Raw genomic sequence first — 57,318 nt, forward strand, 5'->3', positions numbered from 1 at the left:
GTCCGCCAGCCGACGGGTGTCGACCAGCACGACCGCACCGATCGCGCCGCGCACCAGGTCGTCCCACATGAACCAGAACCGGTGCTGCCCGGGCGTGCCGAACAGGTAGAGGATCAGGTCCGAGTCCAGCGAGACGCGGCCGAAGTCCATGGCGACCGTGGTCGTCTGCTTGTTCGGCGTGGCGCTCAGGTCGTCGTGCCCGGCGCTGGCCTCGGTCATCACGGCCTCGGTCGTCAGCGGGTCGATCTCCGACACCGAGCCGACGAACGTGGTCTTGCCGACGCCGAAGCCGCCCGCGACCACGATCTTCGCCGAGATCGTGGTCGGCGTCGGGCCGGGCCGGGGCACCGGGGACGGGCGGGACATCGCCGGGGTGACCGGCGGCCCGCCGACGGGGTAACTAGAGCCGACGGAGTCCACTCAACACCCTTTCCATCAGGGCGAGGTCCGGCTCGTTGCCGGTACTGCTCGCGGTCTGGTGCACGGTCACCACGCCGAGCCCGGCCATGTCGCCGAGCAGCACCCGGGCGACGCCGAGCGGGATCTTCAGCAGCGCGGCGACCTCGGCGACCGAGCGGGGGCGGTCGCACAGGTCCGCGACGGAGCGGTGCTCCATCTGCAGCATCGGGAGCTGCTCACGGCCCTGCGGGCTGGTCGAGACCAGCGTCTCGATCGCGAGGTCGAAGCCGGACTTGGTCCGGCCGCGGGTCCAGGCGTAGGGCCGCACCGCCGACGCCCCGGTCGGGACGGCGGGCGGGAGCGGCTCGTCCCGGATCGGCTCGATGGGCCCGGTCTGGTACCCGCCGTAGCCCGAGCCCGCGAACCCCGCGTCCCCCTGGGTGCCGTGGGTGTAGGCCACCTCGTTCGGGACGGGGGTGGGAGGCGGCGTCGACGGATGGACCGGCAGCGGGGCGGACTGCGGGTCCTCCTGCCGCCCGGCCTCCTCGCCGCGCCGGCGACCCCACCGGCGGCGCTTGCGCGGGCGCCCCGAGTCGAGACTGAACCCGTTCATCACGTCGGCGAACGTCGGCTCGTGCTGACGCGGTGCGTCGTCGGGACCGCTGGTCATGAAAGCTCACCTGCCTCGTGCCGGTCGTTCGTCGGACGGATGGACATGGGGATCGGCCCGCTCGGGGTGCGACCCGGGCGGTCAGGGCCCGAAGGAGCCCTGCAGCTCGGCGCGCAGCTCCGGGGTGAGCAGCTGGCCGACCCGGTCGACGAGCAGCGTCATCTCGTAGCCGATCAGGCCGATGTCGCAGCTCGGGGAGGCGAGCACGGCCAGGCACGAGCCGTCGCTGATGGACATGAGCAGGACGATCCCGCGGTCCATCTCCACGACGGTCTGCACCACGCCGCCGGCGTCGAAGCAGCGCGCCGCGCCCTGGGTCAGGCTGACCAGGCCGGACGCCACCGCGGCCAGCTGGTCGGCACGGTCGCGGGGGAGCCGGTCGGACGCCGTGAGCAGCAGCCCGTCGGCGGAGACCACGATCGCGTGCGCGACCCCGGGGACCTTCTCCGCGAAATTGGTGACCAGCCATCCGAACCGGCTGGGCTGGGTCTGTGGTGCGGTCACGCCGCGGCCTCCTCGACGTCGGTCGGGCCGGTGCCGATGGCCGCCCGTGCGGCCTCCTGCCCGATCATCACTTCTCCTCGTCCTGCTCGGTCGTGCTCCGGGTCTGCCCGGTGCCGGTGCCCGCCGCCGACTGGCGGCGCAGCCGGCTCTCCCGGCCCTGCCGGACGCCCTGCTGGTAGCTCGCCAGACGGCCACGGATGGCCTCGGCGTTGCGGGCCGGCCCCGAGGGCGGAGCCAACACCGCGGATCCTGCCGCGCTGCCCGGCACGAGCCGCGCGCGGGGCCTGCGTTTCGGCAGCCCGGCCTCGGTGGTCTCGCTCGCGCCGCGCTCGGTCTCGGCGGCCGTGGCCGCCGCGGTAGCGTCGGCGACCCGCCAGCCCTCGTCCGCCGCGGTGGCGAACCCGGCGTCGCCGCCGGCCGGGCGGCCGACCCGGAGCGGATGGCCCGCCGGCGGGCCGCTCGGCGCGCCCTGCGTGCCCTCGTCCTCGCCGTCCGTCCAGCGGACCGGGACCGAGCGGTTCGAGCGGAACCAGGCCGACGCGATCTCCTCGAAGATCGGCGTGGTGTGGCCGAGGTCGAAACGGGACGGGCCGTCGGCCGGCTCGTCCGGCCCGCCGGTCGGGCCCGCGGACGGGGCGCCGAGCGGGCCTCCGGGGGCGGCTCCCGCAGGGGCCCCGGTCGGGCCGGAGGGCGCCGCGGCGGCGGTGCTCGGGTCGGGCACGGTCCCGGTCGGGCCGGTGGCCGTGTCGGTCCCGTTCCCGCTGGTGCCGATACCGGTGGTGCCGGTGGCGGTGGTGCCGATGCCGGTGGTGCCGGTGGCGGTGCCGTGCGGGCCGGTCCCGTTCGCGCCGGTCCCGTTCGTGCCGGGGGCGGCCGGACCCGTGGCGGTCGGGCCCGCGGCGGCCGGGCCCGCGGCCTGGGGGCCGGGACTCGGGCGCCGCTTGGGCAGACCGGCGGTCGGGCTGCTCGGCACGCCCGGGGCACCCGGCGTGCCGCTGCCGTAGGCGAGCGCGCCGCCGTTCCGGTACGGGTTCGTCGAGGTGGCGCCGGGCTCGTGGCCGGCCGGGTTCGTGCCGGTCGGGTTCGGGCCGGCCGGATTCGGGGTGGTCGTGTTCGAGCCGGTCGGGTGGGAGCCCGCCGGGTCCTGCGGCGCCGTGCTCCGGCCGGTCCGGTTCTGACCGATCTGGTCGGTCTGGTCGGTCTGGTCGGTGCCGGTCGCGCCACCCGCGGCCGGCGGGGTGCCGCCGGTCTGCTCCACACCCGGCGTGACCGACCCGCCCGCGGTCCCCGCGCCGGTGGGCGGGATGCCGTTGCTGGCGCCGGGGCGGCGGCTCGACGGGGTGCGCGACTCGAAGCCACCCGGGCGGCGCAGCTGCCCGGTCGAGCTCGAGTCCGCCGGCGTCGACGGGGCGAAGAGGGCCTCCGTGCCTTCCGACGACGCCGTCATCGGCCGGCCGGGCCGGCGCCGCGGCAGGCCCGCCGGGCCCGTCGGGTCGGCGCTGGGCCGCCCGTCGGCGCCGGTGTTGCCCGGGGTGCGCCGGGGCAGGCCCTGCGAGCCCTCGACACCGGCCGGGGCGCCGGACGGCTCACCGGCCCGGTTCGCGGGGCGGCCGGACGTGCCCGGGACGCGGCGCAGCAGCCCGGTGCTCTCCGGGATGTCCTGCCCGGTGCTCTCCGGGGTGTCCTGCCCGGTGCCCTCTGCCGTGCGCCCCGTGGAGCCCTGCGGGGCCGCCGCAGCGGGACGCTCCGGCCGCGCCTCGGGCTCCTCGCCACGCCGGGGCAGTGCCGGCGGCGGCCCACTGGGCCGCTGACCACCGTTCACACCGGGGGTGCGGCGCGGCAGACCCGCCACGGTCGGTGGGAGCGGCTCGGCCGGTGTGCGGCCACCCGCACCGGGCGCCGCGGTGTCGGGGCCACCGGTGGTGCCGGAAGTCCCGCTCACGCCTGCACCGCGGTCGACGGCCGCCGGCGTGGTGGTGTCGGTGCTCCCGGCGCCGTCGGTGCGCTCGGCCGGGCTGGTGCCTGTGCTGTCCGCCGTCGGGGCGGCGCCGGTGCGGCCCGGGCGGTCGGCGCCGGCGCGCTCGCCCGCCTCGCTGCCCTCGTCCTCGGTGCCGGCGTGCTCGGTGCCGGCGTGCTCGGTGCCGGCGTGCTCGGTGCCGATCACGGGGATCCCGGTCGTCCCGGACGCGGTGTCCGCGGACCCATCGGCGGACTTCGAGTCACAGGCGGGCTTCGGCTCACCGGCGGGCCGGAGCTCAGCGGCGGCCTCCGGGGCCTCGGCGGCACCGGCCTCCGGGTCGGAGCCCGGGCGCGATCCCTCCGCCTCGGTGGTGCGGGCCACGTCGGGCGCGCCGGCCGAGGGCACGGTCGTCGCCGCGTCGGCGGTCGGCGAGAAGGTCGGGGTCGGGTCGCCGAACCGGGTGACCGGGAAGCGCGTGGTGACGGGCTCGTCCGTCTCCGCGGGACCGGCCTCGGCCTCCGCGGTGGTCACCTCCGACCACCCGGTGCCGCCGTTGCGCGCCGCGGCCGGGTTGCCGGTGACGGGGGTGTCCGCCTCCGCCGCGGCCGAACCGGCCGGCGGGGTGCCATCGTCCGCCGTCGCGTCGCCGCCGCGCCCGGCACCGGCGCCCGCGGCGTTCCCCGCGGTGCCGTCCTGCCCCGTGGCCGTTCCCCGGGCGTCGTCTTCGCGGGTGCCGGTCTCGTCGCGGTCCTTCTCGGACTTCCGCAGGCCCGCCGCACCGGCGAGGCCCGCGGCCGCCCCGGCGAGCGCGGCCCCGGCCGCGGCCACGCCCCGGCCGAGCTTCTCGGCGGGCCGGTCGGAGCCGGACTTCTGCGGCTCCTCCTGCGTGGCCCCGTGCTCGGCGGCCCCGTGCTCCGGGGCACCGGTCCGGCCGGACCCCTCGGGGGCGCTGCCGCTCTGAGGAGCACCGTTCGCCCGGTCCGGCTGCGTGCCGGTCCCCGCGACCTCCTGCTCCCGGCCGGTCGGCCGGTCGCCGGACCGCTCCTCGCGGGTACCGGCCCCGTCGGTCGCCTCGTCCGGCGTGCTGCCCCGGGGCGTGCGCTTGGGCAGCGCCGGCAGGCCGGCGGGGTCCGACGCGCCCGGGCGCTCCCCGTGGAAGGAGTGCCCGTTCGTCGGGCGGGTCCGGGCGGTGGAGCCGTTCGGCGGCCGCCGCAGGCTCTCGACCGGCCACGGCCCCCGCTCCGGGCCCGCCGGCCGGGCCTCAGGCGCCTGGCGGCCGCCCTGCCCGTCGGATCGCTGCCCGTCGGGTCGCTGCCCGTCGACCGCCCGGTCGTCCACACCGTCGCCGGGGCCGCGGCCCGTGGGCGCGGGGTCCCCGCCGGCGGGGCCGGCCCCGCGGTCCCGCCGGGTGCCCTCGTCCGAGGGCTGCGTGGTCTCGCGCTCGTCGCGCCGCTCGGCCTGCGCCGCGCCGGTGCCGAAGGCGTCGAAGCCGTCGTCCGGGCCGGGGCCGCCGACCTCGTCCTGCGGGGGGACCGACCCGGGCCGGCGCTGCGGCAGGCCCTTCCCGTTGACCGGCGGCGCGGGCGGCCGCCCGCCGCCGAGGGCGGAGGCCGGGCTCATCGGCCCGTCGTCGCCCTGGACCAGCGAGGAGAGCGACGGCGGCTGACCGGCCGGGCGCGGCGCGGGCACGGTGCCGGTTCCGGTGGTGGCGGGGCCGCCGCCGAAGGCGGACGCACCCTGCCCGGCGGCCAGTGCCGGAGCGACCCCCGCGCGGACCGGCTGCCGCTCGGGCGGCTCGGCCGACGGGACCAGCACCGCGGGCACGGTGACCGAGGCGGTGAGGCCACCGGAGGCGCCGGCCATGCCGCCGCCGAGCCGGATGCCCAGCCCGTGCCGGTTGGCCAGGCGGCCGACCACGAACAGGCCCATCCGCCGGGAGGCCGAGACGTCGACCGCGGCAGGGGAGGCGAGGCGCTGGTTGGCCTCGGCGAGCTCGTGCTCCGCCATGCCGACGCCGCGGTCGGCGATCTCGATGATCAGGGAGCCGTCGCCGGCCCGGGTCGTGCTCATGACGACCTGGGAGTCCGGCGGGGAGAAGTTGGTGGCGTTGTCGAGCAGCTCGGCCAGCAGATGGACGAGGTCGCTCGCGGCGCGCCCGGCGACGGTCGCCACGGGCGGGGGCTGCACGACGACGCGCTGGTACTGCTCGATCTCGGACACCGCGGCGCGCAGGACGTCGACCACGGGGACCGGGGCGACGTTGCGCTTCGCGAGGTCGGTGCCCGCGAGGACCAGCAGGTTCTCGCTGTTGCGCCGCATACGGGTGGCGAGGTGGTCCAGCTGGAAGAGGTTCGACAGCTGGTCCGGGTCCTGCTCGTTGCTCTCCAGCTGCTCGATCAGCTGCAGCTGGCGCTCGACGAGGGCCTGCGAGCGGCGGGAGAGGTTGACGAACATGTTGGACACGTTCGCCTGCAGCGCCGCCTGGTCCGCGGCGAGGCGGATGGCCTGCCCGTGCACCGCGTCGAACGCCCGGGCCACCTGGCCGACCTCGTCCCGGCCCGTGAGCGGCACCGGCTCCACCATCGCGTTGAGCGGCTGCCCGGAGCGCATGGTCTCGACCGCCTGCGGCAGCCGGCGCTCGGCGACGTCGAGCGCGGAGCGGCGCAGCACGCGCAGCGAGCGGATCAGGCTGCGGGCGAGCAGCACGATGATCGCGATGCCGAGCAGCACGCCCAGCATCAGCAGCACGGAGTTGACGCCCGCCTTGTTGCTCGCGTCCGCCTGGGCCTGCGTGGAGGTGGCGGTCAGCTCGTCCGCGACGCCGGTCCCGGCGCGCTCGACGACCTGGGCGGCCTGCCGGTACGCCGCCTCCCACGCCGCCGGGTCCGCCTGGAGCGGCCGCTCGGTCGGGGTGGCCATGATCTGGGTGCGCAGCCGCTCGAGCTCGACGTTGGCGCCGTCCGTCGCGAAGTTGCCGTAGCGCCCGAGCTGCTCCGGGGTGAGGCCCACCTGGTAGTCGGCGAAGGCCGTGGCGAACGCCGCCGCGGCGCCGGTCACCGTGATCTTGGCCTGCTCGCTCAGCCGGCCCGCGGCGATCGCGCCCGCGAGGACGGTGTGCTGCAGGGCCAGCGCCTCGCGGGCCTCGCCGGTCGCGGCGAGCGCGTCCCCGAGGCCGCCCGCGTACGTGGTCTCGCCCTGGTGGATCAGGGCCCGCTCCAGGACGTCCGCCCGCTGGACGATGGTCGTGTACCGGGTGGTGATGTCGTCCGTCCCGGCCGGTGAGGCCGCCGCGTCCGTGCGCAGCACGGGGAGCTGGGTGAACCCGCCCTCGGCCTGCTGCAGCGCGGTGGTGCCGCTCGCGTCGAGCTGGGAGGCGTCGGCCAGCGCGGCCCGCACCTCGCCGAGCTTCGCGTCCGTCTCCGCCGCGGCCCGGTCCAGCGCGCCCCGGTCGCCCGTGCGCCCGCCGGCGACGAACAGCACGGCGGTGTTGCGCTCGGCCTGCAGGGCCTGGGCCGTTGCGGCGACGCCCTGGCGGATCTCGAGCAGGCGGTTGTCCCGGCCCAGCTGCTCGGCCACGCCGGCCTGGTCGGAGATGCGCAGCACACCCAGCACCAGGGCCAGCAGGGTGGGCACGAGGCCCACGGCCACCAGCTTGGCGGCCAGGCTCCAGTTGCGGGGGTTCAGCCGCTCCGACCACGCGGGGTGGCGTTCGGTGCTGGTCACGTCAACGTCTCCCTGATGTGGCTCGCGACGACCTGACCGACCTTGACACGGCGACCCGACGATCCGCGCCCCGCGTGCACCCGGGGGAGCCGAGGTGCGCGTCGGTTGCGGCCAGTGGCCGAGCGGCTCGCACGCGTGTTCGGCGAGGCCGGGGGCGGTGCGGGAACGCCGGCGGGGAGCGGGGCGGTGATCGTTCGGGCCTTCCGGTCGGGGCCGGACGCGCGCCCCGCCCGGCCGAGGCCGGGTCCGGGACGCCGCCGGTTCAGCTTCTCGTGCAGTGGTTTCCTACGTGGTGTCCGCGACACGCGGCCGCTGGGGAGGCCGCCCACCCGCGAGCGCGGATAGGATCGTCGTGGCACACCTCCGTACTGCGGACGGTGCCCGGCCAGCATAGCCGGAGGTGGCGGGACGCCCGCCCCGGACGAGCGACTCGTCCCCGCCCCCGATCGGGTGGCGCCGCCGCCGACCGCTCACCGTCCGCGGGACACCGCCCGGCTCACGACGAGTGGCGGGCCGTGCACCGATCGACACCCCCGAAGGGACCCGCGAGTGACCGACGGACCGCTCATCGTCCAGTCCGACAAGACGCTGCTGCTCGAGGTCGACCACCCCTCCGCGGACGAGGCGCGGATGGCCATCGCCCCCTTCGCCGAGCTGGAGCGCGCCCCCGAGCACGTGCACACCTACCGCGTCACCCCGCTCGCGCTGTGGAACGCCCGCGCCGCGGGGCACGACGCCGAGCAGGTCGTCGACGCCCTGGTCCGGTTCTCCCGGTACGCCGTCCCGCAGCCGCTGCTGGTCGACGTCGTCGACACCATGGGCCGGTACGGCCGGCTCCAGCTGTCGAACGACCCCGCGCACGGCCTCGTGATGACCGCGCTGGACCGGGCGGTCCTCGAGGAGGTGCTCCGGCAGAAGAAGATCGCCCCGATGCTGGGCGCCCGGATCGACGACGACACCGTCGTCGTCCACCCGTCCGAGCGCGGGCACCTCAAGCAGATGCTGCTCAAGGTGGGCTGGCCGGCCGAGGACCTGGCCGGCTACGTCGACGGCGAGGCGCACCCGATCGAGCTCGTCCAGGACGGCTGGACGCTGCGGGACTACCAGGCCCAGGCCGTCGACGGCTTCTGGGACGGCGGCTCCGGCGTGGTCGTCCTGCCCTGCGGCGCGGGGAAGACGCTGGTCGGTGCGGCGGCGATGGCCCGGGCCAGGGCCACCACGCTGATCCTCGTCACCAACACCGTCTCCGGCCGACAGTGGAAGCGCGAGCTGGTCGCGCGGACCAGCCTCACCGAGGACGAGATCGGCGAGTACTCGGGCGAGAAGAAGGAGATCCGCCCGGTCACGATCGCGACCTACCAGGTGATCACCCGCAAGTCGAAGGGCGAGTACCGGCACCTGGAGCTGTTCGACTCGCGGGACTGGGGCCTGGTCGTCTACGACGAGGTGCACCTGCTGCCCGCGCCCGTGTTCCGGATGACGGCGGACCTGCAGTCCCGCCGCCGGCTCGGACTCACGGCGACGCTGGTCCGCGAGGACGGCCGGGAGGGCGACGTCTTCTCGCTGATCGGGCCCAAGCGCTACGACGCCCCGTGGCGCGACATCGAGCAGCAGGGCTGGATCGCGCCCGCCGAGTGCACCGAGGTCCGGGTCACGCTCACCGAGAACGAGCGGCTGGGCTACGCCACCGCGGAGGCCGAGGAGCGGTACCGGATGGCGTCGACGGCGCGCACCAAGCTGCCCGTCGTCAAGGCCATCCTGGACCGGCACCCGGACGAGCCGACGCTGGTCATCGGCGCCTACCTCGACCAGCTCGACGAGCTCGGCGAGGTGCTGGAGTGCCCGGTGATCCAGGGCTCGACCAAGAACAAGGAGCGCGAGGCGCTGTTCGACGCCTTCCGTGCCGGCGAGCTGAGGCGCCTGGTGGTCAGCAAGGTCGCCAACTTCTCGATCGACCTGCCGGAGGCCACCGTGGCCGTGCAGGTCTCGGGCACCTTCGGGTCCCGGCAGGAGGAGGCCCAGCGGCTGGGCCGGCTGCTGCGACCCAAGGGCGACGGCCGGCAGGCCCATTTCTACTCGGTCGTGTCACGCGACACCCTGGACACCGACTACGCCGCACACCGTCAGCGGTTCCTGGCCGAACAGGGCTACGCGTACCGCATCGTGGACGCGGACGACCTGCTCGGCCCGGCCCTGCCCGAGGTGGGCTGAACGGCGCGTGACGGGCCGGTCCCCGGACGGGGGTACCGGCTCACCCCGATGCGCCCGTGCGCCGAAAGGCCAGGTCGGGGACACTCGGTTGTGGAACCGTGACAGGGAGCCGAGGAATGTCCGTCGCCGGCTGGATCGTCGTCGGGGTGCTGGCCTGGGTGGCCGTCGCCCTGGTCGTCGCGGTGCTCGTCGGGCGGATGGTGCGGCTGCGGGACCGGCAGGTCCCCGAGGAGCCCTTCCCGCGTCCGGCGCCCCCGCCCGAGCAGGACCCCTCGTGGCCGCACACCGGCGGACAGGCGCCCCGGACCCCGGAGCCCCGCCGACCCCGGGGCTGATCCGGGTCGGTCTCGGGGGGCGGTCCGGGTCCGACCCCGAGGTGCGGGCCGGGCGGCGCGGGCAGGCTCGTGGTCATGGAACAGCAGACCACCGCCACCCCGACCACCAGCACGAACGGCGGCCCGGGCGCCGTCCTCCCCGCCGAGTCACCGCAGAAGCCCTTCCGGCTGCACCGCAGCCGCCGGGACAGGATGCTCGCAGGCGTCTGCGGCGGGCTCGCCGAGAGCCTCGGCGTCGACGCCGCCCTGATCCGGATCGGGCTCGTCGCGCTGACCGTCCTCGGGTTCGGCTTCGGGATCGTCCTCTACCTCGCGGCCTGGATCCTCGCGCCCGAGGAGTGAGCCCGCGTCAGCGGCGGCGCCCGGACCAGTTGGCGAGCCGCTCGGTCGGTCCGGCCCCGGGCTCGGGCTGCACTGCCGGCGCGAAGGGGTAGTCCCCGCCCCGGCCCTCGTCGGGGATCAGGCGGCGGGCGACGGCCAGCATCTCCCCGGCCACGCCGGCGTCGGCCTCGCTCGGCTGCCCGGTGGCGACCGCGAGGTCCCAGCCGTGCACGAGGATCTCGTTGACGTACCCCCACAACGCGCCGCGGCCGGGCACGGTCCCCCACGGGACGGTCATCTCGCGGTCGAGGAGGGCGTCGTCGGACCAGACGGCCCACATCCGCTCCCGGGCCTCGGCGAGGGCCGCGGGGTAGTCGGGCGCGGACGGGACCTGGAACGGCATGGTGAACGGCGACCCGCCCGTGCCGATCACCCGGATCTTGTCCACGGTCGCGACGATGTGCCGGAGCAGGCCCTCGACGTCGAACTCGGTGCAGGGCGTGGGGTCGTGCAGCTGCGCGGGACGCACGCGGTCGACCAGGCCGGCGACCCACTCGAGGGCGCTGCGGTAGCGGGGGCGGGCGTCGGTGGTGAGCAGGGTGTCGCCGTTGCCGGTGCGGTGTTCGGTGGTGGTCATGGCGGGAAGCGTGCCGCCGAAACACGACACCTCCTGTCGTGTATCTCTGCCACTCTTCGGACGTGCGCGCGGACCGGTTGCTCTCGCTCGTCCTGCTGCTGCGCCACCGCGGCCGGATGACGGCACCCGCGATCGCCCGCGAGCTGGAGGTCTCGACCCGCACGGTGCTGCGGGACGTCGAGGCGCTCTCCGCCGCGGGCATCCCGGTCTACGCCGAGCGTGGCCGGCACGGCGGGTTCGCGCTGCTCCCGGGCTTCTCCACCGACCTGACCGGGCTCACCCCGGACGAGGCCGTGGCCCTCCTGACCTCGCCCTCCCACGCGACGTCGGACGCCCTCGGCCTGGGCGAGGCGTTCTCGTCGGCGATCCGGAAAGTGGTGGCGGCGCTGCCCGAGGGCTCCCGGGAGGCGGCGACCGACGCGACCGGGCGGGTGCTGGTGCGGCGCGGCGGCTTCCTCCGCGACGCCCCGGACCCGCCCGCCGCCGTCGCGCTCCGCACCGTGCAGCGCGCCGTGTTCACCGGGCACCGGCTACGCGTCCGGTACGCCTCCCGCGGGCAGGACGAGGGCCGGTGGCGCACCGTCGATCCCCTCGGTCTGGTCGAGGCGGCCGGCGCCTGGTACCTCCTCGCGCTGCACGACGGCGCCGACCGCACCTATCGCGTCTCCCGCATCGAGCGGGCCGAGGAGCTCGACGAGCCCGCGCAGCGCCCGTCCGGGGTGGACCTCGAGGAGCTGTGGCAACGCCGGCGGACCGAGTTCCGCCGCACCCTGCCCCACGTCGTCGCCAGGATCCGGGTCCGGGAGGAGCGTCGGGCGGAGCTCGCCCGCACCGCCCTCACCGTCGAGTCGGCGGGGACCGACGACGGATGGACCGTGCTGACCGCGGCCTTCGGCGACCTCCGGCACGCGATCCGCGTGGTGTGGTCGCTCGCCCCCGACGCCGAGGCCCTCGACCCACCCGAGCTGGCGACCGCCCTCCGTGAGCGCGCCGAGGCCGTCGTCGCCGCCCACCGTCCGTGATCCATCTCGCGGACACGGGAGCGCAGGGAGCATGACGCTCCTGTGCCTTCCGGAACGATCATGCACGCGGTGATCGTTCCGAGTGTCACGAGAGCGCCGCGGGCCGTACCGCGCGGTGCCGCTCGGAAGGATCATGAACGGCGCCGGGTCGGGTTCCGTCCAAGGGGCGTGCTGAACCAACCGTTCCGGGGGTCCGCGGCGGTGGCCGCCGGGTGGGTCACGCCCGGGCAGCTGCGCGGACCCTGCTTCCACCGCCTCTTCTCCGACGTCTACGTCCCTGCTGCATCCGGACTGGACCCGTCGCACCTGGCGGTGCGGGCGCGGGGCGCCTCCTGCTGGTCGAGGGACGGGGCGTGGTGGGCGGCTGGGCCGCGGCCGAGCTGCTGGGCGCGTCCTGCGGCCCCGCGGACGCGCTCGTCGACGTCGTGGTGCCGGGTGGCACGCAACGCGGACAGCCGGGGCTCCGGGTGCGCCGCGGACAGCTCCTCCCCGACGAGATCGCCGCCGTCGCCGGGGTGGGCGTGACCTCGGCCAGGCGCACCGCGTCCGACCTCGCCTGCCGCTGCGAGCTGTGGGACGGCATCGTGGCGGTCGACGCGCTGGCCAGGGTCGGCGAGTTCGGGCCCGTCGAGCTGCTCGCACTGCGTACCCGACACCTCGGCGCCCGGGGGAGTGCGCGGCTGCCGGAGGTCGTGCGCCGCGCGAACCGGCTGTCGGGTTCGCCGATGGAGACGCGTGTTCGGCTCGCGATCGACGAGGCCCGGCTGCCCGCGCCCGTCCTTCAGCATCCGGTCGGCCCGTACGAGCTCGATCTCGCGTACCCGGCGTTGCTCCCGGCCTTCGAGTACAACGGCGGGGACCACCTCGAGCCCGGGACAGCCCTGCGTGATCTCGCGCGGGAGGCGCACCTCGCGAGAGCGGGCTGGCGAGTGGTGCGCTTCTCGGCGGTCGAGGTCCACCGGCGACCGCACGAGGTCGCGGCCAGGGTCCGCCGCGAGCTGCTGGCCGCCTGCCGGGCGCGGGGGCTCGACCCGCACCGGCTCGAGGAGCACCTTCGGTGATCGATCCGAGGGTCACGAGAAGGCTGCCGCCACGACGGTCCCGTGACTCTCGCGATGATCACGCGCGGGTGCGGGCGTGCGAGCGTCACGGTGCTGCTGTGGCGGCAGCCGCCAGGTGACGCCCGGACGGATCACGTGCTGCCCGCCGCTCGGTGTGGTGCTGGCACGACTGCCTCCCGAGCCCCTGGTTCCTACCGTCGACCGCATGACGACGACGCCGCACGACGTCCCGGGAAGGACAGGGCGCCGCCCTGCCGGACCCGGCTCGCTGACCGCCGGCCTGGGGCATCCCGGCGCCCTCGTCCCGGCTCCCCTTCCGGCGCCCGTTCCGCCACCCCTTCCGGCGTCCGTCCCGCCACCGCGTCTCCCCGAGGGGCCGTTCGCGGAGCAGCCCTTCCTGCGCTTCCCCACCCCGTCCCGCCCGCCCGGGCAGGAGGGTCCGTTCGCGGAGCAGCCCTGCCCGCGGTTCCCCGCCGCGGCACACCCCGCGCCGGCGCCGGGACGACGGCGAGCGCCCGCCGCGGTGCTCGCCACCCGGATCGTCGGGCTGTGCCTGACCGTGCTGTGCGCACTCGCGCCCGCGTACTTCGCGCTGATGGCGATCGCGTTCGGCCTGGGCCTCGGGCACTGGGGCGGCGTGGCGTTCGGGGGGGTGATCGGGGCGGTCGCGATCGCCTGGCCGGCCGGCTTCTGGTGGGCGACGACGAGGGCCCGCCGGGTCTGGCCGGTGCTCCTCGCGCTGGTCCCGGCCGCCGTGTTGATCGGCGCCGGGGTCTGGCTCTGGATCATCGGCTGAGCCGCCTCCGAGCGCTCACGCGACCGGCACCGAGCCCGTCGCACCCCGAGAACGCCGCAGGGGCGGCGGGCCGAAGCCCACCGCCCCCGCGGGACGTACCAGGTGGCAGGACCGATCAGAAGTCCATGCCGCCCATGCCGCCGGTCGGGTCGCCGGCCGGAGCGGCGTTCTTCTCCGGCTTGTCGGCGATGACCGCCTCGGTGGTGAGGAACAGGGCCGCGATCGAGGCCGCGTTCTGCAGCGCCGAGCGGGTGACCTTGGCCGGGTCGATGATGCCGGCCTTGACCAGGTCCTTGTACTCACCGGTGGCCGCGTCGAGGCCCTCGCCGGCGGGGAGGTTGCGCACCTTCTCCGCGACGACGCCGCCCTCGAGGCCGGCGTTGACGGCGATCTGCTTGAGCGGCGCCTCCAGGGCGACCTTCACGATGTTCGCGCCGGTCGCCTCGTCGCCGTCCAGGCCGAGGCCCTCGAACAGGCCCGCACCGGCCTGGATCAGGGCGACGCCGCCACCGGCGACGATGCCCTCCTCGACGGCCGCCTTCGCGTTGCGGACGGCGTCCTCGATGCGGTGCTTGCGCTCCTTGAGCTCGACCTCGGTGGCCGCGCCCGCCTTGATGACCGCGACACCGCCGGCCAGCTTGGCCAGACGCTCCTGCAGCTTCTCGCGGTCGTAGTCCGAGTCGGTGCGCTCGATCTCGGCGCGGATCTGGTTGACGCGACCGGCGATCTGGTCGGCGTCGCCCGCACCGTCGACGATGGTGGTCTCGTCCTTGGTGACGACGACCTTGCGCGCCCGGCCGAGCAGCGACAGGTCGGCGTTCTCCAGCTTGAGACCGACCTTCTCCGAGATGACCTCGCCGCCGGTCAGGATGCCCATGTCGGTGAGCATGGCCTCGCGGCGGTCACCGAAGCCCGGGGCCTTGATGGCGACGGACTTGAAGGTGCCACGGATCTTGTTGACGACGAGCGTGGCCAGGGCCTCGCCCTCGACGTCCTCGGCGATGATCGCCAGCGGCTTGCCCGACTGCATGACCTTCTCCAGCAGCGGGAGCAGGTCCTTGACGGTCGAGATCTTGGAGGAGACGAGGAGGACGTAGGGGTCCTCGAGCTCGACCTCCATGCGCTCCGCGTCGGTCACGAAGTACGGGGAGATGTAGCCCTTGTCGAAGCGCATGCCCTCGGTGAGCTCGAGCTCGAGCCCGAAGGTCTGCGACTCCTCGACGGTGATGACGCCTTCCTTGCCGACCTTGTCCATCGCCTCGGCGATGAGCTCGCCGATCTGCTTGTCGGCGGCGGAGATCGACGCGGTGGCGGCGATCTGCTCCTTGGTCTCGACCTCCTTGGCCGACTTCAGGAGCGACTGCGAGACGGCCTCGACGGCCTTCTCGATGCCGCGCTTCAGACCCATCGGGTTCGCGCCGGCGGCGACGTTGCGCAGGCCCTCGCGGACCAACGCCTGCGCCAGCACGGTGGCGGTGGTGGTGCCGTCACCCGCGATGTCGTCGGTCTTCTTCGCGACCTCCTTGACGAGCTCGGCGCCGATCTTCTCCCAGGCGTCCTCGAGCTCGATCTCCTTGGCGATCGACACACCATCGTTGGTGATGGTGGGCGCGCCCCACTTCTTCTCCAGGACGACGTTGCGGCCGCGCGGGCCGAGCGTCACCTTGACGGCGTCGGCGAGGGTGTTCATGCCGCGCTCGAGCCCGCGGCGCGCCTCCTCGTCGAACGCGATCTGCTTCGCCATGGGGGTGGTCCTCCGGTTGGGATGACTCGTCGGTTCGAACACGGCGCCCGCGACGGACGGCCGGCAACCCTGCGCCGGCCTCACCGGCCCGACCTGGCACTCACCACAGGCGAGTGCCAGCGCCGTTTTTAGCACTCGGGGTGGGCGAGTGCAACCGAGCCCGGGCCGACCCGGCCCCTGCGCGGGCCCTGCGGCAGGATGGCCGGCGTGACCGCCGCGAAACCGCCCCGCACCGTCGAGGAGCACCGGGCCGTGGTCGCGGCCCTCCTGCCGCCGACCGGCGTGGTCGTGGTGCCGCTCGCCGAGGCGCGCGGGCGGGTGCTCGCCGAGCCGGTCACCGCGGCGATCTCCCTGCCGCCCTTCGACAACTCCGCGATGGACGGCTATGCCGTCCGGGCCGCCGACGTCGCCGGGGCGAGCGAGGCGGCCCCCGTCGCCCTGCCCGTCGCCACCGACATCCCCGCCGGCCGTACGGACGTGCCGGCGCTCGAGCCCGGTACCGCCGCCCGGATCATGACCGGCGCCCCCGTCCCCGCCGGCGCCGACACGGTCGTGCAGGTCGAGTTCACGGACGGCGGGACGGACACCGTCGCGATCTCGGCCGCGCCCGCGGCCGGGACCCACGTCCGGACGGTCGGCGAGGACGTCCACGAGGGCACGGTGGTGCTCGACGCCGGCACCGTCCTCGGCGCCGCGCAGATCGGCGTCGCCGCCGCCGTCGGCCGGGACTCGCTGCCCGTGCGCCGCCGGCCGCACGTCCTCGTCCTCTCCACCGGCTCCGAGCTCGTCGCGCCCGGCGAGCCGCTCGCGCCGGGGCAGATCTACGAGTCCAACGGCTCGATGCTCGCCGCCGCCGTGCGGGACGCCGGCGCCACCGCCGAGCAGCTCCGCTTCGTGCCGGACGACGTCGAGCAGTTCCGGAAGGTCCTCGCCGAGCGGATCGTCGCGGGCGTCGACCTGGTGCTGACCTCCGGCGGGGTCAGTGCGGGCGCCTACGAGGTGGTCAAGGACGCGTTGACCGGGCACGGGGTCGAGTTCGTCAGGGTCGGGATGCAGCCCGGCGGGCCGCAGGGCGCGGGCGTGGTGGAGTTCGGCGAGGTCAGCTGCCCCGTGGTGACGCTGCCGGGCAACCCGGTGAGCTCGCAGGTCTCCTTCGAGGTGTTCGTCCGGCCCGTGCTGCGACGGGCGATGGGTCATCCCTACCCCGACCGTCCCGCCGTCACGGCCCGCTCTCGGGACGCCCTCCGCTCGCCCGCCGGGCGCACGCAGTTCCGCCGCGGCACGCTCGACGCGCGGGACGGCACGGTCGGCGAGGTCGGCTCGCCCGCCTCGCACATGCTCGCCGCCCTGGCCAGGGCGGACTGCCTGTTCGTGGTCCCGGCGGAGGTCACGATGGTCGAACCGGGTGACGAGGTCGAGGTCTGGCTGCTCGACAACGGCCTGTGAGCGGCCTTTAGGGGGTACGGCGCTACCCTGTCACCCGGAAAGTGGTACGCATCACATGCGGAGGGTGCAACACTTCGCCGGTCCCGGACGTCTTACGAGGTGAGCGTTCGGCCGATCGGTGCAGATCATTCAGTTCCTCGGGGATTGATCTGGACGATCGGTCGGGTGCTGGGGATACTTTGAGCGGGGGGCGGGTAACCACCTTCCGACGCACAGGACCTACCGCCCGTCGCTGGGGAGCGGACGAGCGGTTCCAAGGCCGGGGTCGCCGTCTCGGGGGATGGCGGCCCCGGCCCTTTGCTGTCCCCGGATCCTCGCCGTTCGCCCGCCCGTCGCGCCCGCCCGGGGCGCAGGGGCCCCACCGCCACGTCCCGGGATCGCAGTAGCGTGGCGGCCGCGCCCTCCCTCCCGCACCGGCCGGGAGTCCGGGAGAAACGGCGCAGCCGACGAGGAGCCGCTGGCGACCATGGCCGCCACCACCCCCGCGACCCCGCCCCCGGGCGCCCCCGGGGGCCACCCGGAGCTGAGCCCGCCGACCGCCCCGCCTGCCACGGGCGGTGAGAACCCGCTGCTGCACGCCGCGAAGCTGGTGCGCGAGGCCGTCCCGCCGCTGCACCCCGGCGGCCGCCCGGTCATCGCCGCGGTCGCCGCCGCGGCCGGCGCGGTCCGGCTGTTGACCGGCCGGGGCACCGGCGCCGGGCTGCTGGCCACCGCCGCCACCGCCGCCTTCTTCCGCGAGCCGCGCCGCGTCCCGCCGCCGCGCCCGGGTGCGGTCCTCGCCCCCGCCGACGGCACCGTCGCGCTGATCTCCGAGGTCGTGCCGCCCGCGGAGCTGGACCTGCCGCGCGAGCCGGTCACCCGGATCAGCGTGTTCCTGTCGGTGCTCGACGTGCACGTCCAGCGCATCCCGATGCACGGCCGGATCCGGTCGGTCGAGTACCGCCCCGGCGCCTTCCTCTCCGCGGACCTGGACAAGGCCAGCGAGGACAACGAGCGCAACGCTTTGGTCCTCGAGACGCAGACCGGGCACCTCGTCGGCGTCGTGCAGATCGCCGGGCTGCTCGCCCGCCGGATCCGCTGCGACGTGCGGCCGGGCGACGAGGTGGCCGCCGGCGAGACCTACGGCCTGATCCGGTTCGGCTCGCGCGTCGACACCTACCTGCCGCCGGGCGTCGCGCCCGAGGTGTCGCTCGGCCAGCGCACCATCGGCGGCGAGACCGTGCTCGCGGACCTCGCCGTCGAGAAGGACGGCGCGGGGACGACCGGCACGGGGACGACCGGCACGACGATCGTCGGCGCGGAGAAGGACCGGCCGTGAACCCCTACCAGGCGGGCGTGCGCCTCCTACCCAACGCGGTCACCGTCCTCGCCCTGTGTGCCGGCCTCTCCGCGGTCAACTTCGCGTTGCACGGGCGGTTCGAGCTGTGCATCGCCGCGGCCGGGGCGGCCGCCCTGTGCGACGCCCTCGACGGCGGGCTGGCCCGCCTCCTCGACGCCAGCAGCCGGATCGGGCAGGAGCTGGACTCGCTGGCGGACCTGGTGTCCTTCGGTGTCGCGCCGGCGCTGGTGATCTACATCTGGGCGTTGCAGGGCACCCGGCTCGGCTGGGTCGTCGCGCTGATCTTCGCGGTGTGCATGGCGCTGCGGCTCGCCCGCTTCAACACCCTGATCGACGACGAGGACCAGCCGCCGTTCGCCAAGGAGTTCTTCGTCGGGGTCCCGGCCCCGGCGGCCGCGCTCACGGCGGGCATCCCGCTGTACCTCTTCCTGCACTTCGGCCCCGGCTGGTGGTCCTCCCCGGTCACCGTCGGGGTGTGGGCGCTGTGCACCGCGGCACTGATGGTCAGCCGGATCCCCACGCTCTCGCTGAAGACCGCGCGGGTGCAGCCGCGGTGGATCGCGCCGCTGCTGGTGCTGGTCGGGGTGGCCGCGGCGATCCTGCTGACCGCGCCGTTCCTCGGGATGGCGCTGATCGGCGTCGGCTACCTGCTGCTCATCCCGTACACCGTCTACCGCTACAAGTGGCTGGAGCGGCACCCGGAGGCGTGGGGCGTGCCGGTGCGCGAGCGTCGGGCCGTCGGGCGCACCGCCCGGTCCGCCCGCCGGCTGGGCCTACGGCCGCCGCTGCGCCGCCGGGTGGCCGGCCGGACCATGCAGGTCGCCCGGAACATGGGCGGGATGGTGCGGCGGCGCAGCGCGGAGGACCCCGTCGAGCCGTTCGGCACCGGGCCGTCGCGCCCGGTGCGGCCGATGCGCCCCCTGGGCGGCCAGTCCCGGCGCCTGCCGAGCACCGAACGCCGCCGCGGGCTGCGGCGCCGCTGAGCCCGCCCGGGTCGCCGCAGGGAGCCCGCCGGACCCGCCGGGGCGGTTCGGGCGGATCGATACGGTTACCCGGTGCCCGTGATCACGCTGGTCGCCCGCCTCGCCACCTCCGCCGTCGACGCCCGGCGCGGGGTCGTGCGGCTCCACCCCGAGGTGCTCGACGCGCTGCACCTGCGCAGCTGGGACGCCGTCACGCTGACCGGCGGCCGGGTCACCAGCGCCCTCGCCGTCGCCGGCGACCCGGCGGCCGCGCCCGGCCAGGCCCTGCTCGACGACGTCACGCTCTCCAACGCCGGCCTGACGGACGGGGCGTCCGTGGTCGTCGGGCCGGTCGCGGTGGCCCCCGCCCGGCGGGTGGTGCTCGCGGGTTCACGGCTGGTGCGCAGCGCGGTCCCGCCGGCCACGGCCCGGCTCGCGCTGCTCGGCAAGGTCCTCACCGCGGGGGACGCGGTGTCCCTGCGGCCGCAGGACATCGCCCCGCCGCCGGGGGCCGACGTGCCGCGTGCCCGCCGGGCCCTGGCCGCGGCCATCGGCGGGGCCTGGACCAGCGAGCTGGTCACGGTGTCCCAGGCCGACCCCCCCGGTCCGGTGTCCGTGCACCCGACCACCGTCGTCGGCTGGCTGGACGGGCCGACGACCGCGGACTCCCCGGCCGCCCCCTCCGCGGTTCCGCAGCCGACGAGCAGACCGTCGGCGTCGAGCACGCCCCCGCCGCCCGCCCCGCCGGCGAGCGCGGAGCCGACCGAGGCCCCGCTCCCGCTCGACGCCCTGGTCGGCAACACCGCGGCCGCCCGCCGGCTCGTCGAGTGGTTGGAGCTGACCTTCTCCCGGCCGGAGCTGCTGGTCCGGCTCGGCGGGACGCCCCGGCTCGGCGTGCTCGTGACCGGACCGGAGGGCGTCGGCAAGACGACGCTCGTGCACAGCGTCGCCGCCTCGGTCGGAGCCGGAACCGTGGAGCTGCCCGGACCCGCGATCGCGGCGCTGGAGCCCGCGTCCGCGGCTGCGCGGGTGCAGGAGCGCCTGACCCGGGCGCGCGGCGAGGCCGGCGCCGGACGGCCGGTGGTCCTGCTGGTCACGGACGTCGACGCGCTGCTGCCCGCCGCCTCGCCGCCGCCGCTCGCCACGCTGGTCCTCGACGGGCTGCGCGAGGCGATCGGCACCCCGAACCTCGCCCTCGTCGCGACGACGGCGGCACCCGAGGCCGTCGACCCGCGGCTGCGTGCCCCGGACCTGGCCGACCGCGAGCTCGGCCTCGGCCTGCCGGACGCCCCGGTGCGGGCGGACCTGCTGCGCCGGCTGCTCGCCGACGTCCCGCTGGCCGACGACGTCGACCTCGCGGACGTCGCCGCGCGGACCCCCGGCTTCGTCGTGGCCGACCTGGCGGCGGTCCGCCGGGAGGCCGCGATCACCGCGGCGCTGCGGCACGGCGCCGGGAAGCCCGCGGAGGTCCCCGCCGCGGACGTCGTCGACGAGCCCGCCCCCGGGCCGACGGACCCGGCCGAGCCGCCGGGCGCCGGGACGGACGACGCGCAGACCGACGGGGCCCGCATCGAGATGGCCGACCTGCTGGGCGCGGTGGGGTCGGTGCGGCCGATCTCCATGTCCTCCACCGGGACGCTGCAGACCGGCGGCCTCACGCTCGACCAGGTCGGCGACATGGCCGAGGTGAAGCAGGCGCTCACCGAGGCGGTGCTGTGGCCGCTGCGCTACCCGGACTCCTTCGCGCGGTTGGGTGTCGAGGCCCCGCGGGGGGTGCTGCTCTACGGGCCGCCCGGCGGCGGCAAGACCTTCCTGCTCCGGGCGCTGGCGGGATCCGGCCAGCTCAACGTGTTCTCCGTGAAGGGCGCCGAGCTGCTGGACAAGTACGTCGGCGAGTCCGAGCGCGCGGTGCGCGAGCTGTTCCGCAAGGCCTCCGACGCCGCGCCCGCGCTGGTGTTCCTCGACGAGGTCGACGCCCTCGCGCCGCGTCGCGGCGGCTCGACCGACTCCGGCGTGGCCGACCGGGTGGTGGCCGCCCTGCTCACCGAGCTCGACGGGGCCACCCCGCTGCGCGAGGTCGTGGTGGTCGGCGCGACCAACCGGCCCGAGCTGGTCGATCCCGCGCTGCTGCGCCCGGGACGGCTGGAGCGGCTGGTCTTCGTGCCGCCGCCCGACGCCGAGGCCCGCGCGGAGATCCTGCGCGCGGCGGGCCGCAACACCCCGCTGGCCACGGACGTCGACCTCGCCGCCCTCGCCGGGGAGCTCGAGGGCTACTCGGCGGCCGACTGCGCCGCGGTGCTGCGGGAGGCCGCGCTGACCGCGATGCGGGAGTCGCTCGACGCCACGGAGGTCACGGCCGCGCACCTGGACAAGGCCCGCCGCGCGGTACCGCCGAGCCTCGACCCGGTGCAGGTGGCCGAGCTCGAGGCCTACGCGGCACGCCGCGCCGCCGACTGAGGACCCGTGCTGCGGCCGGGCGCCGGAACGGCGAACGGCGCGCCCCGGAGTGGGGGCGCGCCGTGCGCTGGGGAGCGGACCGGTCCGTGGGGTGTTACTTGTTCCTGCTCTGGTAGTCCTGCGTGACGATGACGATGAGGCCCGGGCTGGCGTCCTGGATGCCCTCGAAGCGCGGCTCCGCGCGCAGCCCGTACTCCTGGGCCAGGCGGTCGGCCGAGGCCTGCTCGCCGGTGTTCGGCCGGAAGTAGACCGTGCTCGTCGGGATGACGCCGTAGGGGTAGCCGGTGGTGTCGGTGACCGTCCAGCCGCCGTTGCGGAAGTCCGACGCGGCCTGCGCGGCCAGGCCCTCGATGGTGCTGTTGTTGTAGACGCGCAGCGGCAGGGTGGGGGCGACGGCCGAACCGCCGCCGTAGCTCCCGATGCCCCCGGCTCCTCCGGCACCCGCAGCGCCCGCGGAGCCTGCCGCGTCCCCGGTTCCTCCGGTGCCCCCGACGCCGCCCACCCCGCTCGTACCTCCCGTGCCGCCCGAGCCCGCGCCCCCCGGCGCGCCGGTGCCGTTCGGCGCGAGCGCCGTCGGCGTGGCGGAGAAGGAGGGCAGCGGCACCTCGTCCGTCCCCGACCCGGGCGGGGTCGCGGGGGCGACCGAGGCGGTGGGCGGGGCGGCGGTGGAGCCGGACCCGTCGTCGTCCCCGCCGCCGGTGCCCAGCGAGACCAGCCCGATCACGGCGGCGATCACGGCGACACCGATCAGCGCGATGCCGCCGACCTTCAGCGGTGACGGTCCGGACGCGGGTGCGGTCACGTCAGTCCTCCGGTGCGGGGGCGGCGGCGGTCGGGTCGGTCACCAGGGCTCCATGCCGAGCCGGCGGGCGGCGCGGGTGCGCTGCCGGCTGGCCCGGAGCCGGCGGAGCCGCTTGACCAGGAGGGGATCGGCCGCGAGTGCCTCGGGCGTGTCGACCAGCGCGTTGAGCACCTGGTAGTACCGGGTGGCCGACATGTCGAACAGCTCGCGGATGGCCTGTTCCTTGGCCCCCTGGTACTTCCACCACTGACCCTCGAAGGCGAGGATCTCGCGCTCGCGGCGGTCCAGCTCGCGGACCGGCGGGCCGGCGGGACGGCTCGTCCCGCTGGGTTCCGTGGCGGACTCCATCACGCTCCTCGCACAGTCGCTGCGTACGTAATGACACACCTGTCATTCGCGGGCGCCATTGAACCACGGTGGACCGACGGAAACGGGGCGGACGCGCCACTCGGCGGCGTGAATCGCCGGACCGCCCGCCGCGGCGGCGGGGAGGCACCGGGAAGATCGGCGACGGACACTACTGTCGCGGTGTGGCCGTCCGTCCCATCGTCATCGTCGGCGATCCCGTCCTGCACACCCCCACCCGCCGCGTCGAGACCCACGACGACGAGCTCCGGGCGCTGGTCGCGGACATGTTCGACACCATGGCGGCGGCGCACGGGGTGGGGCTCGCGGCCAACCAGATCGGCGTCGGCCTGCGGGTGTTCGTCTACGACTGCCCGGACGAGGAGACCCGCACGATGCGCCGCGGCGTCGTCGTGAACCCGGTGCTGACCACCTCGGAGAAGCCGGAGGGCATGCCCGACCCCGACGAGGACGAGGAGGGCTGCCTCTCCGTCCCCGGCGAGCAGTACCCGACCGGCCGGGCCGAGTGGGCGAAGGTCACGGGCACGGACGAGTTCGGCGAGCCGGTCGAGGTCGAGGGCAAGGGCTTCTTCGCCCGCTGCCTGCAGCACGAGACCGACCACCTCGACGGCATCGTCTACGTGGACCGCCTCGTCGGCCGCAACCAGCGCGCCGCCAAGAAGATGCTGCGCCGCAACGGATGGGGCGAGCCCGGCCGCACCTGGGACCCCGCCACCCAGCAGGCCGAGGAGGTCTGAGGCGCCGCCGCCTCCCACGCGTCGTCGGCGCCGGCGGGCTCGAACAGCCGGGGCCGGCCGGGCGGCAGGTCCGCGCGGACCGGTCCGGAACGCGCCGCGGGTCCTTCAGCGCGTCGCACACCCGTCCGGAACGCGCCGCGGGTCCTTCACCGCGTCGCACACCCGTCGTGGCCGCGCCGCACACCCGGCAGGCTCCTCGCACATCCTGTCGACGGGGTGTGTCGGGCCGCGCGGGGTGTGGGAGCGTCGGCGAGCGCGACGTCCGTCCTGGTCGCACGGTGTCCCGCCGGCCTCGGCGGTTGAGAGGCGGCGCTTTCTGTGACCCACCGGGTCCGTCGAACGCGGGTGAAGCCCGACCCGCCTCGCACACCCGCCGGAGCGAGACACAGGGCGTCGACGGGGTGTGGCGCGCTCAGCCCGGGTGTAGGAGGGCGCTCCGACGGATGTGCGGCGCCTGGGCGACTGTGCGGCCGCCGCGGGTCGGGGTGCGACTGCGCTCCGACGGATGTGCGGCGCCTGGGCGACTGTGCGGCCGCCGCGGGTCGGGGTGCGACTGCACTCCGACGGGTGTGCCGTGCCTCGACCGGTGGGCCGCCGCGCCCGGGCGCGTGTCGGGCTCGAGGTGCCCGGGCTCGACGGGTGTGCCGGACTCGACGGGTACCCGGCTCGACGCGGGTACCGGACTCCCCGCGCCGGTCACGACCGAGGTGCGCGCTCGACGGGAGGGCCTCGGACCGTGTCGGGCTGAACGGGGTGGCGGGCTTTCCCCGCGGGCACCCCGTGAGCCGGGAACACGCGGGCCCACCACCCCGTTGAGCCTCCTGCAACGCTGTAATCAGGAGGCTCGTCATGGAGGAGCTCGACGCCTACTCCCGCACGGTCAGCGCGGTCGCCGCGGAGCTGACGCCCCGGGTCGCGGCCGTCCGGTTCGGTCGCGGCACCGGCTCGGCGGTCGTCGTCGCGCCGGGGGAGCTGCTGACGAACGCGCACGTCGTGGGCCGCTCGACCCGCGGCCGGGCCGACTTCGCCGACGGCGCCCAGGTCCCGGTCCGGGTGGCCGGCTCGGACCCGCTGTCCGATCTCGCACTCCTGCGCGCCGACGAACCGCTCCCGGAGCCCGCCCGGCTCGGCGAGGCGGACGCGCTCGTCGTCGGGCAGCTCGTGGTCGCGGTCGGGAACCCGCTCGGCCTGGCCGGGTCGGTCACGGCCGGGGTCGTCAGCGCGCTCGGCCGGGCGCTGCCCACGCGCGACGGCGCCGCGGGCCGGGTGGTGGAGGACGTCATCCAGACCGACGCCGCGCTCAACCCGGGCAACTCCGGGGGCGCGCTCGCCGACGCCCGCGGCCGCGTGGTCGGGATCAACACCGCGGTCGCCGGGACCGGCCTCGGCCTGGCCGTGCCGATCAACGCGACGACCCGCCGGATCGTCGAGACGCTGCGCCGGGAGGGCCGGGTCCGCCGTGCCTACCTCGGGGTGGTGGGAGCGCCGGCGCCGGTGCCGGCCGTGGTCGCGGACCGGTACGGCCGGCGCAACGGGCTGCGGCTCGCCGAGGTGGTCACCGGCAGCCCGGCCGACCGGGCCGGCCTGCGCCGCGGCGACCTGGTGCTCGACGTCGGCCGCACCCCGGTCGAGGACGCGCAGGGCATCCAGCGCCAGCTCTTCGGCGACGCGATCGGCCGCCCGCTGCCGGTGACCGTGCTGCGCAACGGCGCGATGGTCGACGTCGTCGCGGTACCGACCGAGCTCTAGGGAGAACCGAGCTGCAGGGAGGCGGCGACCGCCGACCTCGGCGGAAGCGGCGCCCGCCGAGCCGGAGGACATGTGAGCGGCGACCACCCGAGGGCGGCCGCCGCTCACGCGCCGGGAGTTACTTCGGGTCGAGCACGAAGACCGGGATCTGTCGGTCGGTCTTCTCCTGGTACTCCGCGTAGGACGGGTAGGCCTGCACCGCGCGCTCCCACCAGACGGCGCGCTCCTCGCCCTCGACCTCGCGGGCCACGTAGTCCTTGGTCTCGGTGCCGTCCTGGAGCGGGAACTCCGGGTGCGCCTTGATGTTGTAGTACCAGACCGGGTGCTCCGGGGCGCCGCCCTTGGAGGCCACGACCGCGTAGCTGCCCTCGTGCTCCACGCGCATCACGGGCGTGTAGCGCAGCTTCCCGGACTTCGCGCCGCGCAGCGTCAGCAGCACGACCGGGCTGCCGAGGACGTCGATGCCCTCGGTCGTCCCGGTCTCCAGGATCTTCTTCGTCTGGTCCTGAACCCAGCCCTCGGGGCTGAGCTCCACCTTCTCGTCGGCCATGCCCACCCAGAACCCGGTCCTCCGGCGAGGCATTCCGTGCACAGGGGTGAATCACGCCGGGCTACCGTCCTCCCATGCCCGAACCGTCCCTCGGCACGACCCCGCCCCGCGTCATGACGATCGCGGGGACCGACTCCGGCGGCGGCGCCGGGATCGCCGCGGACCTGCGGACCTTCGCGGCCTGCGGGGTGCACGGCTGCCTCGCCGTCTGCGCCGTCACGGTGCAGAACTCGGTCGGGGTCACGGGCGTGCACACGATCCCGCCGGAGACCGTCGCCGCGCAGATCACCGCGGTGGCGTCGGACATCGGGCTCGACGCGGCCAAGACCGGCATGCTGGCCGGCGCCGCGATCATCGAGGCGGTCGCCCGCGCGTGCGACGAGAACGGCATCGGCGCCGACGGGCGGACGCCGCTGATCATCGACCCGGTCGCCGCCTCGATGCACGGCGACCAGCTGCTGGCGGACTCCGCGCTCGACGCGTTCCGCGGCCTGCTCTTCCCGCGCGCCACGCTGGTGACCCCGAACCTCGACGAGGTGCGCCTGCTCGTCGGGATCGACGTGCACGACCGCGAGGCCCAGTACGCGGCGGCCAAGGAGCTGCACGCCCTGGGCCCGCGGGCGGTGCTGGTCAAGGGCGGGCACCTGGCCGAGGACACCGACGGCTGCGTCGACCTGTTGTTCGACGGCGAGAGCTTCACCGAGCTGCCCGGCCCGCGCTTCGACACCGGGCACACCCACGGCGGCGGCGACTCGCTGGCCGCCGCGATCGCCTCGGGCCTCGCCCGGGGGCTCGCGCTGCCCGAGGCCGTGGAGTTCGGCAAGCGCTACATCGTGGAGGCCGTGCGCCACGCCTATCCACTCGGCCAGGGGCACGGGCCCGTCTCGCCGCTGTGGGCGGTCCGTCCGTGGTGGGAGACTGTGCCATCGGTGTGAACGTCCGTTCAACCGCGCAAGGCACCCCGGATGCGAGCCGCAGCTGCGGTGTGCTCCGTGCCGATTCGACCGCTACAGCGGATCCGGTTCTCGATGCAGACGTCTTAGGGTGGGCTAACCTGCAGGTCAGGGACCTGCGGCATGTCGCATGCGGCCGCGCGCGGGTCTAGTGTCGCGCCCGATGAGCATCTTGGGCACGCGCGTTGTCCGTACCGAGGACCCGGTGTTCCTCACACGGGGCGCGACATACACCGACGACCTGACCGACGAGCGGCTCACCGGGGCGCTGCACCTGACCCTGGTCCGCTCCCCGCTGGCGCACGCCACGATCAACTCGATCGACGTCGAGGAGGCCCGCAACGCCCCCGGCGTCGTGGCGGTCTTCACCGGCGCCGACTGCGACATCGCCCCGGCGCTGCTGTTCCCGGCCGCCAACAAGGCGATGCTGCGGCCCTTCCTGGCCACCGACCGGGTGCGCTACGTCGGCGAGGCGGTCGCGGCCGTCCTCACCGAGGAGGCCTACCAGGGCGAGGACGCCGCGGACCTCGTCGACGTCGACTACGAGCCGCTCGACGCGGTGGTCGACATGAAGGAGGCGCTCAAGGACGAGGTCCTCCTGTTCCCCGAGGCCGGGACCAACAGCGTCACCGCGATGCACCTGGCCAAGGACGAGCCCGGCGAGGACTTCTTCGCCGACTGCGAGGTCGTCGTCAGCCGGGAGATCGTGAACCAGCGGGTGGCGGCGGCGCCGCTGGAGACCCGCGCGGCCTCCGCCTACTGGGGCGAGGACGGCCGCTGCACGATCTTCTGCTCCACGCAGAACGCGCAGAGCGCGCGCGACGAGGTCGCGGGCTGGCTGGGCATGGACGCCAAGGACCTGCGGCTGATCCTGCCGGACGTCGGCGGCGGCTTCGGCGCGAAGATCGGCGCCGACCCCGAGTTCGCGCTGGTCGCGTGGCTGTCGAAGAAGGTGGGCCGGCCGGTCCGCTGGAACGAGAGCCGCTCGGAGAACATGACCGGGATGGTGCAGGGCCGCGGCCAGCTGCAGACCATCACGATCGGCGGCGACCGGGACGGCACCGTCAAGGCCTACCGGCTCGACGTCGTCGCCGACGCCGGTGCCTACCCGCGCCTGGGCGTCGCCCTGCCGATGTTCACGCGGATGATGGCGCCCGGCACCTACGACATCCCGAAGGTCTGGTCGACCGCCAAGGTGGTCGCGACCAACACGACGTCCACGGCCGCCTACCGCGGCGCGGGCCGCCCGGAGGCCACCCAGGCCATCGAGCGCGCCATGGACCTCTTCGCGGACGAGATCGGGATGGACCCGGCCGAGCTGCGCAAGAAGAACGTGATCAAGCCGGAGCAGTTCCCCTTCACCACGAAGGGCGGCGCCGAGTACGACACCGGCGAGTACGCGAAGGCGATCGACCTGGTCTGCCGGGCGGCGGACTACGAGGGCCTGCGGGCCGAGCAGGCGCGCCGGCGCGAGCGCGGGGACGCGCTGCAGCTGGGCATCGGCGTCTCGTCCTACGTCGAGATCACCGGCGGCGGCGCGTTCGTGGAGAACGCGACCGTGCAGGTCCACCCGGACGGCAACGTCACCGTGCTCACCGGCACCTCGCCGCACGGCCAGGGCCACGCGACCGCGTGGGCGATGCTGGCCAGCGAGGAGCTCGGCATCCCGGTCGAGAAGATCACCGTGACGCACGGCGACACGGACCTGATCCCCACCGGCGCCGGCACGATGGGCTCGCGGAGCCTGCAGACCGGCGGCGTCGCGGTGCACAACGCCGCGGTCGAGCTGGTCGAGCTGGCCAAGCAGCGCGCCGCGGACGTGCTCGAGGCGAGCGTCGACGACCTGGAGCTGGACAAGGCCAACGGGGCGATCGTCGTCAAGGGCGCGCCGGGCGCGAAGAGCGTCTCGCTGGCCGACCTGGCCGGGCAGGAGGAGCTCAAGGTCTTCCACGAGTGGGACGCCAAGAAGCCGACCTTCCCGTTCGGCGCGCACGTCGCCGTCGTCGAGGTCGACGTGGAGTCCGGCAAGGCCACCGTGGAGCGCATCTGGGCGCTCGACGACGCGGGCCCGATCCTCAACCCGCTGATCTTCGACGGGCAGCGGCACGGCGGGATCGCGCAGGGCATCGCGCAGGCGATGCTCGAGGAGGTCGTGTTCGACGCCGAGGGCCAGCCGCTCACGGCGACCTTCGCGGACTACGGCATCCCCTCGGCCGCGGAGCTGCCCAGCTTCGACCTGGTCACCATGGAGACCCCCACCACCATCAACTCCATGGGCTACAAGGGCGTCGGCGAGGCCGGGACCATCGGGTCCTGCCCGGCCGTGCACAACGCGGTGATCGACGCCGTGTCGCACCTCGGCATCCGCCACATCGACATGCCCCTCACCCCGGTGCGGGTGTGGACCGCCATCCACGAGGCCCAGAAGGAGTCGGCCAAGTGAAGGTAGAGATCACCGTCAACGGCGAGCACACCAGCCACGACGTCGAACCGCGAACGCTGCTCGCGCACTACCTGCGCGACACCCTCGGCCTCAAGGCCACCAACATCGGCTGCGACACGACCTCGTGCGGCGCCTGCACGGTGCTCGTCGACGGCGAGTCGGTGAAGTCCTGCACCGTGCTGGCGGTCCAGACCGACCAGCAGTCGGTCACCACGATGGAGGGCCTCGACGGCGCCGCGCAGGGCGAGCTCGGGCACCCGGTCACCAAGGCCTTCCGCTCCGAGCACGGCCTGCAGTGCGGGTTCTGCACCCCGGGCATGGTGATGTCGGCGATCAGCCTCATCGAGGAGAACCCGGACCTCACCGAGTCCGACGTCCGGGAGGGGCTGGAGGGCAACCTCTGCCGCTGCACGGGCTACCACAACATCGTCCGGGCGGTGCTGGTCGCGGCGGGCAAGGACCCCGACGCCGCCCAGCGCGCCGAGGCCGAGTCCGGCGAGCGCACCATGGCGCCGGGCTTCTCCACCGGGGAGGGCGACAAGTGATCCCCGTCGGCTTCGACTACCGGCGCCCGGACTCGCTCGACGCGGCCCTGGCCCTGCTCGCCGAGCACGGCGACGACGCCACCGTCCTGGCCGGCGGGCACTCGCTGCTCCCGGTCATGAAGCTGCGCCTGGCCGCGCCCGAGGTCGTCATCGACATCGGCCGGCTCGCCGAGCTCAACTACATCCGGGTCGACGGCGACGAGGTCGCCATCGGTGCGGCGACCCGCTACCGCGACATCGTCGTCTCGGACGTGCTGGCGAAGGAGTGCGCGCTGCTCCAGGCCGTCACCCGGACGGTCGGCGACCCGCAGGTCCGCCACCGCGGCACCCTGGGCGGCGCGCTCGCCCACGGCGACCCGGCCGGGGACCTGCCCGCCGCGATCCTCGCGCTCGAGGGCACGATCGTGCTCCGCAGCCCGCGGGGCGAGCGGAAGGTCCCGATCACCGAGTTCTACACCGGCGTGTTCTCGTCGGTGAAGGAGCCGGACGAGCTGATCGTCGAGATCCGGGTGCCCCGCACCGGCAGCACCGGCTGGGCCTACGAGAAGTTCACCCGGCGCAGCAACGACTGGGCGATCGTGGCCGTGGCCGTGGTGACCGCCCCGGACGGCGCCCGCCGGGTCGGGCTGGTCAACATGGGCTCGACCCCGCTGCGGGCGAGGGCCACCGAGGCCGCGCTGGCCGAGGGCAAGAGCATCGAGGAGGCCGCCGCGCTGGCCGCCGAGGGCACCGAGCCCCCGGCCGACAACGCGGGCACCCCGGAGTACCGCCGCCACCTGGTGACGGTGCTGACCCGGCGGGCGCTGCAGACCGCCGCGGGCTGAGTCCCGCCCTCCCGACGTCCCGGTTCCCCTCCGCGGGGGCCGGGACGTCGGCGTTCCCGGGCGAGGACCGGGCCGGAGGTCCGTTGTGCGCCGGGCCGCCCGGGAGGACGCTGACCGGCGACCGGCGGCGCCGCCGGGGCGCCGCCCCGACCGGAAGGAGGTGGGCCGTGTACGCACGCTCCACCACCGTCCTGGCCCATCGGGAGTGCATCGACCGCGGCATCGCGATGATGCGTGACGAGGTCATGCCCGCGGTGCTCGACATGACCGGGTGCATCGGGATCTCGATGCTGGTCGACCGGGAGTCGGGCCGCTGCATCGCGACGACGGCGTGGGAGTCCCGGGACGCGATGACGGCCTCCGCCGCGGCGGTCCGGCCGCTGCGCGACCGGGCGGCGGACGCCCTCAACGGGACGGCGCAGGTCGACGAGTGGGAGATCGGGGTCCTGCACCGGGCCCACACCTCGGCACCGGGGGCGTGCACCCGGGTCACCTGGGTCCGCATGAACCCGGAGGTGATGGACCGCGGCCTGGAGGTCTACCGCACCACGCTGCTGCCCGCCCTGGGCGAGATGGACGGCTTCTGCAGCGCGAGCCTGCTCATGGACCGCGACGAGGGCCTCACGGTGTCCTCGGTGGCCTTCGACTCCGCGCAGGCGATGTCGGCGAGCCGCGACATGGCCATGCGGCTGCGGTCCGACGCGGCCGAGAACCTGGGCGCCGAGATCCTCGAGGTCCGCGAGTTCGAGCTGGCGCTGGCCCACCTGCGGGTGCCCGAGCTCGTCTGAGCCGCCCGCGGTCGACCTCCAGGGTGCCGGTCCGACCAGGCCGGCGTCCGGCGCGGCGTCGATCCCTCAGGCCCCGGGTGCCGGCACCTCGGTGACGGGCTCGTCGCGGTCGTCGTACTCCAGGCGCAGGGCCCGGCTGATCGTCGCGTGCATCTCGTACAGGCAGGTGACGTAGGTCAGCAGGAGGATCTGCTCGTCGTCGAGGCCCTCGCGCAGGGCCTCGACGACGGCGTCCGGCACCCGCCCGCCGTCCAGCACCAGCGCGTCGGTGTGGGCGAGCACCGCCCGCTCCAGGGGGGTCCAGCAGCCGGCCGCGGACCAGGCCGGGATCGCCGCGATCTTCTCCTCGGGCACCCCGAGCCCCCGCAGCGACTTGCAGTGCTGGGAGAACACGAACCGGCTGCCGCGCGCCCAGCCCGCCCGGCACTGCCCGAGCTCGCGCAGCACCGGGTCGAGCCGGGCGTTCCGGTACAGCGCGAAGCCGTCCGTGGCGTGCCGGAAGGTCTCGGGGGACAACGCGAACACCGTCCACCAGTCGCCGGGCGTGCCGGTGGCGGTGCCCGGCTCGGCGACCGGGTCGCGGTCCGGGCCGAACAGCAGGTCGTAGTACCGCAGGACCCGCTCGTCGGTGACCTCGCCGCGGGGGACCTGGCGCAGCCGCGGCATCAGGCGGTCGCCGTCGGCACGCGCCGGTCGGCGGCGGTCCGCGGCGCGTGCGTCACGTCCTCCGGCCCGAAGGCCCGGGTCCAGCAGGCGAACTCCAGCAGCTCGCCGTCCGGGCCCTGGAAGTAGAACGAGCGCACGAAGACACCGGGGTGGAACTCGCGGGCCACGGTGGTCGGGCTGTCGTCGTGGTCGAGGATCGGGCTGACGTCGACCCCCTTGGCCGCGAGCCGGCGCCGGTACTCCTCGAACTCCTCGACCGGCACGTGGAACGCGACGTGGTTCATCGAGCCGGTCGCGCTGGCCAGGTCGCCCTCGCCGGGCTTGACCGCCGGGGCCGAGACGCCGGGCACGCCGTCGGGGGCGTCGGGGAACCAGAAGAACGCCAGGCAGTCGCCACCGCCGCAGTCGGAGAAGAAGTGCTGGCCGCCGCCGGGCAGCTCGATGGTCTTGATCAACGGCATGCCCAGCACGCCGGAGTAGAAGTCGATCGTGCGCGCCATGTCCGAGCAGACGAGCGCGAGGTGGTTGATGCCGCCGAGGCGGAACTCGGTGTTGACGGCGCCCATGCCGTGCCCTCCTCCTGGGTCCTCCCCGTCGAGGTGCTCCCAGACAACCCCGTGGGTGACGGTGACGTCAACGGTCGAGGATCAACCAGCCGCCGTGGTGGACCGAGACCTCGTACGGCAGGCCGGTGGTGGCGCCGAGCTCGTGCAGGGCGTCCTCGTCGAAGGTCGTCACGTGTCCCCAGGTCTCGTTGGGCAGCGCCTCGAACGGCACCGCGACGACGACCCGGCGCCGGGCGAGCCGGATCGCCTCGGCCACCACGGCCTTGCCCTCCTCCGGCGGCAGGTGCTCGAGGAGGTGCACGGCCAGCACGGTGTCCGCGCTGCCGTCGGGCAGGGGCACGGCACGGGCGTCGGCGACCAGGGTGTCGACCGCGAGCCCGAGCCGCGGGGCCATCCGGTCGAGCAGGCCGACGGCACCGGGAACGAGGTCGGTCGCGAGGACCTCGTGCCCGGCCTCCGCCAGCCGGAGCGCGAGGAAGCCGAAGCAGGCCCCCAGCTCCAGTACGCTCCCGACGGCGAGCTCGGCGGCACGCTCGTGCACGGGCTTGAGCTCGGCGTTCGTGCCGCCCGGCTCCGGCTCGCCGCGCAGCGCGTCGAGGGTGTTGCGGTAGAAGGCGAACCAGGCGTCCTCGGGGTCGGGCGCGCCGGAGGTCACGATCGCGACGAAGGCCTCCTCGAACCGCTCCGGCGGCAGGACACCGGGCACGACGAGCGTGCGGTCCAGCCAGCCGGCGAGGTCGTTGTCCAGCCTTGCGAGCCCGATCATGGCGCTCCCTTCCGCGTCCCTCCCGACGCTAGGGAGGGGGGCGCCGCCGTGGGCCGGGAACCGTCCGGCCCGGCACCGCGAACCCTCCGACCGGGCAGGAGCGGGTCGGCCCGGTCGGAGGTGCACCTCGGCGGGACTACGGGAAGCGCTCGATGTTCGCCTCGACCCAGCGGCGCAGCGCGTCGAGCGGGCCGTTGGCGTCCCGCCCCAGCTCGGTCAGGGCGTACTCGACGTGCAGCGGGACGGCCGGGTACACGGTCCGCTCGACCAGCCCGTGCTCCTCGAGCCGGCGCAGCACCGCGGTGAGCACCTTGGGGCTGATCCCCTCCAGCCGCCGCCGCACCTCGCCGAACCGCAGCGGCCCGCCGACCAGAGCGCCGAGGGCGAGCGCGCTCCACTTGTCGGCGAGCAGGTCCAGCACGGAGCGGCACGGGCAGTTGGCCAGGTAGGCGTCGGGCGGCGCGTTCAGGGCGGGCACGACCTGCATGGTATCCGAAGGGAAGCAGTTTCCCTTGCGGGTAACCGGTAACCCTCGGATACCGTCGCGGGCATGAGCACACGCACGACCGCGATCGACGCCTTCACCTTCACGGAGATCGAGCACGAGGTGCCCGACCCCGGCCCCCACGACCTGCTCGTCGAGGTGCGGGCGGTCTCGGTGAACCCGGTCGACACCAAGGTCCGGGCCGGGCTCGACGCGCCCCGCGTCCTCGGCTTCGACGCCGCCGGCGTGGTCCGGGCGGTCGGCGCGGCCGTCACGGCCTACGCACCCGGCGACGAGGTGTACTACGCGGGGACGATCGACCGGCCCGGCTCCAACGCCGGGTACCAGCTGGTCGACGAGCACCTCGTGGGCCGCAAGCCGCGCACCCTCGACTGGGCGCAGGCGGCCGCGCTGCCGCTGACCACGATCACCGCCTGGGAGACCCTGTTCGACGCCCTGCGGCTCGGCCCCGCCAGCACGGGTCGCCTGCTCGTGGTCTCCGCGGCCGGTGGCGTGGGCTCGATGGTGATCCAGCTGGCCAAGACGCTGACCGGCGTCGAGGTGATCGGCACGGCGTCCCGCGAGGAGTCGGCGGAGTTCGCGCGCGCCCTGGGCGCCGACCACCTCGCCGACCACCACTCGCTCGTGGAGTCGGTGCGCTCGGTCGTCCCGGACGTCCAGTACGTCTTCTCCCCGGTCTCCGGGAAGAACGTCGAGGCCTACGCCGAGCTGCTCACCCCGCGCGGGGAGATCGTCGCGATCGACGAGCCGCCGGGCATGGACCTGCTCCCGCTGAAGTCCAAGAGCATCACCTGGCACTGGGAGCTGATGTTCACCCGCCCGCTGTTCCAGAAGACCGACGCGACCCAGCGCGACCTGCTGAACCGGGTGGCGGAGCTGGTCGACGAGGGCAGGATCCGCACCACGCTCACGAAGACCTTCGAGGGCCTGACCGGCGAAAACCTCCGCCAGGCCCACGCACAGCTGGAGTCCGGCCGTACCGTCGGCAAGGTCGCGCTCACCCTCTGACCGCGTTGTGGTTCCCTACCGCGGAAAATCCGGCCCCTTCCTCGCACTACGGAACCATCATGCGCGTTCGGGCGGGTTCTGAGCGCATTGTGGTTCCGTACTGGCGAGCCCTTCAGCGGCCGATCAGCTCGCCCGCCATCTCGTTGGTGGTCTGCTCCAGGCCGGTGAGGTCGCGCACGACCCGGACGCGGTCGCAGTACTCGGCGTAGGCCGGGAGGTCGCAACGGCCCAGCCCCCACGAGTAGCGGGGCTCGGGCGTCAGCCAGAGGGTCTCCCGGGCCCGCCGGGTGATCTCGACGAACGCCTCCATGTTCGGGTCGTTGCCGTTGCCCCGGCCGTCGCCGAGGACCAGCACGGTCGAGCGCCGGGTCACGGCCGAGCCGTGCTCCTCGAGGAACCGGCCGAAGGCCAGCCCGTAGTTCGAGGTGGCGTCGACGTCGACCACGTCGCCGCCGAAGACCAGCCCGAGCGCGTGCTCCACGGGGTGGTCGGCGAACAGCTCCGTGATCTCCGCGATCTCGTCCACGAACGCGAACGACCGGACCTGCCCGAACAGGTCCTGCAGGCCGTGGACCAGGTGCAACGTGAACCGGGCCGTGGCCCGCACCGACAGCGACACGTCCGTCAGGACGACGAGCCGGGGCTTGTCCTCCTGCCGGCGCACGGTCACCGGGGTGAACGGGACGCCGTCGAACCGCATGTTCCTGCGCATCGTGCGGCCCGAGTCGATGCGGCCCTGCGGGGAGACCCGGCGGCGGTGCGTGAGCGCTCCGTGCAGCGTCTTCGCGAGCCGGCGCAGCGAGTCCTCCAGCTGCATCCGCTCGGTCTCCGACGCCCGGTCGACCTGCGCCGTCCGACCCTCGCCCTCGCCGCCGTCGATGATCCGCTGCTCGATCTCCAGCAGTCGCTCCAGGTGCGCCTTGACGGCCTCCGGGAGGTTCTGCAGGACGCCGGCGAGGCGGCGGCGCAGCGCGGTGGCGTCGTCCTCCGTCCCCGCGGAGGCGGCGGCGTCCTCCTCCGCGGCGGTCAACCAGCCCAGCAGGGCCTCCTGCTCGGCGACGGACAGGTCGGCGTCGACCTTGGTGCCGGTGGCCGTCGAGATGTCACCCGGCAGCCCCGCACCGGAGAGCCGGTCGGTCTCGATCTGGACCCGGTTGCCCTCGAACAGCGGTTGTCCCTGGTCGTCCTTGGAGAAGACGATCTCCTCGGTCATCGCGGCGAGGTCGATCTTGTTGGCCTCCTGGTGCAGGTTGTACTGCTGCGCCAGGTCCTCCGGGTCGAAGTAGTCCCGGATGTCGACCGGCTTGCCGTGCTCGTGGCCCTGCTGCGGCGTCTCCGAGGGGTCCTCGGAGAGGGTGAAGTCGTCGAGCGTGCCGTGGTCGGAGAGATCGCCGTGGCCGTGCCCGTGGCCGTGCCCGGTCTCCGCCTCACCGACCTTGACCAGCGCGAAGAAGAGATCGAACACCTCGTCGAAGGTCGCCTCGTCCCGCCGGTCCTTCACCAGCGCGACGCGCAGCGCCTCCTTGAGGACCGCCTTGTCGGCCAGCACGCCCGGCTGCGCCGCGCACCGCATGGCGTCGACGGCCTCGGAGACCGAGATCCGCACGCCGCGGAGGCGCAGCAGCCGGACGAACCGGTGGATGCCGGCCTCCATCTAGAGCGCCCGCCTGCGTCCGAGGCCGAAGGAACGCGAACCCTGGCCAGAGGTGACCGACCGGGGCTTGGCGGGGGCGTCGCGCTCGGACCCCCTGGCGTAGTCCGGGGTGCCGTAGGCGCCCTCGCCGTGCCGGCCTGCGGTGTCCTTCCCGGCCCGCTTCTGCCGGCCGTCGACGTCGCCGTCCGGGTCGTCGTGGGAGTGACCATGACCATGACCATGGCCGTGCCCGTGCCCGTGCCCCGGCTCCTCGATCACGGCGTTCGGGTCGACGAGCCGGGGCAGCGCGTCGAGCGCCTTCGTGACGTCCTTGTCGTACTTGACCACGACGGAGACGGTGTCGGAGAGGATCCGGGAGTTCAGCTCGTCGACGCCGAGGACGGCCAGCGTGCGGGCCCAGTCGATCGTCTCGGAGATGCTCGGCGCCTTGCGCAGCTCGAGCTCGCGGAGCCCGCGCACGACGGTGACCAGCTCCTCGGCGAGGGAGTCCGCCAGCCCGGTCTTCTTCGACCGCACGATCTCCAGCTCGCGCTCGGCGGAGGGGTAGTCGAGGAACAGGTGCAGGCAGCGGCGCTTGAGCGCGGCGGCGAGGTCGCGGGTGTTGTTGGAGGTCAGCAGCACGTAGGGGCGCTGCTTCGCGGAGAAGGTGCCGACCTCGGGGACGGAGATCTGGAACTCGCCGAGGGTCTCCAGGAGGACGGCCTCCAACGCCTCGTCGGCCCGGTCGACCTCGTCGATCAGCAGCACGACGGGCTGCTCGGAGCGGATCGCCTCGAGCAGCGGGCGCGGGGCGAGGAAGCGCTCGGAGAAGAACACGCTCTCGTTCTCGCCGATCCGCTCCACGGCCGTGGCCAGGTCCGGGGCGTCCTCGACGACCTGCCCGATCTTCTCGCGCAGGATCTGCGTGTACATGAGCTGCTTGCCGTAGTCCCACTCGTACAGGGCCTTGGTCTCGTCCTGGCCCTCGTAGCACTGCAGGCGCAGCAGCCGCCGGCCGGTCGCCGCGGCGAGCATCTTGGCCAGCTCGGTCTTGCCGACGCCCGCCGGTCCCTCGAGCAGCAGCGGCTTGTCCAGCCGGGTGAGCAGGAAGACCGTCGTGGCGAGCCGGGTGTCGGCGATGTAGCCCTGGTCGCGCAGCGCGGTCACGACCTCGTCGACGGACTCGAACGGCGGGTCGGGATCGGTCTGCGGGCCGTCGGAGAGGCCGTCGGACAGGCTGGTCAAGGCCGGAACTCCTTCCGCGCGGCTCGCCGGCGAGCCGCGGTGGTGCGCACGTGAGGGAGGCGCCCAGGCGGGCGGGCCCGCCACGGATCCAGTGTGCGCCGGATCCGCGTGGCGGGCCCGTCGGACCTGATGCGGACGTGGGTGGCGACGGCGGCCCGCCGTCGCCGGTCACGAGGTCAGCTGAGCAGGTCGTCCAGGTCGCCGTTGACGCAGTGGTCGACGACCGGACGGACGGTCTCGAAGGTGCACTCCTTGGGGTTGCCGGGGGTGCACGCGTCGCCGAGGACGTGGTTGGTGATCCGGTCGACGTCGGCGGCGTCGCCCTTGATCTCCTTGGCGTTCTCGTAGTACTTGGTCGGGCCCTGGCCGAGCCGGTTCTTCGAGTAGGTGTCGGCCTTGACGTCGACGAACCGCTCCGGGATGCCCACGTCGCGCAGCAGTCGGATCGCGGCGGCCAGCGCGGCCTCCGCGGCCTGGACCTTGGTCATGCCGTGGGTGTCGATGCCCATGGCCTCCGCGATGTCCGCGAAGCGCTCGTAGGCGACCGGCATGTTGAACGCCCACACGCGCGGGAGCGCGATCGCGTTGTTCAGGCCGTGGTGGGTGTCGTAGAAGGCCGACACCGCGTGGCTGATCGAGTGGATGATCCCCAGCCCACCGGAGTTGAACGCCTGCGCGGCGATGTACTGCGCGTACATCATGCCCTCGCGGCCGGCCAGGTCCTGGCCGTTCCACACCGCGGCGCGCAGGCTCTGCGCGGTCAGCTTGATCGCGTGCAGCGCGTTGCCCAGCGACGGCTGGAAGTTCAGCCGGGACACGTACGGCTCGGAGGCGTGCGCGAGCACGTCGAACCCGCACTGCGCGGTGTAGTCGATCGGGCAGTCGTAGTAGAGGACCGGATCGTCGATCGCCAGCGAGGTCACCGACGCGTCGTCGAACGCCACGTACTTGTGCGGGTTGTCCGGGTCCGTCGTGGTGTCGGTGATGACGTACGCCCACGAGGTCTCCGAGCCGGTGCCGGCGGTGGTGGAGACCGCGATGTGCGGCGGGTTCTGCGGGTTCTCGGACTTGTTGAAGCCCTCGAACTCGTTGACGTTGCGGCCGTCGTGGGCCACCGAGATGCGCGCGCCCTTGCAGGCGTCGTGGCTGGAGCCGCCGCCGATCGAGACGAACGAGTCGCAGTTGTTCTGCTGGTAGAGGCCCACAGCGTCCATGACGTTGTAGTCCTTGGGGTTCGACTCGACCTGGTCGTACACCACGACCTCGAGGCCGTGGTACTTCATCGACTCGACGATCTTGTGGACGATGTTCGTGCCCCGCAGGCCCGACGTCATCACCAGCGTCTTCTTGAAGCCGAGCTTCAGGGCCTCCGGCCCGATCATCTCGTGCGCACCCGGCCCGAGGAGGGCCTTGGGGAACGGGTGGAACTCCTTGAGCGGGAACGGCTTGAGCAGTTCGTCGACCTGCATGGCAGCCCTTTCTGGTGCAGGTGATGGCGGTCGACGGGGACGCTAGGACCGGCGTGACGGCCGGCACAGAGGGCCGCGGGGGAAACCGTCGAGAGGTGGGGGCGGAAACCGTCGGGTCGGAGGGGTGGGCCGCGCAGTGACCCCGACGACCGGCCGCGAGCCCGCGCGTCGGTGTCCCGTCACGGCTCGCGGCCGGCCGACCAGGCGTCGTCGAGCACCCGGAAGCCGTGCCGGGCGTACCAGTCGCGGGGCCCGCCGTCGGCCTGCGCGTGCAGCGCGAGGAGATCGCAGCCGGCCCGGTCCGCCACCGCGAGTGCCCCGTTGAGCAGGGCGTTCCCGTGTCCCCGGCCCCGGTGCGGGGCGGCGGTCTCCACCGCCTCGAGCACCGCGGTCGCGCCGTCGAGGAACAGCGCCGCCGCCGCCACGACCTCGCCGCCCGCTCGACCGCCCTCGCGCACGGCGAGGATCCGGAGATCGGTCCCGCGGTCGTCGACGAGGTACCGGTCGGGCAGCCGGAGCCGGCGCGGGTCGTCGGCCGGCAGGTCGGGGCGCCACGCGGCGGCCCACAGGTCCCGGACGGCGTCGACGGGCACCTCCTCGGCGACCGGTCCCGGGCCGGCCCCGGCGACCTCCCGGGCCATGACGACGTCGTGCTGCACCCACCAGCCGGACCGGCCGAGCTCGCGGGCGACGGGGCCCGGGTCGGTGCCGCGGATCGTCACGCAGCGATGGTCGCGGCCCGCGCCGCCGAGCACCCGGTCCGCCTCGGCGGCGATCTCCTGGGCCGGGGTGGCGTCGTCGACGAGGAGCCGGTTGAGCGCGGGGGACCACGGCACGTCGTCGTTCAGCACGGCGAGGCCGCCGGCCACCGGCACCTCCGCGGTCGCCGTCCGGCGCGGCAGGGAGTCGGCGACGGCCCGCAGGCGTCCGGGGTGGTCGGCGCGCGCCGGCGGCCCGGGCGGGGCGGAGAAGGTGCCGTCGGTCCCCGGACGGTAGGCCGAGACGGCGACGACGGACCCGGTCGGTACCGGGCCGTAGGCGTGCGGGAAGCGCATCGCGGCGGGATCGCCGTGCGTCCCCGGCTCGAAGCGGATCTCGCAGCCGACCGTGGCGGCGTCGACCGCGAGCAGCAGCAGGTCGCGGCGCCCGGCGAAGAGCCGGTTCGCCGGCAGGGCCACCTGCTCGGCCGTCGAGAGGTGGACGAAGCCGACCTCGGCGAGCGAGGGCGGCGCCACGACGCCCACGCGGAGCGCCGTCCGCCACTCGGCGGGGCTGGTCAGGTGCAGCAGGGTCGCGGCGGGCACCGCGCCAGCATGCCCGCCGACCAGCCCCGACGTGCCCGCCGGGGCGGCGCGGGAGATCGGCGGCCGGTCGTCGGCGGCCTCTCCGAAGGGAGGGGGCACCCGGCACGCCCTTGCTTTAGGCACCCGGTGCCAATATCGTCCGACCTGCCGGCCGGCACGTCCGACACCGATGTCCACCAGGTCGCACCAGGAGGTACCCGATGGCCCCGATCGAGCAGTCCGAGCAGCTCGAGGACGCCCCCGTCGTCGAGGAGACCCTCGTCGAGGAGGTCTCCATCGACGGCATGTGCGGTGTCTACTAGGAGCGCCGAGAGCGCTGGTGCCGCCGGGGTCGGCGACAGCTCCGTCTTCGACCCCGGCGCCCCCTACCGGTGCAGCCCGCAGGTGTCCCTGCGGCCGGAGCCGTTCGGGGCGCTGGTGTACCACTTCGGCACCCGCAAGCTCTCCTTCCTGAAGACCCTCCCGCTCGTGGAGGTCGTGAAGGGGCTCGAGGACCACCCGGACGTCCACTCGGCGATCGCGGCCGCGGGCGTCGAGGAGGCCCAGCGCCCCGCCTACCTGAAGGCCCTGGCCGGTCTGGCCGCCTCGGGGACGATCGAAGCCCGCTAACCACCACACCGGAGTGCCCCCGATGAAGCTGGTCGATCACTTCCAGTACGGCCTCAACTCGCCGATCTGCCTGACGTGGGAGCTCACCTACGCCTGCAACCTCTCCTGCGCCCACTGCCTGTCCTCGTCCGGCCGCCGCGACCCGCGGGAGCTGTCGACCGCCGAGGCCAAGGCCGTGATCGACGAGCTGCAGCGGATGCAGGTCTTCTACATCAACATCGGCGGCGGCGAGCCCACGGTCCGGCCGGACTTCTGGGAGCTGCTCGACTACTCCATCGCGCACAACGTCGGGGTCAAGTTCTCCACGAACGGCCTGAAGATCGACAAGAAGCGCGCCGCGCAGCTGGCGGCGACCGACTACGTCGACATCCAGATCTCGCTCGACGGCGCGACCCCGGAGGTCAACGACTACGTCCGCGGGCCCGGCTCGTACGACATGGCGATCAGTGCGCTGGAGAACCTGGCCGAGGCCGGTTTCGCGCAGCCGAAGATCTCGGTCGTCATGACCCGGCAGAACGTCGACCAGCTCGACGAGTTCAAGGCCATCGCGGACAAGTACGGCGCCCAGCTGCGGATCACCCGCCTGCGCCCGTCCGGCCGCGGCGCCGACGTCTGGGACGAGCTGCACCCGCTGCCCGCGCAGCAGAAGCAGATGTACGACTGGCTCGTCGACCGCGGCGACCAGGTCCTGACCGGGGACTCCTTCTTCCACCTCTCGGCGTTCGGCGAGGCGCTGCCGGGCCTGAACCTGTGCGGTGCCGGGCGCGTCGTCTGCCTGATCGACCCGGTCGGCGACGTCTACGCCTGCCCCTTCGCGATCCACGAGAACTTCCTCGCCGGCAACGTCCGGGACGAGGGCGGCTTCCAGCGGGTGTGGGAGTCCTCGGAACTGTTCACCGAGCTGCGCAGGCCGCAGACCGGTGGGGCGTGCCAGTCCTGCATGCACTACGACTCCTGCCAGGGCGGGTGCATGGCGGCCAAGTTCTTCACCGGCCTCCCGCTCGACGGGCCGGACCCGGAGTGCGTGCGCGGGTTCGGCGAGCAGGCCCTGGCCGCGCGCGGCGCGGACCACGTCATCCCGAGGTCCGACGTGAACCACTCGCGGACGAAGCTCGGCAAGAAGGCGCCGGTCCTGCTGCAGCTGAGCATGGGCCGTCCCGATGCGCCCTCGACGGGACCGCGTGTCTCGGGACGGCCCGACCGCGCCTGCGAGACCAGCCCGCTCGCCGGGCTGGGCGCCTCGGAGACCGACTCGGGCCTGCGGCTCCCGGTCGCCGGCTCGTAACCCCACAGACCGCCGGCGCCGGACCCGGGGACGACGGGTCCGGCGCCGCGCGACCCACCTTCCGATGCTCACCTCGCCCTTGCAACTCGGCGGCCGATCGGCGCCGTCGCGGATCCTGTTCGGGCCGCACGTCACCAACCTCGGCCGCGGGCGCGCGCTCTCCGAGCGGCACGTCGCCTACTACGCCGAGCGGGCCGCGGGCGGGTGCGGGGTGATCGTCACCGAGACGGCGTCCGTGCACGGGTCGGACCAGCCGTACGAGCGGGCGCCGCTGGCCGCGGCCTGCGGGCCGGGCTGGCGGGCGATCCGCGCGGCCTGCCCGGACGCGCTGGTGCTCGCCGGGCTCGGGCACACCGGCGCGCAGGGCACCACCGCCTTCACCGGGCGGGCGCTCTGGGGCGCCTCCCGGGTGCCCGACGTCGTGTCCCGCGAGGTCCCGCAGGTCATGGAGCAGGCGGAGATCGACGCCGTCGTCGAGGGCTTCGCGGCGGCCGCGGCGGACGCGGTGGCCGCGGGGCTCGACGGGGTCGAGGTCCAGGCCGGCCAGCACTCCCTGCTCCGGCAGTTCCTGTCCGGGCTGACCAACCACCGTCCCGACGACTACGGGGAGGACCGCTCCCTGCTCCTCCGCGAGGTCGTCGGGGCGGTGCGCGCCGCCCTCGGCCCGGACCACGTCCTGGGCCTGCGGCTGTGCTGCGACGAGCTCGCCCCCTGGGCGGGCATCACCCCCACCTCCGCCCACGCCCTGCTCTCCACCCCGCCGGCCGACAGTTCCGATCCCGCGAGTCGCGCCGTGGCCCCCCGCGAGTCGGGCTCTGAACTTCCGCGAGTCGGCACTTTCAGTCCCGCGAGTCGGCAGTTTCACGAGACCGAGTCGGCGAATCCGGGAGAGCGGACGGCCCTCGCGCAGCTCGTCGACTACCTCGTCCCGGTACGGGGCTCGGGGCTGACCGTCCCCGCGACCCGTCCCGACCTGCACACCCCGCCCGGGTTCAACCGTCCCCTGGCGCGCTCCTTCCTCGGGCTCGGCGTGCCGATCGTGCTGCAGGGCAGCGTGGTGGACCCCGACATGGCGGCGGAGGAGCTGGCCGCCGGCGTCGCGCTCGTCGAGATGACGCGCGCGCAGATCGCCGACCCCCGGTTCGTCGCGCACGTCCGGGCCGGGACGCCCGAGCGGATCCGCCCCTGCACCCTCGCCAACCAGCACCGCGCGCGCGACCCGCGGAACCCGCTGATCACCGACGAGGCCGAGCCGCGCTCGGGGCACGAGACCCTCGACCCGGCCCTGCCGCTCGCACCGCACGGTCCGGCCGGCGAGCTGCTCGTCGTCGGCGGAGGTCCGGCGGGGTTGGAGGCCGCCCGGACGGCGGCGCTGTACGGCTACCGGGTCCGGCTGATGGAGCGGGCCCCGCAGCTCGGCGGTGCGCTGCGGTACGCGGCGGTGGTGCACGGACGCGCCCGCTTCGGGTTGCTCGTCGAGTGGTGGGAACGCGAGCTCGACCGGCTGGGCGTGGAGGTGGCGCTCGGCGCCGAGGCACGTCCGGCCGATCTGGCCGGCGACGTCGTGCTCGCGACCGGGTCCGTGCCGTCGCCCCACGCCTTCGTCGCCGCACCCGACGCCGTCGTGCTGCCCGCGGGCGAGTTCGAGGCCGGGGTGCTCGCCGCGGCCGGGCCCCGCCGCCCGTCCGACCCGCCCGCTCCCGACGCGGTCGCCGCCGTGCTTCCTGCCGGCGCACGCGTCGTCGTGCACGACCCGATCGGCGACTGGACGGGTGTGGGGATCGCCGAGCAGGTGGCCGCGGCAGGGCTGCCGTGCGCGCTCGTCACCCCCGACGCCGTCGCCGGCACCCAGCTCTCCCGCACCGGCGACCTCGCCGACGCCAACGGCCGGCTCGAGCGCGCGGGCGTCGCGCGCGAACTGTTCGCGCGGCTCCGGTCGGTCGGGGGCGGGACCGCGCTGCTCACCGACGTCGACCACGGGGCGGCTCGGGAGATCCCCTGCACCGTGGTGATCGACTGCGCCCACCGCCTGCCCGACGGCGACCTGTGGCGCGCCCGTCGAGGCCTCCTGCGGGACGAGAAGCTCCCGACTCGCGCTGCCGGATCTCCCGACTCGCGGTGCCGGAGCTCGCGACTCGCGGTGCCGGAGCTCGCGACTCGCGGTGCCGGATCTCCCGACTCGCGGGAGCTCACGGCGCTCACGGCGCGACGCGCGGGGGCTCGGGGCACGACTCACGGGGGCTCGGGGCGCGAGTCACGGGGACCGGCGGCGCGGCTGGTGCCGGCGGGGGACTGTGTCGCGCCCCGGACCGTGCACGAGGCGGTGCGGGAGGGGCGGCGGGCCGTACAGCGTCTCCGCCGCGCGGCAGGGATCGTGGGCGCCGACCGCCCCGATGCGCGTCCGGTGCCGTGATGCTGCACGAACCGCTGCACGCCGGACGGCTGCGGGTGCCGAACCGGATCGTCTTCACCGCCCACCTGACCGGCTACGCGTCGAACGGCCTGCCCACCGCACAGCACGCCGCCTACTACGCCGCGCGCGCCGCGGGCGGGGCCGGGCTGGTGATCACCGAGGAGCACTCGGTCCACCCGCACGACCGGCCGTACGAGAAGCTGATCCGCGGCCACGATCCCGCGGTGCTGCCCGGCTACCGCGCGATCACCGACGCCGTGCACGCCCACGGCGCCGTGGTCCTCGCCCAGCTCAACCACAACGGGCCGCAGTCCTCCGGCCTGTACTCCCGCGAGCCGGTCCGCGGCCCGTCGCCGGTCCCGGACCCGATGTTCCGCGAGGTCCCGGTCGCGATGACCGAGGAGGACCTCGACGAGGTGGTGGCCGGCTACGCGCGGACCGCGCGGCACTGCGTCGAGGGCGGGTTCGACGGCGTCGAGCTGCAGTGCTCGCACGCCTCCCTGGTCCGCTGTTTCCTCTCACCCGCCACCAACCACCGCGACGACGCCTACGGCGGCGCCCTGGAGAACCGCGCCCGGCTGCTCCTGCGGATCGTGGCGGCGGTCCGGCGGGAGCTCGGCGACCGGGTGCTCGGCGTCCGGCTCGGCGGCGAGGAGGGCATCGAGGGCGGCATCGGGCTGGACGAGGGCGTCGCCCTGGCCCGCCTGCTCGAGGCGACGGGCGAGGTCGACCACCTCAACACCTCGATCGGCGTGGCCACGGCGTCGCTGCACCTCATCGAGGCCTCGATGCACACGCCGGCCAACTACGCGACCTTCATCCCGTCGGCGGTCCGCGCGGCCGTGCGGCTCCCGGTGATCGCGGTCGGGCGGTTCACCGGGCCCGCGCTCGCCGAGCAGGCACTGGTCGAGGGCCACTGCGACCTCGTCGGCGTCGCGCGCGGGCAGATCGCCTCCCCGAACTTCGCCGCGCCGGGCGGCCCGACGCGGGTGTGCGTGGGCTGCAACCAGGAGTGCGTCGGCCGGGTCGGGATGAACCGGCCGCTGGGCTGTGCGGTGAACCCGCGGGCCGGCCACGAGTCGGTCCCCCTGCCGGCCCCGGGTGTGCCGCGGCGCGTGCTCGTGATCGGCGGCGGGCCGGCCGGGCGGCGGGCCGCCGCCACCGCCGCCGCGCGCGGCCACCGGGTGACGCTCCACGAACGGGACCGGCTGGGCGGCCAGCTGGCCCTTGCCGCGCTCGCCCCGGGACGCGGCGAGCTGGCGCACGTCGTCCGCGACCTCGTCGCCGAGGGCGAACGGTCCGGTGTGGAGTTCCGGCGGGGCGAGCCGGAGGACCTCGACGCCGACGTCGTCGTCCTCGCCACCGGGGCCCGGCCCGCCCGCCGGTGGCCCGGCGCCCTCGACGTCCGGGACGTCCTCGACGGCAGCGCCGCGCCCACCGGCACCGTGCTCGTCGTCGACGAGCTGGGCTTCCACCAGGCCACCTCGGTGGCCGAACTGCTCGCCGCTCGCGGCTGCACGGTGGAGATCGTGGCACCGGGGATGGTGGTCGGCCAGGACCTCGGCCTCACGCTCGACCGCGAGGGCTTCCGCCGCCGGGCCCACGCCGCCGGGATCCGGCTCACCACGGACCGGCTGGTGACGACCGTCGCGCCCGGCCGGGCCACGCTGGTGCACCATCCCACGGGCAGGACCGAGACGAGGGAGGTCGACGCGGTGGTCTGCGCGATCCCCGCCGAGCCGGACGACGCCCTGTGGCCCACCCTGCGTGAGCGCCCGGGGGTCCACCGGATCGGTGACTGCCTGGCCCCGCGGCGGATGGACGCCGCGGTGCGCGACGGCGAGCGGCTGGCGGTGAGCCTGTGAAACCTGAGAGTGGTGTCCACCTGTGGATCCACACTGTGGACAACTCCGTGCGCGCAGGTCGGGGATGAGGGCCGACGAGCTCACGTGGACGGTCCTGCGCAACGGTCCACCCCGGACCCTGGTGGTCCCGGTGGGCTCGGTCGAGCAGCACGGGCCCCACCTGCCGCTCACCACCGACGTGCGCGTGGCGGAGCGGGTCGCCGCCCGGCTGGAGCGGCGCGACCCCGATCTGGTGCTCGCCCCGGCCGTCGCCTACGGGGCGGCGGGGGAGCACGAGGGCTTCCCGGGCACCGTCTCGATCGGGCACGAGGCGCTGCGGGCGGTCCTGGTCGAGCTCGGCCGGTCGGCCTGCCGCTGGGCGGCCCGGCTGCTGTTCGTCAACGGCCACGGGGGCAACGTCGGCACGCTCGTCGAGGCCGTCCGGCTGCTGCGGTACGAGGGCCGCGACGCCGCGTGGGTGCCCTGCGTCGCACCGGGTGTCCCCGGCGACGCGCACGCCGGCCGCACCGAGACCGCGCTGATGCTGGCGCTCGACCCCGCCGGGGTCGGCCGCGAGCGCGAGCCGGGGGCGACCGCACCGCTGCGTGAACTGCTGCCGGTGATGCGGGAGAAGGGGGTGGCCGGGGTGAGCCCGAACGGTGTGCTCGGCGACCCGCGCGGCGCCACCGCCGAGGAGGGCGAGGCCCTGCTCGCCGCGATGACGGACGCGCTTACCCCAGCCGTCACGGGGTGGGAACCCGACGAGGAGACCGGCCGGCTGGCGTACGGGTCCTGACCCGCGTTCGCCTGCTCGTTCACGCTGGTGAACGGCACCGCGGTTATGCGCGCCCGATCCGGCCGACGTGCCCCGGATCGTCGGTCCCGGCTGCCATCATGGGTCCGGGAAGGAGACGTGCGATGACCCTGTCGTGGCCGAGCCACCCGCTCACGCTCGCGGAGTGGGAAGCGCTGCCGGAGAGCGACGAGTTCCGGCTCGAGATGAGCGAGGGCATGCTGGTCATGGCGGCGAAGCCCGTGTCGAGACATCAACGGGCCAATGCGCGTCTGGCGGCCGGTCTCGACGACGCGTTGCCTCACGAGCTGATCCCGCTGGTCGATGTCGAGGTGCTGCTCGAGGCCGTGCCCCTGACCATCAGGGCGCCCGACGTGATCGTGACCCGCACGGCGCTGTACGAGCAGAACCCACCGCGGTACAGCGCGTCGGACGTGCTGCTCGCGGTCGAGATCCTCTCCGACGGCACACGCCGCGTCGATCGGGTCCTCAAGTTCTCCGAGTACGCCGACGCCGGGATTCCGCAGTACTGGGTCGTCGACCTGGCCAACCCGACCGTCCTGACGGCGTACGTGCTGGTCGACGGCGACTACGACCTCGCGGGCGAGCACCGCGGGCAGGTCACGACCGAGGTGAGCGGCGTGCCGGTCACCCTCGACCTCGACCGCCTCACCGCCCGGTAGTCACCAACAGCGGCACGAGCTGCTCCTCCGCGGTCAGCGAGCCGTGCTGACCGGGCAGGCCCGCCAGGACCGGTTCGGCGAGCGTGCGCACCACGCCGGCCGACCCCCGCATCGCGACGACGAGGTCCCCGATGCGGTCCGCGACGTGCGGTCCGAGCGGGCCGAACCAGTCCGCGGCCACGGCCTCGTCCCGGGTGACGATCCACGCGTCCTCGCCGAGGGTCTCCCGCCAGGCGGCGTGCACCTCGTCGAGAGCCCCCTCCTCGACGTAGACGTGCCGGGCCCGGGGATCCCCGCCGAGCAACCGGACGCCGTGCCGCAGCGGGGGGAGCTCGTCCGCGTCGTAGCGGCGGGTCACCTGCACCATCCCGTGGTCCCCGGTGACCGCGAGCAGCGCGTCCGGCGGCAGTCGGTCGGCGATCGTCGCGGCGAGCCGGTCGATCTGCCCCAGCTGGTAGCGCCAGGCGGGGGAGCCGGGGCCGTGCACGTGCCCGAGGGTGTCGAGGTCGGCGTGGTAGCCGTAGCAGAGCCGGCGGCCCGGCTCCGCGAGCGCGTCCACCACCCCGGCGGCGAGGTCGCCCAGGGCCAGCACGCCGTGGTACCGCCCGCCGCGCAGCGCCGCACGCGTCAGCCCCGAACCGCGGAAGGCCCGCGGTCCGACGGCCGTGACCTGCACGCCGTCGGCCGCGGCCCGTTCGAGCGCGGTGGGCTCGGGCTGGACCTGCTCGGGCGGCAGGGTCTCGCGCAGGTCGGCCGGCTCGGGCACGCCGTAGGAGGTCCACTTCAGCGAGTCGAGCAGCGCGTCGCCGCAGGCGCGGAAGCTGATCCCGACCACGCCGTGCCCGCCCGGCGGCAGCCCGGTGCCGAGCGAGGTGATGCTGATCGAGGTGCTCGACGGGAACCCGACGGTCAGCGGCTCGCCGCCGAGGGAGGCCAGGAACGGGGCGTCGTCGGCGTGGGTGCGGAGCAGGTCGGCGCCCAGGCCGTCGACGAGCAGCACCGCGGCCGCGCGCACCGGCGGCAGCGGGATCGCGGGTGCCGGCCCCGGCACCCCCAGCGCGGCGAGGACGGCCGGGAACACCTCGGCCAGCGAGCGCTCGCCGTAGCGGGGCAGCAGCGGATCACCGGAGGACACGGGGCGAGAGTGCCACGTCACCGCGCCGCCCCCGAACCACCGCCGCGTGTTTGGATCCCGGGGTGGGCTCGACGGGGACGCTGCCGGACGGGATGCGCGTGGTGCTGGACCGGCGGGTGCGCCGGCTCGCCGGGCGCGACGGCGGGGCGGCGCTGCTCGGCGGGGCGCCGCCCAAGCTCGTCCACCTGAGCCCGCGGGCGCAGACCGTCCTCGGCGCCGGCGACACGGTGACCGTCGCCGACCCGACCTCCCGGGCCCTGGCCCGCACACTGCTCGACTCCGGCTTCGCCCATCCCGCCCACCCGATCCCGGGCGGGCCGGGGCGGGGCGAGGTCACCGTGGTCGTCCCGGTGAAGGACCGCCCCCTCGACCGGCTGCTCGCCGCGCTGCCCGACGATCTCGGCGGCCTGATCGTGGTCGACGACGGCGGCGCGGATCCCGAAGGCCTGGCCGCCACCGTCGAGGCGGCGCACGGCCGCGTGATCCGGCACGAGACCCCGCGCGGACCCGCCGCCGCCCGCAACGCCGGGCTCGCCGCGGCCACCACACCGCTGGTGATGTTCCTGGACTCGGACGTCGTGCCGCAGGAGGGCTGGCTCGACCCGCTGCTGGACCACCTCGCCGATCCCGCGGTCGCGCTGGTGGCCCCGCGCATCGTCGCGCTGCACCCCGACGGTCCCGACGGCCGGCTCCGCAGGCTCCGCCTCCGGAGCCTGATCGGCCGCTACGAGGCGGTGCGGTCCAGCCTGGACCTCGGCCCCGACCCCGCCCTGATCGTGCCGCGCAGCCGGGTCGCCTACGTCCCGAGCGCCGCGATGCTGGTCCGGCGCGACGCCGTCGGCCCGGGGTTCGACGAGGACATGCACGTCGCCGAGGACGTCGACCTCGTGCTGCGGCTGCACGCGGCCGGCCGGCGCCTGCGCTACGAGCCCGCCGCCCGGGTCGCGCACGACCACCGGACCTCGCCGGGGGCGTGGTGGCTGCGCAAGGCCTACTACGGCACCGGCGCCGCACCGCTCGCCCGCCGGCACCGCGGCGCGGTGCCGCCGATGGTGCTCAGCCCGTGGACGGCCGCGGCCTGCGCCGCGCTGCTGGCCCAGCGCCGATGGTCGGTCCCGGTCGCGGCGGCGGTCACCGGCGTCGCGGCGGAACGGTTGTCCCGCAAGCTCTCCCGGCTGGAACGGCCACGAGTCTCGGCGGCCCGGCTGGCCGGGCTCGGGCTCTCCGGCGCGGGCCTGCAGGTGGCGAACGCGTTGCTGCGGCACCACTGGCCGCTCGCGGCCGCCCTGCTGCCCTTCTCCCGGCGGGCGCGGCGCGCGGTGCTGCTCGCCGGCGTCGCCGAGGGGCTGGGGGACTGGTGGACCCACCGGCGGTACGACCCGGCCGTCCGACCGGACCCGGTGACCCACCTGGTCGCCCACCGGCTGGACGACCTGGCGTACGGCGCCGGGCTCTGGTGGGGGGCCTGGAAGGCCCGCGACACGGCCGCCCTGCGCCCCGCCTCACCCGGTCGGAAGTGAGCCCACCCCCCGAGAGGATTGGTCCGCTCGGGTGATTGGCAACCCGTCGGCACGCCGCGCCTGCGGATCCGATCGAGGGGTGCGACCGCGAGTGCGGACCTACGTCCGAACGGGCCGCCGGTGCCGGTGGGCGTCCCGTCCGGGTGCCTTGCACCGCATGAAGATCGGGAGTGTGATGTGCTCGCCGCCACAGCCCTGTGCGCGGCCCGAGAGCGCACCGGCGACCGGTGGCTCTCCCGGAGGACGCGACCACCACCGCGGTTGGGAGAGAGACTCATGGCAGAGGTCCGGGTCACCGTCGACGGCGTGAACTACGCCGACGAGGTCGAGCCCCGCATGTTGCTGGTCCAGTACCTCAGGGAACGGCTCGGCAAGACGGGCACGCTGATCGGCTGCGACACGAGCAACTGCGGTGCCTGCACCGTCCACCTCGACGGGCAGAGCGTGAAGAGCTGCTCGGTCCTGGCCGTCCAGGCCGACGGCGGCGAGGTGCTGACCATCGAGGGCCTGGCCCGCGAGGGCGAGCTGCACCCGGTGCAGAAGGCCTTCAACGAGTGTCACGGCCTGCAGTGCGGGTACTGCACCCCCGGCATGATCATGGCCGCCGTCGACCTGCTCGGGGACAACCCCGACCCCGACGAGGGCGAGGTCCGCGAGGGCATCGAGGGCAACCTCTGCCGCTGCACCGGCTACCAGAACATCATCCGCTCCGTGCAGCGCGCGGCCCAGATGATGAAGCCCGGCGCGTCCGCCCCGACCGAGACGCCCGCCCCCGTCGCAGGAGACTGAGGAAGATGACCGCGACCGCCGACACCACCGCACTCGAGTTCGGCAAGGCCCGCGTCCGCAAGGAGGACGCGCGCCTGATCACCGGCCGCAGCCGCTACACCGACGCGATCACCCCGCCCGGCACGCTGCACGTGGCGATCGTCCGCTCCCCGCTGGCGCACGCGCGCATCACCGGCATCGACACGACCGAGGCGAAGCGTGCCCCGGGTGTCCACGGCGTCTACACCGTCTCGGACCTCGGCGCCGACGAGGTCGGCATGCCCTGCGCCTGGCCGATCACCCCGGACCAGAAGGCCCCGCAGCGCCCCGTCCTGGCCAAGGACACCGTCCACTTCGCCGGTGAGGGCGTGGCGGTCGTCGTCGCGCGCAGCGCCGCCGAGGCCAAGGACGCCGCCGATCTCGTCGAGGTCGACTACGACCCGCTCGACCCGGTCCTCGACATGGAGGCCGCGCTCGCCGAGGGCGCCACCCTCGTGCACCCCGACCTGGGCACCAACGAGTCCGCCACCTGGGTCTTCGACTCCGGCGAGGCCGGCACCGGCGGCAGCGCCGCCGACGCGATCGCCGCGGCCGAGGCCGACCCGGACCAGGTCGTCGTCCGGCGCCGGTTCCGCCAGCAGCGCCTGATCCCGGCGTTCATGGAGCCGCGCTCGTGCGTGGTCGACCCGACCGGCGAGCAGATGGTCATCTACTCGGCCACCCAGATCCCGCACATCCTGCGGACCATGACCACGGTGACGCTCGGCGTCCCCGAGTCCAAGGTGCGGGTCATCGCCCCCGACGTGGGCGGCGGCTTCGGCGGCAAGATCGGCGTGCTGCCCGAGGAGATGATGACCGTCCTGCTGGCCCAGAAGCTGGGCCGGCCGGTCAAGTGGACCGAGACCCGGTCGGAGAGCATGCTCGCCGCCCACCACGGGCGCGACCAGATCCAGGACATCACGATCGCCGCCAAGAAGGACGGCACGATCACCGCCCTGGACGTCAAGCTCCTCGCGGACATGGGCGCCTACCTCGGGCTGGTCGGGCCCGGCGTGCCGGTGCTGGGCGCGTTCATGTTCAACGCCATCTACAAGATCCCGGCGTACCGCTTCCAGGACACCAACGTCTTCACCACGAAGACCCTGACGGACGCCTACCGCGGCGCCGGCCGTCCCGAGGCCACCTTCGCCATCGAGCGGATCATGGACGAGCTCGCCGTCGAGCTGGGCCGCGAGCCGCTGGAGCTGCGCGAGCAGAACTGGATCAAGCACGAGGAGTTCCCGTACACCACGGTGTGCGGGCTGACCTACGACTCGGGCAACTACGAGCAGGCCACCGCCCGGGCCAAGGAGCTCTTCGACTACGACGCCCTGCGCCGCGAGCAGGCCGAGCGCCGCGAGCGCGGCGACAAGGTCCAGCTGGGCATCGGCATCTCGACCTTCACCGAGATGTGCGGCCTGGCGCCCTCGCGCGTGCTCGGCTCGCTGGCCTACGGCGCCGGCGGCTGGGAGGCCGCGAGCATCCGGATGCTGGCCACCGGCAAGGTCGAGGTCATCACCGGCGCCTCCGCGCACGGCCAGGGCCACGAGACGGCGTTCTCCCAGATCGTCGCGGACAAGCTGGGCGTCCCGTTCGAGGACGTCGAGATCCTGCACGGCGACACCGCGTCGTCGCCCAAGGGCCTCGACACCTACGGCTCGCGATCGCTCGTCGTCGGCGGCATCGCGATCACGATGGCCGCGGACAAGGTCGTCGAGAAGGCGAAGAAGATCGCCGCGCACCTGCTCGAGGCCGACGAGGGCGACATCGAGTTCAACGCCGGGCAGTTCACCGTCCGCGGCACGGACAAGGGCAAGGCGATCCAGGAGATCGCGTTCGCCGCGTTCATGGCGCACGACTACCCGGAGGGCATGGAGCCCTCGCTCGACTCCGACGCGGTGTACGACCCGGAGAACTTCTCCTTCCCGCACGGCACGCACCTCGCCGCGCTGGAGGTCGACACGGAGACCGGCCGGGTGAACCTCCGCCACTACGTCTGCGTCGACGACATCGGCAACGTCGTCAACCCGCTGATCGCCGAGGGTCAGGTGCACGGCGGCCTCGCCCAGGGCATCGCGCAGGCGCTGTTCGAGGAGGCCAACTACGACGACCAGGGCACCCTGGTCAACGGCACCTTCGTCGACTACACGCTGCCCTCGGCGGCCGACCTGCCGAGCTTCACCACGGAGATCGTCAGCACCCCGGCCACCTCCAACCCGCTCGGCGTCAAGGGCGTGGGCGAGGCGGGCACCATCGCCTCCACCCCGGCGATCGTCAACGGCGTGCTCGACGCGCTCCGGCCCCTGGGCGTCACGGACATCGAGATGCCGACGACCTCGCAGCGCGTCTGGCGCGCCATCCAGGAGGCCCGCGGCCGCTCCACCCAGGAGACGCCGGTCGACACCCACTCGCCGGGCGCCGGCCTCGGCTCCATCGACCCCAACAACCCGCAGGGAGAGGTCCAGTGATCCCCGCCAAGTTCGACTACGTCCGGCCGTCGTCGGTCGAGGAGGCCGTCAGCGCGCTGCAGCAGGGCGGGGACGACGCCAAGATCCTCGCCGGCGGGCAGAGCCTGCTGCCGGTGCTGCGGCTCCGGCTCGCCGCACCGTCGCTGGTCGTCGACCTGGGCGGCATCGCGGAGCTGCGCCAGATCAGCGAGGACGGGGACCGGATCGCCATCGGCGCCATGGCCCCGCACCACGACGTGATGCGCGACGACCTGGTCAAGCAGCACGTGACGCTGCTCTCGCAGGCCACCGCGACCGTGGCGGACCCGCAGGTGCGCCACCGCGGCACCCTCGGCGGCGCGCTGGCGCACGCCGACCCGGCCGGCGACCTCGGCGCGGTCGCCCTGGCGCTCGACGCCGAGTTCGTGATCGCCGGCTCCTCCGGGACCCGCACGGTGCCGGCGGGCGAGTTCTTCGTCGACTACTTCACCACCGCGATCGGCGAGGGCGAGATCCTCACCCAGGTCCGGTTCCCGAAGTACACCGGCTGGAGCTCGCACTACGAGAAGTTCAACCGCACCGCGCAGGCCTGGTCGATGGTGGCCGTGGCCGCCGCGCTGCGGGTGGAGGGCGGCTCCATCGCCGAGGCCCGCATCGGGCTCACCAACATGGGCACCACGCCGATCCGGGCCACCGGCGTCGAGCAGGCCCTCGTGGGCCAGCCCGCGACCGCGGACACGGTCCGTGCCGCCGCCGAGCACGCGACGGAGGGCACGGCGGCTCCGAGTGACGCCGATGCCGCGGCCGACTACCGTGAGCACCTGGCCAGGGTGCTCACCGGCCGGGCGGTGCTGGCGGCCGCCGGCTGAGGCACTCGCGAGGACGGCTGGACGCCTGCCCGGGGCCCGGGCAGGCGTCCCGCCGTTTCTCCTACCAGGAGCTCCGCCCGTCCCGAGGCGTGGCGGGCTCGTCGACGAGGAGACTGGAAGTCATGCAGCTGGAGAACAAGTTCACGATCGCGGCGCCCATCGCGGACGCCTGGGCGGCCCTGAACAACCCGGAGACCGTCGCCCCCTGCTTCCCCGGCGCCACGCTGACGGAGTACACGGGCGACTCCTTCACCGGGACGGTGAAGGTGAAGCTGGGCCCGATCTCGCTGACCTACAAGGGCAAGGGCACCTACATCGAGCGCGACGACGCGAACCACAAGGTCGTGATCGACGCCACCGGCCGCGACTCGCGCGGCAACGGCACGGCGGCCGCGAAGGTCACCGGCACGATGAAGGCCGACGGCCCGGACAAGACCGAGGTCACGATGGTCACCGACATGACCATCACCGGCCGCCCGGCGCAGTTCGGCCGCGGTGTGATCTCCGACGTCGCCGACAAGATCATCGGGCAGTTCTCGTCCTGCCTCGCCGACAAGCTGACCGCCAAGCAGGAGGCCCCGGCCGAGCCCGTCACCCCGGCGACGACGGCCGCCCCGGCGACCCCGACGGCCGGCGGCGTGGCCTCGGAGACCCCGGACGCCACCGTCCCGTCCCCGATGGGCACCCAGTCGAGCTCCAGCGCGGCCCAGCCCGCCGCCACCAAGCCCGCCCCGATGAAGAGCAGCGTCGACGCCATCGACCTGCTCGACACCGCGGGCGCCCCGATCGTCAAGCGGCTCGTCCCGGTCGCGGGCGGGCTCGGCGTGCTGCTCGCGATCTTCCTGATCATCCGCAGCCTGCGGAAGAGCTGACCCGGTCCGACGACCGGAGGGCCGGCGACCCGCACGGGTCGCCGGCCCTCGGCGTTCCCGGGCCGGCGCTCCCGGCGTTTGCCGCGTTGCGGACCCGCCGCGGCCGGGTGCGAGGATCGGCCCATGCACGCGGGCCCGCACAACGCGATCACCGACGTCCCCGGGATCCGGGTGGGGCACGCAGCCGTGGCCGGCGAGGACGCGCTGAGCGGCACCACGGTGGTGCTCTGCCCGCCCGGCGGCGCGGTCGCGGGCGCCGACGTCCGGGGAGCGGCGCCCGGGACCCGGGAGATCGACCTGCTGGCCCCGGGCAACACGGTGCAGCGGGTCCACGCGGTCGTGCTCTCGGGTGGGAGCGCCTACGGCCTGGCCGCCGCGCACGGTGTGATGGAGCGGCTCGAGGCCGCGGGCGAGGGGTTCCCCGTGACGGGCGGGGTCGTGCCGATCGTGCCCGCCGCGGTGCTCTTCGACCTCGGCCGCGGCGGCCGCTTCACGGCCCGCCCCACGGCCGGGACCGGCGCGGCCGCCTACGACGCCGCCGCCGGGGGACCGGTCGCGGAGGGTGTCGTCGGGGCGGGGACGGGCGCGACGGCGGGCGGGCTGAAGGGCGGCGTCGGCACGGCCAGCGTCGTCCTGGACAGTGGCCTCACCGTCGCCGCGCTGGTCGTGGTCAACGCCGTGGGATCGGCCGTGCACGAGCCGACCGGCCGACTGCTGGGCGCACGCCACGGCCTGCCCGGCGAGTTCCCCGACGCCGAGCCCGCGCCCGGCGCGGTCCGCGCGCTCGGCCGCGCCCTGCGCCGCCCGGGCGTCGGCGACCCCGGCACGGCGACGACGCTCGCGGTGGTCGCGACCGACGCGACGCTGGACAAGGCGGGGTGCGGGCGGGTCGCGACCGTGGCGCACGACGGGTACGCCCGGGCCCTCGACCCGGTGCACACCGTGATGGACGGCGATGTGATCTTCGCCCTGGCCACCGGCGACCGCCCGGCCCCGGGCCCCGAGGAGCTGTTCGCGCTGCATGCGGCGGCCGCCGGTGTCGTCAGCCGCGCCGTGGTGCGCGCCGTGCTGGCTGCGACCCCGGTCACCACCGCGGGCGGGTCCTGGCCCTCCTACCGCAGCCTGGCCTGAGCGGACCGGGGCTGTGCCGGGAGAGAGCGGTTACGATTAGCAACAACAACTAATTCGCTGTGGGCGGACGTGTGCCCGCCGACGGGGAGGAGCTGCATGGTGGTGGCAGTCGGCGGGCGGCGTGCGGACCGATGGGATCGCCTGGCGGCCTCCGACCCGGGACTGAACCGGCTCACCTCCGCCGCCCGCGCGGCGTTCGGCGTCGGCGTGGCGCTGGGCATCGAGTACCTCGTGGCCTCCGCCCTCGGCATCCCGCCCATGGTCCCGATGATGATCGGCGCCGTCCTCACGATGATGGCGTCGTTCGGCGTCGCCGACCCCACGCCCGGCGGACGCGCGGTCACCCTGCTCTGCCTGCCCCTGTTCCTGTTCGCCGGGATGGGGGTCGCGCTCGCCGTCGAACA

General features: G+C 74.7%; 50 protein-coding genes (1 of these 50 only partly in view). 32 read left to right on the forward strand and 18 right to left on the reverse strand.

The genetic code is table 11. The annotated features are described in order from the left end of the window. The 4 genes from ACFQH9_RS10705 to ACFQH9_RS10720 form a co-directional block, all read right to left on the reverse strand. Positions 1-366: GTP-binding protein (locus tag ACFQH9_RS10705; protein ID WP_379565876.1), on the reverse strand; the 366-nt coding region annotated here is incomplete at its 3' end. Between the two features lie 34 nt (positions 367-400). Then, positions 401-1,069: a DUF742 domain-containing protein gene (locus tag ACFQH9_RS10710; RefSeq protein WP_379565812.1), complete on the reverse strand. Its 669-nt coding sequence runs from the start codon at positions 1,067-1,069 to the stop codon at positions 401-403. Positions 1,070-1,150: 81 nt separating this feature from the next. Beyond that, complete coding sequence (locus ACFQH9_RS10715) at positions 1,151-1,573, reverse strand: roadblock/LC7 domain-containing protein (protein ID WP_037048693.1); 423 nt, start codon at positions 1,571-1,573, stop codon at positions 1,151-1,153. Positions 1,574-1,640: 67 nt separating this feature from the next. Next, positions 1,641-7,256, reverse strand: a complete 5,616-nt coding sequence (locus tag ACFQH9_RS10720; RefSeq protein WP_379565813.1) for a nitrate- and nitrite sensing domain-containing protein — start codon at positions 7,254-7,256, stop codon at positions 1,641-1,643. A 549-nt stretch (positions 7,257-7,805) separates the two neighbouring features. Between ACFQH9_RS10720 and ACFQH9_RS10725 the strand changes: the two genes are divergently transcribed. From ACFQH9_RS10725 to ACFQH9_RS10735, 3 genes are all read left to right on the forward strand, one after another. After that, positions 7,806-9,467: a DNA repair helicase XPB gene (locus ACFQH9_RS10725; RefSeq protein ID WP_379565814.1), complete on the forward strand. Its 1,662-nt coding sequence runs from the start codon at positions 7,806-7,808 to the stop codon at positions 9,465-9,467. A 116-nt stretch (positions 9,468-9,583) separates the two neighbouring features. Next, positions 9,584-9,802, forward strand: a complete 219-nt coding sequence (locus ACFQH9_RS10730) for a hypothetical protein (protein WP_379565815.1) — start codon at positions 9,584-9,586, stop codon at positions 9,800-9,802. Between the two features lie 75 nt (positions 9,803-9,877). Continuing rightward, positions 9,878-10,144, forward strand: a complete 267-nt coding sequence (locus tag ACFQH9_RS10735; protein ID WP_379565816.1) for a PspC domain-containing protein — start codon at positions 9,878-9,880, stop codon at positions 10,142-10,144. 7 nt (positions 10,145-10,151) lie between these two features. On the opposite strand, the gene ACFQH9_RS10740 is transcribed toward ACFQH9_RS10735, so the two are convergent. Continuing rightward, positions 10,152-10,760: a TIGR03086 family metal-binding protein gene (locus ACFQH9_RS10740; RefSeq protein WP_379565817.1), complete on the reverse strand. Its 609-nt coding sequence runs from the start codon at positions 10,758-10,760 to the stop codon at positions 10,152-10,154. A 62-nt stretch (positions 10,761-10,822) separates the two neighbouring features. Here ACFQH9_RS10740 and ACFQH9_RS10745 point away from each other — a divergent pair, with 62 nt between their 5' ends. The 3 genes from ACFQH9_RS10745 to ACFQH9_RS10755 all read left to right on the forward strand — a co-directional run bounded on the left by ACFQH9_RS10745 (position 10,823) and on the right by ACFQH9_RS10755 (position 13,639). Continuing rightward, a complete protein-coding gene (locus ACFQH9_RS10745) occupies positions 10,823-11,782 on the forward strand; it encodes a helix-turn-helix transcriptional regulator (protein ID WP_379565818.1) in 960 nt (319 codons plus the stop codon). A 353-nt stretch (positions 11,783-12,135) separates the two neighbouring features. Continuing rightward, a complete protein-coding gene (locus tag ACFQH9_RS10750) occupies positions 12,136-12,843 on the forward strand; it encodes an endonuclease domain-containing protein (protein WP_379565819.1) in 708 nt (235 codons plus the stop codon). Positions 12,844-13,048: 205 nt separating this feature from the next. Then, positions 13,049-13,639 (forward strand): hypothetical protein, encoded by a 591-nt coding sequence (locus tag ACFQH9_RS10755; protein WP_379565820.1) that lies wholly within the window; start codon positions 13,049-13,051, stop codon positions 13,637-13,639. 115 nt (positions 13,640-13,754) lie between these two features. On the opposite strand, the gene groL is transcribed toward ACFQH9_RS10755, so the two are convergent. After that, a complete protein-coding gene (gene groL, locus ACFQH9_RS10760) occupies positions 13,755-15,383 on the reverse strand; it encodes a chaperonin GroEL (protein WP_379565821.1) in 1,629 nt (542 codons plus the stop codon). 198 nt (positions 15,384-15,581) lie between these two features. Here groL and moeA point away from each other — a divergent pair, with 198 nt between their 5' ends. The 4 genes from moeA to ACFQH9_RS10780 all read left to right on the forward strand — a co-directional run bounded on the left by moeA (position 15,582) and on the right by ACFQH9_RS10780 (position 21,587). Further along, complete coding sequence (gene moeA / locus ACFQH9_RS10765) at positions 15,582-16,829, forward strand: molybdopterin molybdotransferase MoeA (protein ID WP_379565822.1); 1,248 nt, start codon at positions 15,582-15,584, stop codon at positions 16,827-16,829. 466 nt (positions 16,830-17,295) lie between these two features. Further along, positions 17,296-18,147, forward strand: coding sequence for a phosphatidylserine decarboxylase (locus ACFQH9_RS10770; RefSeq protein WP_379565823.1), 852 nt, complete (start codon positions 17,296-17,298; stop codon positions 18,145-18,147). Next, positions 18,144-19,151 (forward strand): CDP-alcohol phosphatidyltransferase family protein, encoded by a 1,008-nt coding sequence (locus ACFQH9_RS10775; RefSeq protein WP_379565824.1) that lies wholly within the window; start codon positions 18,144-18,146, stop codon positions 19,149-19,151. Before ACFQH9_RS10770 ends, ACFQH9_RS10775 begins: the two co-directional genes overlap by 4 nt. Positions 19,152-19,229: 78 nt before the next feature. Further along, positions 19,230-21,587, forward strand: coding sequence for an AAA family ATPase (locus ACFQH9_RS10780; RefSeq protein WP_417715122.1), 2,358 nt, complete (start codon positions 19,230-19,232; stop codon positions 21,585-21,587). 94 nt (positions 21,588-21,681) lie between these two features. On the opposite strand, the gene ACFQH9_RS10785 is transcribed toward ACFQH9_RS10780, so the two are convergent. Both ACFQH9_RS10785 and ACFQH9_RS10790 read right to left on the reverse strand, forming a co-directional pair. Beyond that, complete coding sequence (locus ACFQH9_RS10785; RefSeq protein WP_379565826.1) at positions 21,682-22,389, reverse strand: LytR C-terminal domain-containing protein; 708 nt, start codon at positions 22,387-22,389, stop codon at positions 21,682-21,684. A 39-nt stretch (positions 22,390-22,428) separates the two neighbouring features. After that, complete coding sequence (locus ACFQH9_RS10790) at positions 22,429-22,737, reverse strand: DUF3263 domain-containing protein (RefSeq protein WP_379565827.1); 309 nt, start codon at positions 22,735-22,737, stop codon at positions 22,429-22,431. Positions 22,738-22,919: 182 nt separating this feature from the next. On the opposite strand from ACFQH9_RS10790, the gene ACFQH9_RS10795 reads away from it, so the two are divergent. Next, positions 22,920-23,492, forward strand: coding sequence for a peptide deformylase (locus ACFQH9_RS10795; RefSeq protein ID WP_379565828.1), 573 nt, complete (start codon positions 22,920-22,922; stop codon positions 23,490-23,492). Between the two features lie 849 nt (positions 23,493-24,341). Further along, a complete protein-coding gene (locus ACFQH9_RS10800) occupies positions 24,342-25,241 on the forward strand; it encodes a S1C family serine protease (protein ID WP_379565829.1) in 900 nt (299 codons plus the stop codon). 118 nt (positions 25,242-25,359) lie between these two features. Here the strand turns inward: ACFQH9_RS10800 and ACFQH9_RS10805 are convergent, their stop codons facing one another. Further along, the gene (locus tag ACFQH9_RS10805) at positions 25,360-25,791 is read right to left on the reverse strand and encodes a nitroreductase family deazaflavin-dependent oxidoreductase (protein ID WP_379565830.1); all 432 of its coding nucleotides are present in this window, start codon (positions 25,789-25,791) and stop codon (positions 25,360-25,362) included. A 74-nt stretch (positions 25,792-25,865) separates the two neighbouring features. On the opposite strand from ACFQH9_RS10805, the gene thiD reads away from it, so the two are divergent. The 5 genes from thiD (at position 25,866) to ACFQH9_RS10830 (ending at position 31,344) form a co-directional block, all read left to right on the forward strand. After that, positions 25,866-26,726 (forward strand): bifunctional hydroxymethylpyrimidine kinase/phosphomethylpyrimidine kinase, encoded by an 861-nt coding sequence (thiD, locus tag ACFQH9_RS10810; RefSeq protein ID WP_379565831.1) that lies wholly within the window; start codon positions 25,866-25,868, stop codon positions 26,724-26,726. Between the two features lie 181 nt (positions 26,727-26,907). After that, complete coding sequence (locus ACFQH9_RS10815) at positions 26,908-29,187, forward strand: xanthine dehydrogenase family protein molybdopterin-binding subunit (RefSeq protein WP_379565832.1); 2,280 nt, start codon at positions 26,908-26,910, stop codon at positions 29,185-29,187. Continuing rightward, positions 29,184-29,732, forward strand: a complete 549-nt coding sequence (locus ACFQH9_RS10820) for a (2Fe-2S)-binding protein (protein WP_379565833.1) — start codon at positions 29,184-29,186, stop codon at positions 29,730-29,732. The genes ACFQH9_RS10815 and ACFQH9_RS10820 overlap by 4 nt, the downstream gene beginning before the upstream one ends. Next, positions 29,729-30,556, forward strand: coding sequence for an FAD binding domain-containing protein (locus ACFQH9_RS10825; protein ID WP_379565834.1), 828 nt, complete (start codon positions 29,729-29,731; stop codon positions 30,554-30,556). Before ACFQH9_RS10820 ends, ACFQH9_RS10825 begins: the two co-directional genes overlap by 4 nt. A gap of 167 nt (positions 30,557-30,723) precedes the next feature. Then, on the forward strand, positions 30,724-31,344 hold the full coding sequence (locus ACFQH9_RS10830; protein WP_379565835.1) for a hypothetical protein: 621 nt from the start codon (positions 30,724-30,726) through the stop codon (positions 31,342-31,344). A 66-nt stretch (positions 31,345-31,410) separates the two neighbouring features. Here ACFQH9_RS10830 and ACFQH9_RS10835 read toward each other — a convergent pair whose 3' ends face one another. From ACFQH9_RS10835 to ACFQH9_RS10850, 4 genes are all read right to left on the reverse strand, one after another. Further along, positions 31,411-32,010: a carboxymuconolactone decarboxylase family protein gene (locus ACFQH9_RS10835; protein WP_379565836.1), complete on the reverse strand. Its 600-nt coding sequence runs from the start codon at positions 32,008-32,010 to the stop codon at positions 31,411-31,413. Beyond that, positions 32,010-32,576 carry a VOC family protein gene (locus tag ACFQH9_RS10840; RefSeq protein WP_379565837.1) on the reverse strand — a complete coding sequence of 189 codons (567 nt, stop codon included), beginning with the start codon at positions 32,574-32,576 and terminating at the stop codon, positions 32,010-32,012. Before ACFQH9_RS10840 ends, ACFQH9_RS10835 begins: the two co-directional genes overlap by 1 nt. 67 nt (positions 32,577-32,643) lie before the next feature. Next, positions 32,644-33,342, reverse strand: coding sequence for a mycofactocin oligosaccharide methyltransferase MftM (gene mftM / locus ACFQH9_RS10845; protein WP_379565838.1), 699 nt, complete (start codon positions 33,340-33,342; stop codon positions 32,644-32,646). 136 nt (positions 33,343-33,478) lie between these two features. Continuing rightward, on the reverse strand, positions 33,479-33,820 hold the full coding sequence (locus ACFQH9_RS10850) for a winged helix-turn-helix transcriptional regulator (RefSeq protein ID WP_379565839.1): 342 nt from the start codon (positions 33,818-33,820) through the stop codon (positions 33,479-33,481). A gap of 72 nt (positions 33,821-33,892) precedes the next feature. On the opposite strand from ACFQH9_RS10850, the gene ACFQH9_RS10855 reads away from it, so the two are divergent. Then, positions 33,893-34,855 carry a zinc-binding alcohol dehydrogenase family protein gene (locus ACFQH9_RS10855; protein ID WP_379565841.1) on the forward strand — a complete coding sequence of 321 codons (963 nt, stop codon included), beginning with the start codon at positions 33,893-33,895 and terminating at the stop codon, positions 34,853-34,855. A gap of 112 nt (positions 34,856-34,967) precedes the next feature. Here ACFQH9_RS10855 and ACFQH9_RS10860 read toward each other — a convergent pair whose 3' ends face one another. From ACFQH9_RS10860 to ACFQH9_RS10875, 4 genes are all read right to left on the reverse strand, one after another. Then, positions 34,968-36,509 (reverse strand): VWA domain-containing protein, encoded by a 1,542-nt coding sequence (locus ACFQH9_RS10860; protein ID WP_379565842.1) that lies wholly within the window; start codon positions 36,507-36,509, stop codon positions 34,968-34,970. Further along, positions 36,510-37,733: an AAA family ATPase gene (locus tag ACFQH9_RS10865; protein WP_379565843.1), complete on the reverse strand. Its 1,224-nt coding sequence runs from the start codon at positions 37,731-37,733 to the stop codon at positions 36,510-36,512. Positions 37,734-37,909: 176 nt separating this feature from the next. Next, a complete protein-coding gene (gene mdo / locus ACFQH9_RS10870; protein WP_379565844.1) occupies positions 37,910-39,202 on the reverse strand; it encodes an NDMA-dependent methanol dehydrogenase in 1,293 nt (430 codons plus the stop codon). A 179-nt stretch (positions 39,203-39,381) separates the two neighbouring features. Beyond that, positions 39,382-40,605, reverse strand: coding sequence for a GNAT family N-acetyltransferase (locus tag ACFQH9_RS10875; protein WP_379565845.1), 1,224 nt, complete (start codon positions 40,603-40,605; stop codon positions 39,382-39,384). 101 nt (positions 40,606-40,706) lie between these two features. On the opposite strand from ACFQH9_RS10875, the gene mftA reads away from it, so the two are divergent. The 7 genes from mftA (at position 40,707) to ACFQH9_RS10910 (ending at position 48,133) form a co-directional block, all read left to right on the forward strand. After that, positions 40,707-40,808: a mycofactocin precursor MftA gene (gene mftA / locus ACFQH9_RS10880; protein WP_379565846.1), complete on the forward strand. Its 102-nt coding sequence runs from the start codon at positions 40,707-40,709 to the stop codon at positions 40,806-40,808. Then, the gene (mftB, locus tag ACFQH9_RS10885; protein WP_379565847.1) at positions 40,798-41,115 is read left to right on the forward strand and encodes a mycofactocin biosynthesis chaperone MftB; all 318 of its coding nucleotides are present in this window, start codon (positions 40,798-40,800) and stop codon (positions 41,113-41,115) included. Before mftA ends, mftB begins: the two co-directional genes overlap by 11 nt. Before the next feature lie 22 nt (positions 41,116-41,137). Then, positions 41,138-42,400, forward strand: a complete 1,263-nt coding sequence (gene mftC, locus ACFQH9_RS10890; RefSeq protein ID WP_379565848.1) for a mycofactocin radical SAM maturase — start codon at positions 41,138-41,140, stop codon at positions 42,398-42,400. A gap of 64 nt (positions 42,401-42,464) precedes the next feature. Further along, positions 42,465-44,813 carry an oxidoreductase gene (locus tag ACFQH9_RS10895; protein WP_379565849.1) on the forward strand — a complete coding sequence of 783 codons (2,349 nt, stop codon included), beginning with the start codon at positions 42,465-42,467 and terminating at the stop codon, positions 44,811-44,813. Beyond that, positions 44,813-46,678 carry a mycofactocin system FadH/OYE family oxidoreductase 2 gene (locus ACFQH9_RS10900; protein ID WP_379565850.1) on the forward strand — a complete coding sequence of 622 codons (1,866 nt, stop codon included), beginning with the start codon at positions 44,813-44,815 and terminating at the stop codon, positions 46,676-46,678. The genes ACFQH9_RS10895 and ACFQH9_RS10900 overlap by 1 nt, the downstream gene beginning before the upstream one ends. 64 nt (positions 46,679-46,742) lie before the next feature. Further along, the gene (gene mftE / locus ACFQH9_RS10905) at positions 46,743-47,453 is read left to right on the forward strand and encodes a mycofactocin biosynthesis peptidyl-dipeptidase MftE (RefSeq protein WP_379565851.1); all 711 of its coding nucleotides are present in this window, start codon (positions 46,743-46,745) and stop codon (positions 47,451-47,453) included. Between the two features lie 122 nt (positions 47,454-47,575). After that, positions 47,576-48,133: a Uma2 family endonuclease gene (locus ACFQH9_RS10910; protein ID WP_379565853.1), complete on the forward strand. Its 558-nt coding sequence runs from the start codon at positions 47,576-47,578 to the stop codon at positions 48,131-48,133. On the opposite strand, the gene ACFQH9_RS10915 is transcribed toward ACFQH9_RS10910, so the two are convergent. Beyond that, positions 48,120-49,268, reverse strand: coding sequence for an alkaline phosphatase family protein (locus ACFQH9_RS10915; RefSeq protein ID WP_379565854.1), 1,149 nt, complete (start codon positions 49,266-49,268; stop codon positions 48,120-48,122). The genes ACFQH9_RS10910 and ACFQH9_RS10915 overlap by 14 nt on opposite strands. A gap of 62 nt (positions 49,269-49,330) precedes the next feature. On the opposite strand from ACFQH9_RS10915, the gene mftF reads away from it, so the two are divergent. The 7 genes from mftF to ACFQH9_RS10950 all read left to right on the forward strand — a co-directional run. After that, complete coding sequence (gene mftF, locus ACFQH9_RS10920) at positions 49,331-50,788, forward strand: mycofactocin biosynthesis glycosyltransferase MftF (RefSeq protein ID WP_379565855.1); 1,458 nt, start codon at positions 49,331-49,333, stop codon at positions 50,786-50,788. Between the two features lie 276 nt (positions 50,789-51,064). Further along, complete coding sequence (locus ACFQH9_RS10925) at positions 51,065-51,577, forward strand: (2Fe-2S)-binding protein (RefSeq protein WP_379565857.1); 513 nt, start codon at positions 51,065-51,067, stop codon at positions 51,575-51,577. Between the two features lie 5 nt (positions 51,578-51,582). Further along, positions 51,583-54,063 (forward strand): xanthine dehydrogenase family protein molybdopterin-binding subunit, encoded by a 2,481-nt coding sequence (locus tag ACFQH9_RS10930; RefSeq protein ID WP_379565858.1) that lies wholly within the window; start codon positions 51,583-51,585, stop codon positions 54,061-54,063. Then, positions 54,060-54,911 carry an FAD binding domain-containing protein gene (locus ACFQH9_RS10935; protein WP_379565859.1) on the forward strand — a complete coding sequence of 284 codons (852 nt, stop codon included), beginning with the start codon at positions 54,060-54,062 and terminating at the stop codon, positions 54,909-54,911. The genes ACFQH9_RS10930 and ACFQH9_RS10935 overlap by 4 nt, the downstream gene beginning before the upstream one ends. 122 nt (positions 54,912-55,033) lie before the next feature. Further along, entirely contained in the window at positions 55,034-55,783 is a 750-nt protein-coding gene (locus ACFQH9_RS10940; RefSeq protein ID WP_379565860.1) for an SRPBCC family protein, read from the forward strand. Between the two features lie 123 nt (positions 55,784-55,906). Next, on the forward strand, positions 55,907-56,914 hold the full coding sequence (locus tag ACFQH9_RS10945; RefSeq protein ID WP_379565861.1) for a P1 family peptidase: 1,008 nt from the start codon (positions 55,907-55,909) through the stop codon (positions 56,912-56,914). Between the two features lie 96 nt (positions 56,915-57,010). Beyond that, positions 57,011-57,318: the 5' end (the start) of an FUSC family protein gene (locus ACFQH9_RS10950; protein WP_379565862.1), read on the forward strand. Its footprint extends 2,344 nt past the window's final position; the window shows 308 of its 2,652 coding nt (coding positions 1-308); the start codon lies at positions 57,011-57,013; the stop codon falls past the right edge of the window.

The organism is Pseudonocardia lutea, from assembly GCF_042658055.1.
Lineage (GTDB): Bacteria > Actinomycetota > Actinomycetes > Mycobacteriales > Pseudonocardiaceae > Pseudonocardia > Pseudonocardia lutea.

Coding starts and splice junctions, on each gene's coding strand:
- ACFQH9_RS10710 (WP_379565812.1), bottom strand. CDS start 1,069: ATGACCAGCGGTCCCGACGACGCACCGCGTCAGCACGAGCCGACGTTC.
- ACFQH9_RS10730 (WP_379565815.1), top strand. CDS start 9,584: ATGTCCGTCGCCGGCTGGATCGTCGTCGGGGTGCTGGCCTGGGTGGCC.
- ACFQH9_RS10735 (WP_379565816.1), top strand. CDS start 9,878: ATGGAACAGCAGACCACCGCCACCCCGACCACCAGCACGAACGGCGGC.
- ACFQH9_RS10740 (WP_379565817.1), bottom strand. CDS start 10,760: ATGACCACCACCGAACACCGCACCGGCAACGGCGACACCCTGCTCACC.
- ACFQH9_RS10755 (WP_379565820.1), top strand. CDS start 13,049: ATGACGACGACGCCGCACGACGTCCCGGGAAGGACAGGGCGCCGCCCT.
- groL (WP_379565821.1), bottom strand. CDS start 15,383: ATGGCGAAGCAGATCGCGTTCGACGAGGAGGCGCGCCGCGGGCTCGAG.
- moeA (WP_379565822.1), top strand. CDS start 15,582: ATGGCCGGCGTGACCGCCGCGAAACCGCCCCGCACCGTCGAGGAGCAC.
- ACFQH9_RS10770 (WP_379565823.1), top strand. CDS start 17,296: ATGGCCGCCACCACCCCCGCGACCCCGCCCCCGGGCGCCCCCGGGGGC.
- ACFQH9_RS10790 (WP_379565827.1), bottom strand. CDS start 22,737: ATGGAGTCCGCCACGGAACCCAGCGGGACGAGCCGTCCCGCCGGCCCG.
- ACFQH9_RS10800 (WP_379565829.1), top strand. CDS start 24,342: ATGGAGGAGCTCGACGCCTACTCCCGCACGGTCAGCGCGGTCGCCGCG.
- ACFQH9_RS10805 (WP_379565830.1), bottom strand. CDS start 25,791: ATGGCCGACGAGAAGGTGGAGCTCAGCCCCGAGGGCTGGGTTCAGGAC.
- thiD (WP_379565831.1), top strand. CDS start 25,866: ATGCCCGAACCGTCCCTCGGCACGACCCCGCCCCGCGTCATGACGATC.
- ACFQH9_RS10815 (WP_379565832.1), top strand. CDS start 26,908: ATGAGCATCTTGGGCACGCGCGTTGTCCGTACCGAGGACCCGGTGTTC.
- ACFQH9_RS10835 (WP_379565836.1), bottom strand. CDS start 32,010: ATGCCGCGGCTGCGCCAGGTCCCCCGCGGCGAGGTCACCGACGAGCGG.
- ACFQH9_RS10840 (WP_379565837.1), bottom strand. CDS start 32,576: ATGGGCGCCGTCAACACCGAGTTCCGCCTCGGCGGCATCAACCACCTC.
- mftM (WP_379565838.1), bottom strand. CDS start 33,342: ATGATCGGGCTCGCAAGGCTGGACAACGACCTCGCCGGCTGGCTGGAC.
- ACFQH9_RS10855 (WP_379565841.1), top strand. CDS start 33,893: ATGAGCACACGCACGACCGCGATCGACGCCTTCACCTTCACGGAGATC.
- ACFQH9_RS10860 (WP_379565842.1), bottom strand. CDS start 36,509: ATGGAGGCCGGCATCCACCGGTTCGTCCGGCTGCTGCGCCTCCGCGGC.
- mdo (WP_379565844.1), bottom strand. CDS start 39,202: ATGCAGGTCGACGAACTGCTCAAGCCGTTCCCGCTCAAGGAGTTCCAC.
- mftA (WP_379565846.1), top strand. CDS start 40,707: ATGGCCCCGATCGAGCAGTCCGAGCAGCTCGAGGACGCCCCCGTCGTC.
- mftC (WP_379565848.1), top strand. CDS start 41,138: ATGAAGCTGGTCGATCACTTCCAGTACGGCCTCAACTCGCCGATCTGC.
- ACFQH9_RS10895 (WP_379565849.1), top strand. CDS start 42,465: ATGCTCACCTCGCCCTTGCAACTCGGCGGCCGATCGGCGCCGTCGCGG.
- ACFQH9_RS10900 (WP_379565850.1), top strand. CDS start 44,813: ATGCTGCACGAACCGCTGCACGCCGGACGGCTGCGGGTGCCGAACCGG.
- mftE (WP_379565851.1), top strand. CDS start 46,743: ATGAGGGCCGACGAGCTCACGTGGACGGTCCTGCGCAACGGTCCACCC.
- ACFQH9_RS10910 (WP_379565853.1), top strand. CDS start 47,576: ATGACCCTGTCGTGGCCGAGCCACCCGCTCACGCTCGCGGAGTGGGAA.
- ACFQH9_RS10925 (WP_379565857.1), top strand. CDS start 51,065: ATGGCAGAGGTCCGGGTCACCGTCGACGGCGTGAACTACGCCGACGAG.
- ACFQH9_RS10930 (WP_379565858.1), top strand. CDS start 51,583: ATGACCGCGACCGCCGACACCACCGCACTCGAGTTCGGCAAGGCCCGC.
- ACFQH9_RS10940 (WP_379565860.1), top strand. CDS start 55,034: ATGCAGCTGGAGAACAAGTTCACGATCGCGGCGCCCATCGCGGACGCC.
- ACFQH9_RS10945 (WP_379565861.1), top strand. CDS start 55,907: ATGCACGCGGGCCCGCACAACGCGATCACCGACGTCCCCGGGATCCGG.